Source organism: Flavobacterium enshiense, from assembly GCF_040750275.1.
Taxonomy (GTDB): Bacteria; Bacteroidota; Bacteroidia; order Flavobacteriales; family Flavobacteriaceae; genus Flavobacterium; species Flavobacterium enshiense_B.
Window position 1 is genome coordinate 288,356 of record NZ_JBDOCV010000004.1, and the last position, 57,671, is coordinate 346,026.

At 38.4% G+C, this 57,671-nt stretch carries 56 protein-coding genes, 2 tRNA genes and 1 pseudogene (2 of these 59 running past the window's edge); 27 read left to right on the plus strand and 32 right to left on the minus strand.

Annotation, left to right across the window (positions count from 1 at the left end):
* Positions 1-411, plus strand: the 3' portion of a protein-coding gene (locus tag ABGT15_RS07950) for an alpha/beta fold hydrolase (protein ID WP_367230894.1). 366 nt of this gene lie to the left of the window's left edge; the window shows 411 of its 777 coding nt (coding positions 367-777); its start codon lies beyond the left edge, outside the window; its stop codon occupies positions 409-411.
* On the opposite strand, the gene ABGT15_RS07955 is transcribed toward ABGT15_RS07950, so the two are convergent.
* Complete coding sequence (locus tag ABGT15_RS07955) at positions 412-2,079, minus strand: S8/S53 family peptidase (protein WP_367230895.1); 1,668 nt, start codon at positions 2,077-2,079, stop codon at positions 412-414.
* A 93-nt stretch (positions 2,080-2,172) separates the two neighbouring features.
* Here ABGT15_RS07955 and rluF point away from each other — a divergent pair, with 93 nt between their 5' ends.
* From rluF to ABGT15_RS07985, 6 genes are all read left to right on the plus strand, one after another.
* Positions 2,173-2,997 (plus strand): 23S rRNA pseudouridine(2604) synthase RluF, encoded by an 825-nt coding sequence (gene rluF, locus ABGT15_RS07960; protein ID WP_367230896.1) that lies wholly within the window; start codon positions 2,173-2,175, stop codon positions 2,995-2,997.
* Positions 2,998-3,125: 128 nt separating this feature from the next.
* Positions 3,126-3,872 carry a hypothetical protein gene (locus ABGT15_RS07965; protein ID WP_367230897.1) on the plus strand — a complete coding sequence of 249 codons (747 nt, stop codon included), beginning with the start codon at positions 3,126-3,128 and terminating at the stop codon, positions 3,870-3,872.
* A 518-nt stretch (positions 3,873-4,390) separates the two neighbouring features.
* Positions 4,391-4,639, plus strand: a complete 249-nt coding sequence (locus ABGT15_RS07970; protein WP_367230898.1) for a helix-turn-helix domain-containing protein — start codon at positions 4,391-4,393, stop codon at positions 4,637-4,639.
* Positions 4,640-4,734: 95 nt separating this feature from the next.
* On the plus strand, positions 4,735-5,544 hold the full coding sequence (locus ABGT15_RS07975; protein WP_367230899.1) for a hypothetical protein: 810 nt from the start codon (positions 4,735-4,737) through the stop codon (positions 5,542-5,544).
* A gap of 16 nt (positions 5,545-5,560) precedes the next feature.
* A complete protein-coding gene (locus ABGT15_RS07980; RefSeq protein ID WP_367230900.1) occupies positions 5,561-6,403 on the plus strand; it encodes a hypothetical protein in 843 nt (280 codons plus the stop codon).
* Positions 6,404-6,442: 39 nt separating this feature from the next.
* Positions 6,443-7,276 carry a hypothetical protein gene (locus ABGT15_RS07985; RefSeq protein ID WP_367230901.1) on the plus strand — a complete coding sequence of 278 codons (834 nt, stop codon included), beginning with the start codon at positions 6,443-6,445 and terminating at the stop codon, positions 7,274-7,276.
* Positions 7,277-7,309: 33 nt separating this feature from the next.
* Here ABGT15_RS07985 and ABGT15_RS07990 read toward each other — a convergent pair whose 3' ends face one another.
* The 10 genes from ABGT15_RS07990 to argS form a co-directional block, all read right to left on the minus strand.
* A complete protein-coding gene (locus ABGT15_RS07990) occupies positions 7,310-7,801 on the minus strand; it encodes a GNAT family N-acetyltransferase (protein WP_367230902.1) in 492 nt (163 codons plus the stop codon).
* Positions 7,802-8,683 carry a bifunctional 5,10-methylenetetrahydrofolate dehydrogenase/5,10-methenyltetrahydrofolate cyclohydrolase gene (locus ABGT15_RS07995; RefSeq protein ID WP_367230903.1) on the minus strand — a complete coding sequence of 294 codons (882 nt, stop codon included), beginning with the start codon at positions 8,681-8,683 and terminating at the stop codon, positions 7,802-7,804.
* Between the two features lie 61 nt (positions 8,684-8,744).
* Entirely contained in the window at positions 8,745-10,082 is a 1,338-nt protein-coding gene (ffh, locus tag ABGT15_RS08000) for a signal recognition particle protein (protein WP_367230904.1), read from the minus strand.
* A 134-nt stretch (positions 10,083-10,216) separates the two neighbouring features.
* A complete protein-coding gene (locus ABGT15_RS08005) occupies positions 10,217-10,681 on the minus strand; it encodes a hypothetical protein (RefSeq protein ID WP_367230905.1) in 465 nt (154 codons plus the stop codon).
* Between the two features lie 125 nt (positions 10,682-10,806).
* Positions 10,807-10,998, minus strand: coding sequence for a hypothetical protein (locus ABGT15_RS08010; protein ID WP_367230906.1), 192 nt, complete (start codon positions 10,996-10,998; stop codon positions 10,807-10,809).
* Between the two features lie 63 nt (positions 10,999-11,061).
* Positions 11,062-11,397, minus strand: a complete 336-nt coding sequence (locus tag ABGT15_RS08015) for a hypothetical protein (RefSeq protein WP_367230907.1) — start codon at positions 11,395-11,397, stop codon at positions 11,062-11,064.
* 64 nt (positions 11,398-11,461) lie between these two features.
* The gene (locus tag ABGT15_RS08020; protein WP_367230908.1) at positions 11,462-13,147 is read right to left on the minus strand and encodes an MBOAT family O-acyltransferase; all 1,686 of its coding nucleotides are present in this window, start codon (positions 13,145-13,147) and stop codon (positions 11,462-11,464) included.
* Between the two features lies 1 nt (position 13,148).
* Entirely contained in the window at positions 13,149-14,570 is a 1,422-nt protein-coding gene (locus ABGT15_RS08025; protein ID WP_367230909.1) for a GDSL-type esterase/lipase family protein, read from the minus strand.
* The gene (locus tag ABGT15_RS08030) at positions 14,560-16,011 is read right to left on the minus strand and encodes a hypothetical protein (protein ID WP_367230910.1); all 1,452 of its coding nucleotides are present in this window, start codon (positions 16,009-16,011) and stop codon (positions 14,560-14,562) included. The genes ABGT15_RS08025 and ABGT15_RS08030 overlap by 11 nt, the downstream gene beginning before the upstream one ends.
* Positions 16,012-16,083: 72 nt before the next feature.
* A complete protein-coding gene (argS, locus tag ABGT15_RS08035) occupies positions 16,084-17,859 on the minus strand; it encodes an arginine--tRNA ligase (RefSeq protein ID WP_367230911.1) in 1,776 nt (591 codons plus the stop codon).
* A gap of 287 nt (positions 17,860-18,146) precedes the next feature.
* Here argS and ABGT15_RS08040 point away from each other — a divergent pair, with 287 nt between their 5' ends.
* Entirely contained in the window at positions 18,147-20,657 is a 2,511-nt protein-coding gene (locus tag ABGT15_RS08040; RefSeq protein WP_367230912.1) for a TonB-dependent receptor domain-containing protein, read from the plus strand.
* A 71-nt stretch (positions 20,658-20,728) separates the two neighbouring features.
* Here ABGT15_RS08040 and ABGT15_RS08045 read toward each other — a convergent pair whose 3' ends face one another.
* A complete protein-coding gene (locus tag ABGT15_RS08045) occupies positions 20,729-21,394 on the minus strand; it encodes a sterol desaturase family protein (RefSeq protein ID WP_367230913.1) in 666 nt (221 codons plus the stop codon).
* A 263-nt stretch (positions 21,395-21,657) separates the two neighbouring features.
* A complete protein-coding gene (locus ABGT15_RS08050) occupies positions 21,658-22,665 on the minus strand; it encodes a 3-oxoacyl-ACP synthase III family protein (RefSeq protein ID WP_367230914.1) in 1,008 nt (335 codons plus the stop codon).
* A 189-nt stretch (positions 22,666-22,854) separates the two neighbouring features.
* Between ABGT15_RS08050 and ABGT15_RS08055 the strand changes: the two genes are divergently transcribed.
* The gene (locus ABGT15_RS08055; protein ID WP_367230915.1) at positions 22,855-25,269 is read left to right on the plus strand and encodes a S9 family peptidase; all 2,415 of its coding nucleotides are present in this window, start codon (positions 22,855-22,857) and stop codon (positions 25,267-25,269) included.
* Between the two features lie 49 nt (positions 25,270-25,318).
* Here the strand turns inward: ABGT15_RS08055 and ABGT15_RS08060 are convergent, their stop codons facing one another.
* Entirely contained in the window at positions 25,319-26,260 is a 942-nt protein-coding gene (locus ABGT15_RS08060) for an ABC transporter ATP-binding protein (RefSeq protein WP_367230916.1), read from the minus strand.
* A gap of 131 nt (positions 26,261-26,391) precedes the next feature.
* Between ABGT15_RS08060 and ABGT15_RS08065 the strand changes: the two genes are divergently transcribed.
* Positions 26,392-27,021 (plus strand): outer membrane beta-barrel protein, encoded by a 630-nt coding sequence (locus ABGT15_RS08065; protein WP_367230917.1) that lies wholly within the window; start codon positions 26,392-26,394, stop codon positions 27,019-27,021.
* 60 nt (positions 27,022-27,081) lie between these two features.
* Here the strand turns inward: ABGT15_RS08065 and ABGT15_RS08070 are convergent, their stop codons facing one another.
* Positions 27,082-27,777 (minus strand): OmpA family protein, encoded by a 696-nt coding sequence (locus ABGT15_RS08070; RefSeq protein WP_367230918.1) that lies wholly within the window; start codon positions 27,775-27,777, stop codon positions 27,082-27,084.
* A gap of 13 nt (positions 27,778-27,790) precedes the next feature.
* Positions 27,791-28,261, minus strand: a complete 471-nt coding sequence (locus tag ABGT15_RS08075) for a lipocalin family protein (protein WP_367230919.1) — start codon at positions 28,259-28,261, stop codon at positions 27,791-27,793.
* 167 nt (positions 28,262-28,428) lie between these two features.
* On the opposite strand from ABGT15_RS08075, the gene htpG reads away from it, so the two are divergent.
* The 9 genes and pseudogenes from htpG to ABGT15_RS08120 all read left to right on the plus strand — a co-directional run bounded on the left by htpG (position 28,429) and on the right by ABGT15_RS08120 (position 37,907).
* Positions 28,429-30,306 carry a molecular chaperone HtpG gene (gene htpG / locus ABGT15_RS08080; protein WP_367230920.1) on the plus strand — a complete coding sequence of 626 codons (1,878 nt, stop codon included), beginning with the start codon at positions 28,429-28,431 and terminating at the stop codon, positions 30,304-30,306.
* 134 nt (positions 30,307-30,440) lie between these two features.
* Complete coding sequence (locus tag ABGT15_RS08085) at positions 30,441-31,277, plus strand: hypothetical protein (RefSeq protein WP_367230921.1); 837 nt, start codon at positions 30,441-30,443, stop codon at positions 31,275-31,277.
* Positions 31,278-31,435: 158 nt separating this feature from the next.
* Positions 31,436-32,329 carry an EamA family transporter gene (locus ABGT15_RS08090; protein WP_367230922.1) on the plus strand — a complete coding sequence of 298 codons (894 nt, stop codon included), beginning with the start codon at positions 31,436-31,438 and terminating at the stop codon, positions 32,327-32,329.
* A gap of 48 nt (positions 32,330-32,377) precedes the next feature.
* Positions 32,378-33,088, plus strand: a pseudogene (aqpZ, locus tag ABGT15_RS08095) (aquaporin Z); the annotation flags it as partial.
* Positions 33,089-33,152: 64 nt separating this feature from the next.
* Positions 33,153-33,755 (plus strand): alpha-ketoglutarate-dependent dioxygenase AlkB family protein, encoded by a 603-nt coding sequence (locus ABGT15_RS08100; RefSeq protein ID WP_367230923.1) that lies wholly within the window; start codon positions 33,153-33,155, stop codon positions 33,753-33,755.
* Positions 33,756-33,908: 153 nt separating this feature from the next.
* Positions 33,909-34,190, plus strand: coding sequence for a TIGR03643 family protein (locus tag ABGT15_RS08105; protein WP_367230924.1), 282 nt, complete (start codon positions 33,909-33,911; stop codon positions 34,188-34,190).
* Between the two features lie 42 nt (positions 34,191-34,232).
* Positions 34,233-35,174, plus strand: a complete 942-nt coding sequence (locus ABGT15_RS08110; protein WP_367230925.1) for an alpha/beta hydrolase family protein — start codon at positions 34,233-34,235, stop codon at positions 35,172-35,174.
* 42 nt (positions 35,175-35,216) lie between these two features.
* Complete coding sequence (locus tag ABGT15_RS08115; RefSeq protein ID WP_367230926.1) at positions 35,217-37,082, plus strand: peptidase M61; 1,866 nt, start codon at positions 35,217-35,219, stop codon at positions 37,080-37,082.
* A 102-nt stretch (positions 37,083-37,184) separates the two neighbouring features.
* Positions 37,185-37,907, plus strand: coding sequence for a DUF4369 domain-containing protein (locus ABGT15_RS08120; protein ID WP_367230927.1), 723 nt, complete (start codon positions 37,185-37,187; stop codon positions 37,905-37,907).
* A 91-nt stretch (positions 37,908-37,998) separates the two neighbouring features.
* Here the strand turns inward: ABGT15_RS08120 and ABGT15_RS08125 are convergent.
* From ABGT15_RS08125 to ABGT15_RS08160, 8 genes are all read right to left on the minus strand, one after another.
* Positions 37,999-38,072, minus strand: a tRNA-Thr gene (locus tag ABGT15_RS08125).
* Between the two features lie 54 nt (positions 38,073-38,126).
* Positions 38,127-38,200 (minus strand) — tRNA-Thr (locus ABGT15_RS08130).
* A 125-nt stretch (positions 38,201-38,325) separates the two neighbouring features.
* Entirely contained in the window at positions 38,326-38,592 is a 267-nt protein-coding gene (locus ABGT15_RS08135; RefSeq protein ID WP_367230928.1) for a hypothetical protein, read from the minus strand.
* Between the two features lie 56 nt (positions 38,593-38,648).
* Positions 38,649-39,620 carry a type I phosphomannose isomerase catalytic subunit gene (locus tag ABGT15_RS08140; RefSeq protein ID WP_367230929.1) on the minus strand — a complete coding sequence of 324 codons (972 nt, stop codon included), beginning with the start codon at positions 39,618-39,620 and terminating at the stop codon, positions 38,649-38,651.
* Positions 39,620-40,078, minus strand: coding sequence for a peroxiredoxin (locus ABGT15_RS08145; protein WP_367230930.1), 459 nt, complete (start codon positions 40,076-40,078; stop codon positions 39,620-39,622). The genes ABGT15_RS08140 and ABGT15_RS08145 overlap by 1 nt, the downstream gene beginning before the upstream one ends.
* Positions 40,078-40,488: a 6-pyruvoyl trahydropterin synthase family protein gene (locus ABGT15_RS08150; protein WP_367230931.1), complete on the minus strand. Its 411-nt coding sequence runs from the start codon at positions 40,486-40,488 to the stop codon at positions 40,078-40,080. Before ABGT15_RS08150 ends, ABGT15_RS08145 begins: the two co-directional genes overlap by 1 nt.
* Positions 40,485-41,012, minus strand: a complete 528-nt coding sequence (idi, locus tag ABGT15_RS08155) for an isopentenyl-diphosphate Delta-isomerase (RefSeq protein WP_367230932.1) — start codon at positions 41,010-41,012, stop codon at positions 40,485-40,487. Before idi ends, ABGT15_RS08150 begins: the two co-directional genes overlap by 4 nt.
* Positions 41,013-41,061: 49 nt before the next feature.
* Positions 41,062-42,621, minus strand: coding sequence for an NAD(P)/FAD-dependent oxidoreductase (locus tag ABGT15_RS08160; RefSeq protein WP_367230933.1), 1,560 nt, complete (start codon positions 42,619-42,621; stop codon positions 41,062-41,064).
* A 100-nt stretch (positions 42,622-42,721) separates the two neighbouring features.
* Between ABGT15_RS08160 and ABGT15_RS08165 the strand changes: the two genes are divergently transcribed.
* Positions 42,722-42,958, plus strand: coding sequence for a hypothetical protein (locus ABGT15_RS08165; RefSeq protein ID WP_367230934.1), 237 nt, complete (start codon positions 42,722-42,724; stop codon positions 42,956-42,958).
* A gap of 50 nt (positions 42,959-43,008) precedes the next feature.
* On the opposite strand, the gene recQ is transcribed toward ABGT15_RS08165, so the two are convergent.
* Positions 43,009-45,204, minus strand: a complete 2,196-nt coding sequence (gene recQ, locus ABGT15_RS08170; protein WP_367230935.1) for a DNA helicase RecQ — start codon at positions 45,202-45,204, stop codon at positions 43,009-43,011.
* A gap of 87 nt (positions 45,205-45,291) precedes the next feature.
* Here recQ and ABGT15_RS08175 point away from each other — a divergent pair, with 87 nt between their 5' ends.
* From ABGT15_RS08175 to ABGT15_RS08195, 5 genes are all read left to right on the plus strand, one after another.
* Positions 45,292-46,257 (plus strand): KpsF/GutQ family sugar-phosphate isomerase, encoded by a 966-nt coding sequence (locus ABGT15_RS08175; protein ID WP_367230936.1) that lies wholly within the window; start codon positions 45,292-45,294, stop codon positions 46,255-46,257.
* 26 nt (positions 46,258-46,283) lie between these two features.
* A complete protein-coding gene (tatC, locus tag ABGT15_RS08180; RefSeq protein ID WP_367231108.1) occupies positions 46,284-47,075 on the plus strand; it encodes a twin-arginine translocase subunit TatC in 792 nt (263 codons plus the stop codon).
* Positions 47,076-47,077: 2 nt separating this feature from the next.
* Positions 47,078-47,425: a carboxymuconolactone decarboxylase family protein gene (locus ABGT15_RS08185; RefSeq protein ID WP_367230937.1), complete on the plus strand. Its 348-nt coding sequence runs from the start codon at positions 47,078-47,080 to the stop codon at positions 47,423-47,425.
* A gap of 100 nt (positions 47,426-47,525) precedes the next feature.
* Complete coding sequence (lptB, locus tag ABGT15_RS08190) at positions 47,526-48,266, plus strand: LPS export ABC transporter ATP-binding protein (protein WP_367230938.1); 741 nt, start codon at positions 47,526-47,528, stop codon at positions 48,264-48,266.
* An 11-nt stretch (positions 48,267-48,277) separates the two neighbouring features.
* On the plus strand, positions 48,278-48,514 hold the full coding sequence (locus ABGT15_RS08195; RefSeq protein ID WP_367230939.1) for a DUF5808 domain-containing protein: 237 nt from the start codon (positions 48,278-48,280) through the stop codon (positions 48,512-48,514).
* On the opposite strand, the gene ABGT15_RS08200 is transcribed toward ABGT15_RS08195, so the two are convergent.
* A complete protein-coding gene (locus ABGT15_RS08200; protein ID WP_367230940.1) occupies positions 48,511-49,392 on the minus strand; it encodes a glycoside hydrolase family 25 protein in 882 nt (293 codons plus the stop codon). The two genes, ABGT15_RS08195 and ABGT15_RS08200, sit on opposite strands and share 4 nt — an antisense overlap.
* Positions 49,393-49,395: 3 nt before the next feature.
* Positions 49,396-50,139 (minus strand): CDP-alcohol phosphatidyltransferase family protein, encoded by a 744-nt coding sequence (locus ABGT15_RS08205; RefSeq protein WP_367230941.1) that lies wholly within the window; start codon positions 50,137-50,139, stop codon positions 49,396-49,398.
* Positions 50,140-50,322: 183 nt separating this feature from the next.
* Between ABGT15_RS08205 and ABGT15_RS08210 the strand changes: the two genes are divergently transcribed.
* Positions 50,323-51,309, plus strand: a complete 987-nt coding sequence (locus ABGT15_RS08210) for a PorV/PorQ family protein (RefSeq protein ID WP_367231109.1) — start codon at positions 50,323-50,325, stop codon at positions 51,307-51,309.
* A 1-nt stretch (position 51,310) separates the two neighbouring features.
* Positions 51,311-52,441 carry a lipoprotein N-acyltransferase Lnb domain-containing protein gene (locus ABGT15_RS08215; protein WP_367230942.1) on the plus strand — a complete coding sequence of 377 codons (1,131 nt, stop codon included), beginning with the start codon at positions 51,311-51,313 and terminating at the stop codon, positions 52,439-52,441.
* A 68-nt stretch (positions 52,442-52,509) separates the two neighbouring features.
* Here the strand turns inward: ABGT15_RS08215 and ABGT15_RS08220 are convergent, their stop codons facing one another.
* The 5 genes from ABGT15_RS08220 to ABGT15_RS08240 all read right to left on the minus strand — a co-directional run.
* Positions 52,510-53,892: a sugar transferase gene (locus ABGT15_RS08220; protein ID WP_367230943.1), complete on the minus strand. Its 1,383-nt coding sequence runs from the start codon at positions 53,890-53,892 to the stop codon at positions 52,510-52,512.
* A 73-nt stretch (positions 53,893-53,965) separates the two neighbouring features.
* Complete coding sequence (locus ABGT15_RS08225; protein WP_367230944.1) at positions 53,966-54,904, minus strand: glycosyltransferase family 4 protein; 939 nt, start codon at positions 54,902-54,904, stop codon at positions 53,966-53,968.
* Between the two features lie 19 nt (positions 54,905-54,923).
* Positions 54,924-56,288: an O-antigen ligase family protein gene (locus ABGT15_RS08230; protein WP_367230945.1), complete on the minus strand. Its 1,365-nt coding sequence runs from the start codon at positions 56,286-56,288 to the stop codon at positions 54,924-54,926.
* 2 nt (positions 56,289-56,290) lie between these two features.
* On the minus strand, positions 56,291-57,358 hold the full coding sequence (locus ABGT15_RS08235; RefSeq protein WP_367230946.1) for a glycosyltransferase: 1,068 nt from the start codon (positions 57,356-57,358) through the stop codon (positions 56,291-56,293).
* Between the two features lie 20 nt (positions 57,359-57,378).
* On the minus strand, positions 57,379-57,671 hold the 3' portion of the coding sequence (locus tag ABGT15_RS08240) for a glycosyltransferase (protein WP_367230947.1). Its footprint extends 829 nt past the window's final position; the window shows 293 of its 1,122 coding nt (coding positions 830-1,122); its start codon lies beyond the right edge, outside the window; it ends in the stop codon at positions 57,379-57,381.

A 57,671-nucleotide genomic window follows, 5' to 3' on the forward strand; every position in this document is an offset into this window, starting at 1 on the left:
GGACATTCCATGGGAGGCGCCACCTGTTTATATTACCAGTACAAGTACAACAACCCTTACCTGCAGAAAATGGTAATTTTGGGAGCACCAAGTGAATTTGAAATCATCCTTAACAACTACAAAAAAACGATAAGCCTGAGCAATAAGGCCTTCGAATTACTTAAAAAACGTTTTGAGGAACGTTTCCAAATCCATCCATCTGATTTTTCAGGCAAAAAATTCGCATCGACCTTTAATTTAAAAGGACTAATTGCACACGATGTTGATGATGATGTGGTTTCTTTCACTGAAGGAAAAAAAATAGCCGAAGCATGGAAATCCGCAGAATTCATTGAAACAAAAGGGCTCGGACACAGTTTACATGACGAGCTTTTGTATCAGAGAATTTCCAAATTTCTTTTTGAGGAGTAATTACTGTTTCAGGATTTTTTTTGTAGCTACCTTGTTTCCGATACTGATTTTAGCAAAATAAATTCCAGAAGGCAAATGCGCAACAGCAAGGTGTGTTTGACTTGATAAATTCGTTTTTCTTAGAACAATCCTACCCAAAGCATCAACCAATTCCAACGTTCCTTCTTCTGAACTTGAATCCGGAAATACTATTGTCAGATGGTCATTAACAGGATTCGGATACATTGAAACCGTTAAAAATGAAGGGTTTTCTATCGACAATACAGCATTAAGCTGTTCTATAGCTGTCTGCATGTTTGGTAACGGCCCAATATTCCCTGTCACGCCCGTTCCTTGTGGAATCCCGGTAGATCTTAACAATTGACGCATTTCTGAAGGCGTCATGTAATTACCCGTCAAACTGCGGTAATACGATTGTAAAACTATCACGCAAGATGCCACGATTGGAGTCGCCGAACTCGTTCCTGAAAAATTGGTATACCCCTGATTGAAATCTCCACCTACCTGAACTGCATCACCGTAGCCACAGGCAAAAACACCTTCAGACCAACCTTGTACATCTACTCTTGAACCGTATGTACTATACGAAATCCTGTTATGCGATGCATTAGCCCTTCCGCCTCCCACTAAAATAGCACCGGAATTACCTCTTGCCATATAGGAAGCATAATAACCCGAATCCAAATTCTGATTCCCGTTAGCAGCGGCTTCAACGATAATGATACCAGCATCGGTAGCGGCTTTGGTTAAATCCCAAACCACCTGATCAAATTCTGCCGGCACATAATTACTGCCTTGTCCATAAGTTTGCATTTCATACAAAATCACATCACCTGCCTGAGAAGCTGCAATAGCTTGTGTTATAGCATTTATCCTATTATAACCGCTTTGTTGCCATTCCGGAAACAAAATCATCTCCTGAGCTCCATATGCCATTCCGGAAATACCATAAGTACCTTTATCGGCCATTACAATACCAAAAACTGAAGTTCCGTGTTCTGTATAAGCAGTAGAAGCAGAAGCATTAATTGTCATGCCTGGCGCAATAGAAACATTTACACTATTTAAGTCTTCATGATTAGGATTAAAACCATACTCCACGTCGCGAACACGAATGCCACTTCCACTCAATCCCAAACCCCAAGCATAATTCATATTCACACCCGGATTTGCTCCCATATACGTTTGATTGACTTCGTAATTATTTGTTGTCGGTGCAATATCTGTCGGTGGTGCTATTGGTTTTAAGCTCATGAGTGCACAATATTCAACTTCGGAAAATTGCTCCAACTTAGCCGCTACTTCCAAAAGACGTTCGTTAGTGGGATTATCCAATTGTACTTTGAGGATTTTTTTTAGTTTCTGAACCGCTGCGTCGCTCTTAGAGATACGTCTTGCTTCTTGGGAAAGAAAGTCTAATTTGTCTGCAGAAATAGAAATTCCCGGCTCGAAACGAATGCCATACTTCGTCACAATTTCCTTAATATCAGGAAGCAACGATATAAGAGCATCATTACTGTTATGAGAATCAAAAACAAAATCCGATTGAAAGGCCACATACAATTCGTGAACATCGGAATCGGAAGCCAAACGGAATTCCCCTTTTCTGTTCTGCGCAAAAAGGGTAAGTCCAATTAAAAAAACAATAAGAGAAAACAGCTTTTTCAATCCTCTAACAAATTAAGGTTCAAATATATAAAAAAGTAACTCAGATTTTAAGGTTTACTTCATTTTTAATGATTAATCCATTATTTTTGCAGTATGGAAGAAAATAAAACCCGTATTAACAAATTCCTTTCCGAAACCGGATACTGTTCCCGTCGCGAAGCTGATAAATTACTGGAAGAAGGTAGAATCACCATTAATGGCAAAGTACCTGAATTAGGCACAAAAGTTTCCACTGATGACGAAATTCGCGTGGATGGGAAATTAATACGTGAAAAAACTTCCAAACCCATTTATCTAGCTTTTCACAAACCAGTAGGGATTGAATGCACCACTAATCAAAGTGTCCGTAATAATATTGTGGATTACATTAATTACCCAAAACGTATTTTCCCTATCGGACGATTAGACAAAGCCAGTGAAGGATTGATTTTTATGACAGACGACGGCGATATTGTAAATAAGATACTTCGCGCACGTAACAACCATGAGAAAGAATATGTTGTAACCGTAAATAAACCCATAACCGATCGTTTTATCCAACGAATGGGTAACGGCGTCCCTATTTTAGATACGGTTACCAAGAAATGTAAGGTGGAACAGATCAGTAAATTTGTATTTCGGATTGTTCTGACACAAGGACTTAACCGTCAAATTCGCCGTATGTGTGAATATTTGGGATACGAAGTTACCGCTTTGAAACGCATCAGAATCATCAACATTTCGCTTGATGTGCCGGTAGGACGTTATCGCGATTTGACAGATACCGAAATTAAACAACTAAACTTGCTTATTAGCGAATCCAGTATGACTGAAGAAGCAAGTTTTCCAAAACCGGATGTAAAACCGGGAATCCGAAAAGCGTTCTCAAAACCTATTTCCCAGAAACCTGACCAAAACAAGCGCAGGTTTAAAAAATAGTTTTTCCGTCCTTAAAACATCTTAGGGCTAACAAAAAACGCTTTTTTCTTTACAAAAAAATCAAATGGAAGTTTCCTTACAAATATTTTTTTTTAATACATTTGGTTTAACAAAAAATATCCGCGGCAATGACTTCCTCTTCCGAATTCGGCAACAATTTAGAGCAGCCCAACAAAACTACCAGTGAAACCGGGCACGCTAAAAATGTTGCGAATTTTTTACGTCTGATTTCATACTGTCACAGCCTGGAAGAAATTTACAATCCCTCCAACAATCGTCTAAAAATAGCGCAACTGGAAACATTGTATCACATCGCTCTTGAAAAATTAAACGATGTACGAACCCAGAAAACAAACTTCGACATACACACCAACAACCGTCGGAAAGCCTTTGAAGATTTAAAACCTTTTTGCACCAAAATCACTAATGCCTTTGCCGTTTCCGGAGTAAACAAACTTATTCTTGAAGATGCTAAAGCCGTAAACAAAAAAATTCAGGGTGTAGTTTTGAAAAATACTGCAGAAACCAATTACTGCTCCCAACAATCCTACGACAGAAAGATTGAACATTTTGCCAATCTTACTGAAATTTTAAAACAGAATACCATCTACAACCCAAACGAACAGGAATTAAAAATTGATTCTCTTCAAACGAAGCTAGATCATCTTCGCACACAGAATCACAATTTAATAAACAGCTACTTACTATACAGCAAAGCCTTACAAGAAAGAAACCAAACATTGTATAATGCGGAATCCGGTTTAATTCAAACGGCAAAAGAAGTAAAACAATACATCAAAAGTGTTTTTGGCACCAACAGCTCACAATACCACCAAATTCGAAATATCGAGTTTAAAGTTCGTACTGGGGAATAATTCTGCTTCTTCTCTTTATTCTTTAAAACCAGCAACTACTTCACATAAGGAGCAAACTGTTTTTACCCGTTATTTTTTCAAGTTAACTGTAAAATTTTCTTTTGGAAACAAATTTTCTTTTAGTTACTGTTATTATACTGTCATCAACTATTAATAACTCAATATGGGATAAAATATTTGTATGATAATCATTAATAATTTAGAATAAGGCAATATCAGAAAATGAAATGGCAAAAATAGTTTTAGTGTTGGCTAAAAAATTAGATATTAAAAAAAAAATACATAAAACCTTACGTACCAATGGTTTTATGAGAATTTTCCAACATCATGATAATAGGTCATTTTCTTTTAAATTTATAAAACAATCATTTTCACGTTCATCTATTAAGCTATTTTTTGTATCCGTTGAAAATCGAACAGACATCCCCAAGTTAGTTACGTAAAAAACACGATTACGGTTTTCAGTTTTCAGCAATTTTAAAAAACAAAACGGCAAAAGACACTAATATGTGTTTTTTATGATCGGAATAAAAAAGCAATTTTATACCATGTTAGAAAATGAAAACACAACTCTTATTAAAGCAATAGGAACAAAAATCAGAGAACTGAGACGAAATCAAAGTATGTCCCAGGAAGTCTTATCATTTGAAGCTTCTGTACCGAGAAATCAAATCGGAAGAATTGAAAGAGGTGAGATTAACACTACTGTAACGACTCTGAACAAAATTTGTAAAGTATTAAAAATTGAGATTAAGGAATTATTTTAAAGTTTAGCGACTTCACGTTCTTTCCGTATTGCTCACAGATAATAAAAATATGATGCTTTATTATCTAAATTATTTAACAATAAAAACCTTAATTTATGCGAAAACTTCTACTCTTATTTTTTTGCAGCAGCCTGTACGCACAGGTTGGTGTTGGAACGCCTACCCCGAATGAAGATGCAATCATCGAGGTTGTAAGCACAGACAAAGGAATTTTACTACCGAGAGTCCCACTTCAAGGAATAAACCAACCAAATCCCATGGACGCACATGTCTCAGGCATGATTGTATTCAACACGGCACAAAATGGCGCCGGAATCAATACGGTTTACCCGGGTTTATACTACAACGACGGAACGTCTTGGATACGACTAAACCCCAATACCGTAAAAATAGGAGAATTAAAACACAGTTTTTCCAATGCCGATCACAACGGCTGGTATTTACTTGATGGAAGAACTGTAAGTTCATTGCCCGCACTTGCACAAGCTAATGCAGGGACAATTGGTTTGTCGTCAAACCTTCCAGACGCTGCCGATCGGTTTTTAAAAGCCAAGACCGGTTCTGAATCTTTGGGAGACACTGCTGGAAGCCATACTTTTACAATTACTCAAAGCAACCTTCCAAACATTAACTTTACAGGTACAACAAATTCAGGAGGAAATCACAACCATAATCTGGACAGTTTTATCGGTTCAGAAAATATTGGACTACTTTCCACGACTCTTCTGACTCTTTTTCAAATTGCAAATGTCGCTAAGGAAACAACAACAACTGCTTCCCGAACCTCTCAAAATTCTGGAAATCATTCCCATTCGGTAAGTTTTAATTCAGGCGGCTTAAACACTCCTGTCGACAGAACACCGAACTACTTGGCAACAAACATTTTTATTTACTTGGGTTATTAATCAAAAAACGAGTACTATGACTAGAAAAATTACGCTGCTATTTATATTGTTTATATCAACAACTCTTTACTCACAAGTAGGAATTGGAACGGACACACCGAATGAAAATTCTGTTCTGGATATAAAAAGCGAAACGAAAGGTGTTCTGATAACCCGAGTAGCACTTACTGCCACAAACAATGCCTCCCCATTATCACAGCATGTTGCTGGTATGATTGTTTACAACATCACACCATCAGGAGTTGGAGATCAAGCTGTTTATAAAGGATTTTATTACAATAATGGGACGGAATGGATCCGATTAGAACCTCTTACAACTCAAATAGGCGATATTAAACACAGTCTTTTAACTGAGGATCACAACGGATGGTATTTGTTGGATGGCCGTAACACAAATTTGCTTCCGACAAAAGCGCAAACAAATGCCTCCACTATCGGATTTACCACCCAAATTCCCGATGCCAGAGATCGAATCCTAAAAGGTAAATCTGCATTGGAATCCTTAATGGATACCGGAGGGAACAATACGGTTAATTTATCCCAAACTAATTTACCAAATGTTACATTTACCGGTTCAACCAATAGCACTGGAGATCACAACCACAATCATGATGACAAATATCACGGTACCCCGGAAAGCTTAAATTTAGTGACCGGTTTACTAGGAATACTCAGCGGCGTAGTTTTAAACATTCTCAATAACGATGTGGGTTCCGATACGGTTTCAACAACTGTTTCCAACACCTCATCTAACGGAAATCACAATCACACAGCCACAGTAAATACAGGTGGAAGTGCTGCCCCTTTGGACAAAGTCTCACACATGGTTACCAATACTTTTGTTTATCTTGGAAAATAACATTTATGCAAATGATCTAATAACCTAATTGATTTTGATATGAAAAAAACCGCTATATACTTATTCATCCTTTTTTCAGTCTCTTCCATTGCTCAAAATGTTGGAATAGATATAACCAACCCGGACGCTGATGCTGCATTAGACATTTACAGTCTTAAAAAAGGTGTTCTGCTAACACGTTTGGAGTTAATAAGTACAGACAACCCATCTCCGCTGACAAATCATGTGGAAGGAATGACAACGTATAATACAACCAACACTGTTGCAATTACACCAACTTCAGTAAGTGAAGGGATATATTATAATGATGGTACAAAATGGAACCTGATGGGTCCAAATACCTTAATGATTGGTGATATAAAACATTCTCTGGAAGGCTCCGATCATAAAGGCTGGTTCTTATTGAATGGCAGAAATGTTTCTACTTTAAATCCCATTGCTCAATACAACGCAAATGCAGTAGGAATTGGAGTTAATTTACCGAACATGAATGATAAGTTCATCAAAACCACTAATGGTTTGGAAACTGTCACTTCAACTGCAGGCGCCAACAGTATTGTGCTAACACAGGCTAATCTTCCAAATATTAGCTATACAGCCACTACAACGTCCAACGGAAATCACAGTCATCAATATACCGATGCTTATAACGGTGTCAAAACACTCGGCTTAGCTACCAATGTACTTCCCCTTGTTCCATTGATTAGTGAAACCGTAGGCACTAACGACACCGTTCCTGCCAATTTGCATGCATCGGCTAACAGCGGTAGTCATTCGCATACCGTAAGTGTTCCCTCAGGAGGCTCAGACACTCCTATCAACGGAACGCCCAAACACATCGTCACCAATGTATTTATTTACTTAGGTGAATAATAAAAAAACCGGAATCAAAAGATTCCGGTTTTTTTATATTGTTTTTTCCATGACATAATCTTCCATCAGATAGCCAAGACCAATATCGATATCTTCTTCATGAACGATTTCAAAGCCATTGTGCTTGTAAAACTCCTGGGCGATGTTGTATCGGTTTACATTTAAAAAAAGATGCGTATTACCAGCTTTTTTCGCCGCTTTTTCAACCTCCGAAAGCAACAGCTTTCCTACACCTTTTCCTTGTGATTCCGATGAAACATAAATTTTATGCAACTTAGTCTTACCCGAATTTTTGCAATTAATTTCATACGAAGCAAATCCGTAAAAAACACCTTGATTTTCCGCTAATAAAAAAACATGATGATTATCCAGCTGCGCCTCCAAAGCAGGAATAGCATAGAAATTTTCCAACATGTAATCCAATTGGGCTTCCGAAAGAATTTCACCATAAGCATCCGGCCAGATCTTATAGGCTAAATCTCTGATTATATGAAGCTGACTTTTATCCGCGTGAAGAATCTGCATTTATTTTGCCATTTTTTGTTCTCTTGCCAACAATGTGTTTTTCATTAGCATTGCAATAGTCATCGGGCCAACTCCTCCTGGAACCGGCGTTATAAACGATGCTTTTTTACTTACATTTTCAAAATCCACATCCCCGGTAATTACATAACCTTTTGGATTCGTTTCGTCTGCAACACGGGTGATTCCTACGTCAATTACTACCACATCGTCTTTCACCATTTCGGCTTTCAGATAATTCGGAACCCCTAAAGCGGTGATGATAATATCAGCCTGAGATGTAATTTGTGTAATATTTTTCGTGTGACTGTGTGTTAAGGTAACGGTTGAATTTCCTGGGAATCCTTTACGGCCCATTAAAATACTCATCGGACGACCAACAATATGACTTCTTCCGATTACCACTGTATGCTTCCCGGCAGTATCTACATTATATCGCTCCAATAATTCTAAAATACCGAAAGGCGTTGCCGGAATGAACGTACTCATATCCAAAGCCATTTTTCCGAAATTTTCAGGATGGAAACCATCTACGTCTTTACTCGGACAAATTGCCATCAGTACTTTTTGTTCGTCAATCTGATCTGGCAATGGCAACTGAACAATAAAACCATCAATATTATCATCTTCGTTCAGTTCCTTGATTTTTCTCAGCAATTCTGTTTCCGAAGTGGTACTTGGCATTTTCACCAATGTCGATTCAAAGCCAACACGCTCACAAGCTTTCACTTTACTGCCAACATATGTTAAACTTGCACCGTCGTTCCCTACAATGATAGCTGCCAAATGTGGCACTTTTTCACCTTTGTCCTTCATTTTCTGAACCTCGGCTGCAATTTCAATTTTAATGTCTTCCGCTGTTTTTTTTCCGTCTAGTAGTTGCATTCTTTTTGTTGTTTGTGTGTGTTTCTATAAAAAAGAAGACGCGATTGTTCGCGTCTTTATATTATCTCATTCCTTTCATTCCGCCCATCATTCGCATTAGGTTTTTACCACCTGCGCCCTGCATCATCTTCATCATCTTACTCATTTGATCGAATTGTTTCAGCAACTGATTTACCTGTTGAATATTTGTACCCGAACCCTTAGCAATACGCGTTTTACGTTTCGCATCTAAAATGGATGGTTTTGATCGCTCATCTGGCGTCATGGAGTGAATAATCGCTTCGATATGTTTGAAGGCATCATCTTCAATTTCAACATCTTTTAACGCTTTTCCGGCTCCAGGAATCATCCCGACAAGATCTTTCATGTTACCCATTTTCTTTACCTGTTGGATTTGCGTTAAGAAATCGTCGAATCCGAATTCGTTTTTCGCGATTTTCTTCTGCAATTTACGCGCCTCTTCTTCGTCATACTGCTCCTGTGCTCTTTCTACTAAGGAAACTACATCTCCCATCCCAAGGATACGTTCTGCCATACGTGACGGATAGAAAACATCAATCGCTTCCATTTTCTCACCCGTACCAATAAACTTAATCGGTTTATCAACCACAGATTTGATCGAAATTGCAGCTCCTCCACGTGTATCACCATCTAATTTGGTCAATACAACACCGTCAAAATTTAATCGATCATTAAACGCTTTTGCAGTATTCACCGCATCCTGACCTGTCATGGAATCCACTACGAATAAGGTTTCCTGAGGCTGAATTGCTTTGTGAACGTTTGCAATTTCAGTCATCATCTCCTCATCTACTGCTAAACGACCCGCTGTATCGACAATTACAACATTAAAACCGTTAGCTTTAGCATGTTTGATAGCGTTTTCAGCAATGGAAACGGCATTCTTATTATCCGGTTCAGAATACACTTCCACACCGATCTGATCTCCAACCACATGCAACTGATTAATCGCCGCTGGACGGTAGATATCACAAGCCACCAATAATGGCTTTTTGTTCTTCTTGGTTTTTAGGAAGTTCGCTAATTTACCCGAAAAAGTTGTTTTACCCGAACCTTGCAAACCAGACATTAAAATAATTGATGGGTTTCCGGAAAGATTTACACCGGTTGCATCACCACCCATTAATTCGGTTAATTCGTCTTTAACGATTTTCACCATTAATTGACCTGGCTGTAGCGTTGTCAATACATCTTCACCAATTGCTTTTTCTTTTACTCGTGTGGTAAAATCTTTGGCAATCTTGAAGTTAACATCGGCGTCCAATAAGGCGCGACGTACTTCTTTTAAGGTATCGGCTACGTTTACTTCGGTAATTTTTCCGTGACCTTTTAATATATGGAAGGCTTTGTCGAGTTTATCGCTTAAATTATCAAACATGATCGTTTTTGTTTAATGAGGTGCAAAGATAATATAAAGTCGTAAAGGTTCAAAGTAGCAGAGTCGCAAAGTTTTAGATAATCCTTAATAAAAAACCAGTCCGAAGACTGGCCATATAATTTCTGCTATTGTAGTTAATTTTTTTCAAATGTCAAATAATCGGTACCGCCACCGCCACCGCTGACATCCCTTAATCTGATTTTGGTATTGGTATACTCCAAAATTTCCCAGTCATCCGTTAAATCCACAAATGAAGGAGGTGTCGTATACCCAATATTAAAGTCAACATCACTCGGACTATCGTCATTACTGTTACTGTCTGTTATCGACCATGTTCCGGTATAAGTATCAAAATCATCGTCTGCGGTCAGCACATTATTACTTCCAAACGTAAAATTAAAGCCTGAGAAGTTAGATGTTTCATCAGTATCGGAATCATAAAAATAGGTAATTCTCCATGTCCCAGTCGAAACAATGTTCCGTACAGCAGTTATTGTCTGACTGTTATTTGACACTGAACCTCCGTCGTCATCGTTACTGGAACAACCTAGACTTATTCCCAACAAAAAAACAAGTCCAAAAATTGATGCTTTTCTCATATCTGTTTATATTTTAAACACTACTGTAAATTTAACAAAAAAGGAATAGATAACCTAAACCGTTTTTCTTTTGCTAAACAAAAAACGCCCCGAAAATGGGGCGTCTTAAAATCATTAGAAAGAAATTATGCTTTCTTAGCAGCACAACAAGCTTTTTTCTCACCTGTTGCACAAGCTTTCTTCTCTTCTTTAGTGCAAGCTTCTTTTTTAGTAGTTGCTTCTTTTTTAGCAGGACCTGCCGTTTTTTTCTCCTGAGCAGTTACGTTCATTGATACTGTAAATAATGCTACTGCTAAAATTGCTACGATATTTTTCATCTTTTTAAAATTTATTTAGTTTATATCTTTATTTTTTGACTGTTTCTGATTGATGATTTCCATTTAAGAATTCTGAATTTCCGGTGGATGCCAAAACGAATTGTAAAAATGAGGAATTAAATTTTTCTCATATACTAAATTCTGTTTTTTTACCTTTTCAAAAACCCCGGGAAAGCTAACATCCTGAATCTGCTGAACGATAAACTGTCCTGCTGAAAAATTTAAATTCAGCACACATTTCTCTTTCTGACAGCTATCCGGCATATCATCTCCCTGACAACATCCTTCCTGAGCCATAACCATACACTGCTTCGAAACATGTGATTTCAAAACACGCACAGTTGGCACTCCTATTAGAAGTATAAAATATGATGCAATTATAGTTGTCAAAAATTTCATTGATTCAAATGTAGAAAAAAAAATGAATTATGATAATTTTTGAAAACTTAATATTTTATTAAAATTAAAATTGAAAATAAATGAATGGTTGTGGTCCTGCAGAAGCCATGGCATAAACCAACCAATACACCAACCCTAAAATAATTGCTTTTCCTATAATTGGCAAGGCTTTGAAGACAGATTGCGTGCCTTCAACCAATTTTTCCGGAAGAAAATGCCACGCAAATCCAATACCCATCAGAAGAAAAACATTTTTGTATCCTTCCCCAATAATCATCCATTGCTGTACATCAAAAGTAACATTCCCGATGTTGTTAATCACCTGTAACGCTGTATCAAAATCTTTGGCACGGAAGAAAATCCAACAGAATGCCACGAAATGAAACGTCAGGATTACCGACAAAACCGTCCAGATTCCACCAAAGAACGTCGGTTTACTATCTTTCTTCGGAGGAAAAAATTCCATAAAAATTTTATGAACCGCCAAGGCCAAACCATGCAATGCCCCCCAAATAATGAAACGCAAACTCGCGCCGTGCCATAAACCGCCCAACAACATGGTAGTCATTAAGTTGACATTGGTAAACATCGTGCGTTCTTTTTCCTTTGACAATAAAAACGTCAACGCAAAAACAACTGTGGATCCTACAGCAATAATCAAAGGAATATTACTCGTTGGAGCATAAGTAATTCCCCAAACAATCAAGCCGAAGAAAAACAAGGCCGGGAATAAAAATCCAGCAAAAGTTCCGTTACGGTTTCCTCCTACCGAAATGTATAAGAAGTCTTTCAACCAAGTCGATAAAGAAATGTGCCACCTTCTCCAAAATTCCGTAATCGAAGCAGACTGATACGGAGTACGGAAGTTTGTTGGCAATTTAAAACCAAGCAACAGCGCTACTCCAATCGCCATATCGGAATATCCCGAAAAGTCGCAGTAAATCTGAATCGCATACCCATACGAAGCCATTAAATTCTCGAAAGCGGTATAACTTGAAGGTGCATCAAAAACGCGGTCTACGAAGTTGATGGAAACATAATCGGAAATCACGGTTTTCTTAATCAATCCGCCGATAATTAATAAAAAGGCGCGGTTGATATCGTCTTTGGTTACGTTTAATTTTTGATAAATCTGCGGCAGGAAATCCTTGGCACGAACAATCGGACCAGCTACCAACTGCGGGAAAAACGACACGAAGAACAAATAATCCACGTAGTTTTTGGTCGGCTCGATCTCTTTTCTGTAAATCTCGATAATGTAACTGATGGATTGAAAGGTGTAGAACGAAATCCCTACCGGAAGTATAATCTTCTGAAAGGCAAAATCCGAACCTGAAACACTGTTATACGTATCAATAACAAAATTCGTGTACTTGAAATAGCCTAAAAACCCTAAATTCAGCACGACACTAAACGCCAGACACAATTTCTTATTCAGTACACTTTGCGTACGATGCACCAGATTTCCTAAATTATAATCGACTATGGATGAACCTAGTAACAGTAAAAAGAAAATCCCGCTCGATTTGTAGTAGAAGAACAGTGAAAACAAAATCACGTACACCAAACGCGGGTAAAACGTGTTTTTCAGTGCTATGTAAAAACTGTAAAAAACCAGAAACAAGCCTAAAAACAAGGCGGTATTGAATAAAATCGGTTCTTTTGGATTGAAAACAAACCAATTCTGAACCGTTTCTGCGGTAATATCGTTAAACAATGAGGCTATATTTTGGGTAAACCAATCCTGCATATTAATTCTTCTTCGTTACTTTAAAATTTTCGTAGGCGTTTAAAAGGGCTTGACTGAAAAGCTGTCCTTGCTTCTCATATCCTGATTTGGTATAATGGACTTTATCACCCGACATCAATCCTTGTCTGTAATTACGGTTCACACCGTACATGCCACCCATGATGGCAAACAAATCCCAGGAGGCGTGATTCACTACGGTAGCCTGTGCGTTGACATCACGCGCATAAGCATCGGCAAAACGATTCAGCGAACGACGGTACAACAACGACGGCGGCGTAGACATCACTAACACTTCCGCATTAGGATTCTTCGATTTAATGTTGGCAATAAACGTATTGAGTTGCGTCATATAATCGGATGACGGCATTTTATCAAAGGTTTCGTTGGTTCCTAAAGATACAATAAACAAATCGGCTTGCAGTGCCTGCGTTTGCTCGAAAAACAACGGATATTTATTGTAATCGGAAGCTTTGGCACCGTTCACACCGATAGCGCTATACGTAATGCCCGGCTCGTTCTTTTCAAAAATCAATCCGTTTAAGGCGAAATTGGAAGCCGATTTGTTGGGAATCAGGTAGATTTTATCCATCGGGATTTCCGAATAAAACGAATGCGCAGTTGTCTCTTCTGTCAGCGAAAGCGGAATGAATTCCGAACGCTTTACACTGCGCTTCTGCATTTCATTGGTTGGGATTTTCAGCGTTTTTCCGGCTCTGATCTTATCCGATTTCAGGCCATTGTACCGTTTCAGTTCGGCTGTCGAAATATTGTATTTATCAGCAATAATGGAAATGGCTTCCCCGTTTTTGATTTTATGAGTAATGCGTTTTGGCACATTTGATTCTAAGGTGATTGTCTTTTTTGCCGTCGCCACTTCAAACATGTCCTGGTTGCCCGGTGAAACAATTTTCAGGGTATTGAACTGATAAGCGTTGTCTTTTACGTTGATTTCCACCGCAAAATCTTTAGCTCTTGTGGTTAACGAAATACCGCTTAAACCAATTGGGCTGCCGTTTTTCTCTTTTGTAATACGATGGTTGTTCCACGATTCATTGGAAGAATAGCGAATGAAATGACTGCCATTCGTTCTGGCTAAATTATGCGGAAAGGAAAATCCCAAACCACCGTTCCCGAATGTATCCTGAAGGTTTTTCCGGATGACTCCCGTGAACAAATCGGCCTGTATATGCGAATCACCAATGTGAACCACTCGCACTTTTCCCGATTTAGCAGTTTCAAGCAAATACAACTTCTCGAAGAATTTCTCTAAGGATTTTGTGTTGGAAATCGCATTTTCCCCATAGTTTACCTTCTCTTCCATGCCCAAGGTATCGACATCCACCGTAGTAGAATCCACCACTTGAGCAGAAACCGACACTGAAAAAAGTATCCCAAAAAATGCTATGAAAAACTTATTCCACATCAACGCTGTCTTTTTTTACGGTTACCGAATCTTTCTTCACCGCAGGTTTGGCCACTTTTCGGGTGGCGCGCAATTTTTTAAACTGCTCGTAACCGTCGTATATTTGATTGTAAATCAAAGAAGAAATACGTTTGGCTCCCCTGAAATTGAAATGCGTATAATCTTTATTGGCCGATGCCGGTGCTTCTTCCACCCATTTTACCATCGAACCGTCGCCGCCCATCAGCGTGTATAAATTCACGTAACCCGCTTCCGCTTGCACGGCATATTTTTTCTGCGCTTGTGTTAACGGTACCACTGCCGAATCCGTTTTCATTTCCAAATCGTATTTTGTGGATTTATCGGCGGTGGAAATAATAAGAATCGCAACGCCTGGAAAACATTCTTTCAGATGACTTACCACACGTTTCATGCGTTTTTCGTACCAGGAATAGTTTAGCGAACCGTAATTCAGCACGTTTGTTCCGTAATGTAACACGATTAAATCATAACCCAATTTATCCTGAAACTGGCGCATGACTTCGGTATTGAACGTTGAAATCGGTAGTCCGGAATTCCCTCGGTTGGAAAAATTATCCACATGAACCCCTTTTCCGTCGTCGAAATTCATTCCGTAAATTGGAATGGAATCGGCTTTTACGAAATCGACTTTTAAGTTTTTAGTCGTGTTTCCGATTACTAAGGTATTGACTAATTTATTTGGTGTCAGCTTTTTGTAAATCGTATCATTTCCAACTTTCAAGGCAATTTTACCCGATTTGTTGGATGATTTTCCATAGAAAAGCGTAGGATTGTTTAAGTCCGTTAGGTTTTTCAGCTTGCTGGCTTTGTATTTTACCCATTCCACATTGGCAGTATCGTTAGCAAAAAATACGTGACCGTTTACGCCGAATGGACTTCTTGGCTTCTTGACATTTAAGTACGATTGTGTTTTCCAGTTCCCTGAAAATTCGTGTTTGATAGAATTACGCGAAGCCGCCGATTCGGAAGTAATATTCACAAAACCAACACCCTGACCTCCAAACTGATTCTGAAAATTGGTTCTGAAATCCTGCACAATCATGTCGCCATCGGTCATGGAATCCCCAAAATAAGCGATACGGACATTACCCTGATGCGTCGTTTCCAACTGATACAATTTCTCATAAAACTGAACCAAATGCTGGAATCCTTTATAATCCGAATAGGTTTCATCCGGAAACGTAATACCGTCTACAGCCGTAAAACTAATCGGTTGATTGGATAAGGTGTCGCCCTCTTCTGCAGAATTCTCCTCTTCAATCGCTTCCAAAAGCAAACTGTCAATAACCACATTTTTGGAATTGGCAGTGTTTTCAGAGAAAATTTTCTTCGGTAAAAACGATTTGAACACCAAAAATGCCGCTATGGAAAGGGCAAAAATGGCAAACGATTGTAAAAAATAGGATTTATTTTGATTCACTTATTAAATTATGAATTATGAATTATGAATTATGAGTTTATACTGAGCCAATAATCCATAACTTATATTAATTTACATTCTCTCAGGAACATTGATTCCCAATAATCCAAAAGCTGATTTAATTACTTCGCCTACTTTTTTCGACAACTGTACGCGGAAGATTTTTTTGTTTTCATCTTCTTCGCCTAAAATCGAAACGGATTGGTAAAACGAGTTGTATTCTTTCACCAAATCATATGTATAGTTAGCCACCAAAGCAGGACTGTGATTTTTCGCCGCATCCTGAATTACACTTGGGAACAATTCTACTTGTTTCAGTAATTCTTTTTCTTTTTCGTGGAATTCAACGATTACCTCTTTGTTTAAATCGAAATCGGTTTTGCGTAAAATTGACTGGATTCTCGCATACGTATACTGAATGAACGGACCTGTGTTTCCGGCAAAATCTACAGATTCCTCAGGGTTGAACATCATGTTTTTCTTCGGATCAACTTTCAGCATGAAATATTTTAACGCGCCTAAACCGATTACATTGTATAATTCCGCTTTTTCCGCATCGGAATAACCGTCTAACTTTCCTAATTCTTCGGAAATCGATTGTGCGGTTGTAGTCATTTCTTCCATTAAATCATCGGCATCTACTACTGTTCCTTCGCGGGATTTCATTTTCCCGGATGGCAATTCCACCATTCCGTAAGACAGGTGATATAAATCTTCTGCCCAATCAAAACCAAGTTTTTTCAGAATTAAGAATAGCACTTTAAAATGGTAATCCTGCTCATTTCCAACCGTGTACACCATTCCGCCCACATCCGGATTGTCTTTTACACGTTGAATCGCCGTTCCGATATCTTGGGTCATGTAAACCGCTGTTCCATCCGAACGCAATACAATTTTACGGTCTAAACCTTCCGCGGTCAAGTCAATCCAAACGGAACCGTCCGGATCTTTTTCGAAAATGCCTTTCTCCAAACCGAATTGCACCACTTCTTTTCCTAACAAATAGGTATTGCTTTCGTAATAGTAGGAATCGAAATCTACACCTAGGTTTTTGTAAGTCGTACCGAAACCGTCGTAAACCCATTGGTTCATGGTTTTCCAAAGTTCGATAACTTCAGGTTTTCCGGCTTCCCAATCTAAAAGCATTTGTTGTGCTTCCAAAATGATTGGCGCTTGTTTTTTAGCTTCTTCTTCCGATTTGCCTTGCGCGATTAATTCGTTGATTTGCGTTTTGTAAGCTTTATCAAACTCTACATAATATTTCCCAACCAACTTATCGCCTTTTAATCCGGAAGTTGCAGGTGTTTCCCCGTTTCCGAATTTCTGCCAGGCCAACATCGATTTACAGATGTGAATCCCTCGATCGTTGATGATTTGGGTTTTGTATACTTTTTTACCGGATGCTTTTAAAATTTCCGCCACGGAATACCCAAGTAAGTTATTTCTGACGTGTCCTAAGTGCAACGGTTTATTAGTATTTGGTGAAGAATATTCCACCATAACGGCTTTGTCACCTTCTTTTGGCGTTGCAAATCCAAAGGTTTCGGCAGTTCTGATTCCGTTGAAGAAATTTAAGTAATACGCATCGGAAATTACGATGTTCAAAAAGCCCGAAACGACGTTAAAACGCTCAACTTCCGAAACATTCTGTACCAAATAGTTCCCAATTTTATTTCCCAATTCCACCGGATTGCTTTTTACCAACTTTAAAAGCGGAAAAATCACTACGGTTATGTCGCCTTCAAATTCCCGACGGGTTGCCTGAAATTCCACTTTATCGAGTGTAACATCAAATAAATCCTGAACTGCTTTCTGGATTTTTCCCGTAAGAATTTGTTGAAGTATCATAAACTGTAATTTTTTAAGGGTGCAAAGATACGTTTAATTGGAGAAATTGAAAATTAGAAAATCAGAAATTTAAAAACTGAAAATCAGCCGTTTATCGATTATAATTTACAATTGAAGATTTTTTGCAGAAAAAAGTGTAACAAATAATCATCTTTATAGTCTATATAACTACCTCAAACTTTTAATAATAAATTGTTAAATTTTGTATAAAAAAGTACCTTGCATTGCACATTAGTTTGGAATAAAGCTACTTTTGTAATACAAATCCATCAATCAAAACAAACAAAATGAAATTAAAACTTTTATTTGTGTGCTTATTAGCTTCCATTGGGTCGTTATATGCACAAGGCCAAATGACCTCTTCTGGGAATCCGGGAAGCATTTCAGGAAAGATTATCGATAAAACCACTAAAGAACCTATAGGGTATGCCTCTGTTTCCATCAAAGAGGGAGAAAAAGTTATCACTGGAGCCATTTCTCAGGAAAATGGAAATTTCGACATAAAAAATCTAGAATTAAAAAGCTACAAGCTTGAAATTCAATTTATTGGATACAAACCCTATTCTAAAGAAATAACTTTAACTGCCGGAGATAAATCTGTTAACGTAGGTACAATTGCCATTGAATCAGAAGCTACACAATTAGAAGGTGTAGAAGTAGTTGCGGAACGTTCTAGCATGGTACAAAAAATTGACCGTAAAGTGGTTAATGTCGGGAAAGATTTAGTAGCGTCGGGAACCACGGCTTCGGAAATATTAAACAATGTTCCAACGGTAAGCATTGATCCGCAAACTAAGGAATTAAGTTTAAGAGGAAATTCGAATGTACGCGTTCTTATTGACGGAAAGCCATCCAACATTGATGCAGCGCAACTTTTGCAGCAGATTCCGTCTTCCTCGATCAAACAAATCGAATTGATTACCAATCCTTCGGCAAAATACAATCCGGAAGGAATGAGCGGGATTATCAACATCATTTTACACAAGAATGCCAATACTGGTTTCAACGGAACAATCAATACTGGTGTTACTTTCGGAATCACACCGAAAACCAATTCGGCTTTGAACCTGAATTATAAAGTAGGAAAGGTAAATTTCTACACCAATTATGGTTACAATCATGGAATTAATGCTAATCATGGTTATGTAAACAGTTCTAATCCAGGACGTGAAAACCAACAAAATTTTGAATTTCGCAACCTTAACAACTCGCATTTGTTAAAATTAGGAATGGATTATTACATTAATGATCGCAATACGTTATCGGTATATACAAATCAGAACCTTACCCATAGTGACGGATTTGGTAAAACCACTATAGATTATTCCGGTGCTGCGAATAATGACAACCATCAATTGTTCATCAATGAAAACGAAAATAAAAATCAAACTTATGATTTAGTTTTCAAACATGATTTCACCAAAAAAGGCGAAACTTTAGAATTTCAGGCGAATTATTCCAAAACAAAAAACAACGAGAACACCAATTACAACAACTCGAGCATTGAATCAGACGGTGATCTGTTCATGGACGACACAACGTTAAACCTTGTAGATGGTGTAACGGATTACACACAGATTAATATCGATTATGTAAACCCGTTAACTGAAAAAACCAAATTGGAATTGGGTGCTGAAAGCAGAATTCAAACTACCAAAAATGATTTTATCGCAACCGTTGACGGTAACGAATACACCACACCATATACCTTTTCAAACGATTCGGATTACAACTTTAAGTTCAACAGAACAATAAGTTCCGTTTATGCAAATTTCGGAACAGAATGGAGCAGCAAATGGAGTTCTCAAATTGGTTTACGTGTTGAATATTATGACATTACGGGTGATTTTGAAAGAAATGAAAATCGTTTTCAGTCAAATTTAGTACCTCAAACTTCTTCGGAAAGTCTTAAAGATAAAGTAACGGATAATATTTTCACAGTATATCCTTCTGCTTTTGTTACGTATACGGTGAATGAGAAAAACTCCTTCAACTTTAATTATTCGAGAAGAGTGGATCGCCCAAGCATCGGACAAATCAGCCCGATTCGTGAATGGACCACTCCGTTGATGGAATCAAGAGGTAATCCTTCTTTAGAGCCGCAATTCACCAATTCGTTTGAAGTGAATTACACCCGAAACACAAAGCTAGGTTCTATTACTTCCGGGGTATTTTATAGACGAATTAGTGATGAGATTTCAAGGGTAGTGTATAATGATCCGAATGACGCATCAAACAACAGAAAAATTCTTTCGTTTGACAACTTCGACGACAACAATGCATACGGAGTGGAAACTTCTGCTAACTTAAAATTCACAAAATGGTGGGCCGTAAATGCAAGTGCAGATGCTTATTTTAAAACCGTTAGAGGTGCTGTGCAAAATGCCACAACCGGCGATTTGGAAAATGCAGAAGTAGATGTTACCACTTTTAACGCCAGACTGAACAATACTTTCACCGCAACTAAAAATTTACGTTTCCAATTATTCGGAATGTACAGAGGTCGCGATTTGAGCTTGCAGTTCGAAAGAAAATCGATGTACAAAATGGATATCGGAACTACTTACAACATTCTAAAAGGAAAAGGAACCATTACAGCACGTTACAATGACGTTTTTGAAAACATGCGTTTTGCATTCGACGGTAACATTCCTTACAGACAATATGGAGCTTTCTACTGGGAAAGTCAAACCTTCTATGTTGGTTTCAACTACATGTTTGGTGGTGGTAAAAATAAAGCAATGCAGCGCAAACAACGTGACGCCAACGAAACGCAAGGAAGCGGCGGAATGTTCTAAAAAAGAGTTTTTTTTCGATTTTATATTTAACCAAAAAACCTCAGAGCTTTATACTTCGAGGTTTTTTATTTTTATTTCTCATCAAACTTCAGTGCCTTCGCTTTTTCAGGTTCTTCTTTGTGTTTTCGTAAATCGAAAGTGGTACCAAAAACCTTATCCCAAAGGGTATTACTTACACCAAAACCTAAATGTTCGTTGCGGTAATGATGCATCTGGTGGTTGCGCCAAAGCGGTTTCATAAATTCAAAAGGCGGTTCAAAAGCGTGAATAGCATAATGCATGGAAGCATATAACAAATACCCCAGCATAAATCCCGGAAAAAAAGCCCAGTTATAGTCCCGCAACAACAAATAATGCAATCCAAAAAGTATAGTTGACAATATAAGACTCGGCACCGGCGGCATAAAAAGACGATCACGATCTCTGGGATATTCATGATGATTTCCATGCATCACATACGCTATTTTTTGCACGCGAATATTTTCACTTACCCAGTGAAAAATGTACCGATGCGCAATATATTCGAAAAAAGTCCAGTAAAGTATTCCGCCGAAAAAGAATAAAAATGTTGTCAGTGCCGGAATTTGGTAAATGAAATATGCCTTATAAATAAGGTAAGTCAGTATTGGAATGTATATACTCCAGATTAGGATTGGGCTTCCTTTGGTGAGCATTTCCAAATATTTGTTTTCAAATAACCTTGCCTGACCTTCGTTGTAAACTACTTTTCGTGCCATAATTTATTAATTATTAGAGGTTAATAACAAAAACTATGTCCTAAAATTAAAAAAATAGTTACAAAACCGAAAACCAGTTCATAGGATTTAACATACAGATTATCGATAAAAACTTAAAAAAGCAAAAAGAACCGCAGATTCGCAGATTTCAAGACCTAAACAATTATCAATAAAGCATTTACTACAATCGAATACAATAAAAAAAAACCGCAAATTCGAGAACAATCTGCGAATCTGCGGTATATTTTTTAGGACTATATAAATTACCAGCGAATAATAGCACTTCCCCAGGTAAATCCGGAACCGAACGCAGCCAAAACTACTAAATCGCCTTCTTTTATTTTCCCTTGTTCCCAAGCTTCGGTTAAAGCGATTGGAATGGAAGCCGCTGTTGTATTTCCATACTTTTGAATATTGTTGTGAACTTGCGAATCTTCCAGTTTAAATTTCTGCTGAATAAATTGCGAGATTCTTAAATTCGCCTGATGGGGAATCAGCATGTTGATATCGGAAACCTGCAAATTATTCGTTTGTAACCCTTCCATAATTACTTCACTGAAACGAACCACGGCATTTTTAAACACAAATTGTCCGTTCATGTATGGATAATAACTTTCGTCGTTCGGATCGTTATCGGCAATAATGTCGGTAACCCAACGTTTCCCCATTCCCGGAGCCTGAAGCGCTAATTCTTCTGCATGTTGTCCTTCAGAATGCAAGTGCGTTGATAAAATTCCTTTTGTTGTATCCTCAGTTCTTGACAAAACAGCTGCCCCCGCCCCGTCTCCGAAAATAACGGAAACACCGCGGCCACGCGTTGTCATGTCCAAACCAGTAGAATGCACTTCGGAACCGATAACCAAAATATTTTTATACATTCCGGTTTTAATGAACTGATCGGCTACAGAAAGTGCATATACAAAACCGGAACACTGATTACGAACATCAAGGGCACCAACGGTTTTCAACCCTAAATCGCGTTGTACCAAAACGCCCGGCCCTGGAAAATAGTAATCCGGACTTAATGTTGCGAAAACGATAAAATCGATATCCTCTTTGGCAACACCGGAACGCTCAATGGCAATTTTTGCAGCTTTAACCCCCATAGAAGTTGTCGTATCTTCTCCTCTTATTACATGTCTTCTCTCTTGAATACCCGTGCGCTCCTGAATCCACTCGTCATTGGTATCCATTTTTTTTGATAAATCGTCGTTGGTTACCACATTTTCGGGAACATAATAACCTAATCCTGAAATCTTTGAATGATACATTATTTTATTCTTTTATTAAAAATAGGGCTACAAATTTAAACATAATTACATCTTTTTTAAACAATACGCCTAATTTTTCGATTATATATAAAATCAATCGTTGAAAAAGATGAATTTAACAAAATATATAAAAAAATATAACAACAGAATCGTATTTTTAGACCCATATCCAAAACCAAATTATTAACTATGAACTTAAAAAACTGCTTTTGGCTTTTGTTGCTTGCTGGTTCCTCTTTATTTGCGCAGGAAAACCTAACGTATCAGAAACCATCCAAAGAAATTTTGGCATTGGCCGAATATGACAGAGCGCCGTCGGTAACTATGGATACCAAAAAAGAATGGATGCTTTTAACCTACCGCAATACGTATAAAACTTTAGACGATTTGAATCAGGAAGAAATGCGTCTGGCCGGTTTGCGAATCAATCCAATTACCAATATTTCAAGTACAGTTACCTATATCAATAACTTGAAAGTACGTAAGGTAAAAGATAAAAATGAAGTTCAGGTTTCAGGTTTACCAAGCAATCCGAGAATTACAAACCTTTCGTGGTCACCGGATGAGAAAAAAATTGCTTTCACCAACACAACCAATACCGGTGTGGAATTATGGGTTTTGGACATTGCTTCCGCGAAAGCGACAAAACTTACTTCCGATAATTTAAATGCCAATTTAGGTAACCCAATTAGCTGGTTCAGAGACGGGAAAAGCATTTTAGCAAAAACATTGGTTGCTAACAGACCGTCTTTAATCGACAGCAAAAAAGACTTACCAACTGGACCGACTACCTCAACCAGTGAAGGAAAAGCATCCCAAAACAGAACGTTTCAGGATTTACTGAAAAACAAAACCGACGAAACCAATTTTGAAACCCTGGTAACATCCGAATTGTACAAAATCGATTTAAACGGAAAAGCAGAATTATTTAAAAAAGCGGATTTATATGCCGGAGAATCGTTCTCCCCGGACGGAAATTACCTTATGCTGACAACCATTCAAAAACCATATTCATACATCGTTCCCTTAAGCCGTTTCCCGCAAAAAACCATTGTATTTGATAAAAACGGAAACGAAATTAAAGTCGTAAACGAAGTACCGTTAAACGAAATCATGCCGAAAGGTTTTATGGCTGTTCGTAAAGGAAAAAGAAGCATGAATTGGCGAAGTGATGTGCCGGCAACTTTATCGTTTGTGGAGGCTTTAGACAATGGAGATCCTGCCAACAAGGTAGAATACCGTGACGAAGTTTCTCTATGGAAAGCTCCCTTTTCAACGCAACCTACTTCATTGGTAAAAACACCGCAGCGTTACGCCGGTATCACTTGGGGTAATGATAATATAGCAGTGGTTTATGACAGTTGGTACGACACGAGAAACACAAAAACGTATTTAATTGACCCTTCTAATCCAAGTTTGACACCTAAAGTGATTTCCGATCGAAATTCTCAGGATATTTACTCCGACCCGGGTAATTTTGAAACCAAGAAAAACGAGTATGCCAGACAGGTTTTAGCTTTGGAAGGCGACAATGCATTTTTAATCGGTGACGGATTTACCAAAGAAGGGCAATTCCCTTTTATTGACGAATTTAACGTTAAAACACTGAAAAAAAAGCGTTTGTATCAATCGGCATTCAAAAATAAAAAAGAAGATATTTTATCGATTGAAGATTTCAAAAAAGGAGATGTTTTGGTACAAATTCAATCGCCTACGGAATTCCCGAATTATTACTTCCGCAACATCAAATCGAAAGATAAAGTGACACCGATTACTACTTTCAAAAACCCTTTTGAAAGCATCAAAAATGTATACAAAGAAGTAATCAAATACAAACGTAAAGATGGTGTAGAATTAACCGGAACCTTATATTTACCGGCTAACTACGACCGAAAAGTGAAGAAAGAAAAATTGCCTTTACTAATTTGGGCGTATCCAACGGAATTTAAAGACAAGAATTCTGCCGGGCAATCGAGTCAGAATCCAAATGAATTTACGTTCCCGAATTATGGTTCATTTGTATATTGGGTAACTAAAGGCTACGCCGTTTTAGATGATGCGGCTTTCCCAATTATCGGTGAAGGCAAAACGGAACCGAACGATACATTTATCACGCAGTTGGTAGACAATGCAGAAGCAGCTATTAACGCTGTGGACAATTTAGGCTACATCAATCGTAAAAAAGTAGCTGTCGGCGGACACTCCTATGGTGCTTTCATGACCGCTAACTTATTGACACACTCCAACTTATTCGCTTGCGGAATTGCTCGAAGCGGTGCCTACAACCGTACGCTAACGCCTTTCGGATTCCAGAGTGAACAACGTAATTACTGGGAAGTTCCAAACATTTACAATGGAATGTCGCCTTTCATGACCGCAGAAAAAATGAAAACTCCTTTATTATTAGTTCATGGAGATGCCGACAACAATCCGGGAACATTTACACTTCAAACCGAACGTTACTTTCAGGCATTGAAAGGTTTAGGCGCACCGGTAAGGATGGTACTTTTACCTAAAGAATCGCACGGTTATGCGGCTAAAGACAATATTCTACACTTGCTTTGGGAACAGGATCAGTTTTTGGAAAAATATTTGAAGAATTAAGCCCTGCCCTATAAATGTAAAGCCTGAAGAGTTGAACCTTCAGGCTTTTTTATGACAACATTAAAGTTACTTCCTTATTGTGTTCCAGCTCGGCATCATGCTCAAAGAAAATGGCTTTTCCACCCAAAGCGGCTTTAATAAGATAATGGCTTCCTTTAAAATAAGATTGTTTTACGACAACTTTCATAAACCCGTTTTCCACTACTTTTAACTGATGTGGGTATAGAAAAAGGAGCTTATCTTCTTCATTCTCTATCAGTTGTGAAAGTATAATTTCATTCACTTCTCCAAAAAGCGAAGCACTGTATTTCGATTTCGGATTCAGATAAATTTCCGAAGATGTACCTTTATCAAGCAACTGACCATTTTTCAAAACTATCGTTTCATCCGCAAAGGAAAGCGCATCCACACTGTCATGCGTAGCGATTAAAACTGTAATCTCTTTGGCTTTCAGATAGGCAAACAAATTTCTGCGAAGCGCATTTTTTCGAAAATTGTCAATATGACTAAAGGGCTCGTCCAACAGTAACACTTCCGGTTCTAACGCTAAAACTCTTGCTAAAGCCACACGCTGCTGCTGGCCTCCGCTTAAAAATTGTGCTTTTACATTGGCATATTCAGTCATTTCTACGATTTCAAGCAATTCGGCGATACGCTCTTTTTTCTCTTCGGGGTAAAAATTAGAGAGGTATTTTCCAACATTTTCAGCCACAGTGATGTAAGGCATCAAATCAAAATCCTGAGCCAAGTATTTCATAAAAGGCATACCGGGTACCAGATTATATTTCGGTCCGGTTACTTCTGTATCTTTCCAGAAAATCTGCCCTTCATTTAAATCGTATAATCCGTAAATCAGTTTGAGAAGCGTACTTTTCCCACAGCCGCTTTCGCCAATAACAGCAACATTCTTACCGTTATCGATTTTAAAATTGATGTTTTGAATAATCCTCTTTTCTGAATATCCGAAAGATATTGATTGTACCTGAAGCATTGTAATATTTTAAAATGCAAAATTAAGCCCTAATTTCATAAACCTTACATTATTTGAAATATTTTAAAGATAACCTTTCTTAAATTCAAAAGTTTATAGTTAATATTGCAAAAATTTTAACCTACTTAAGCATGTTATTATCAGTTAAAAAATTGACTTTCTTTCTGTTATTGTGCAGCTCTTTTGCTTTTGCCCAAAGCCCTTATGGAGGTTTCAGCATAGATGCTAACTATGGAATATCAGGAGTGAAAGACCCAGGGTTGAGTGACTTTTCCCACTTTGACTTCGGTGTCAGGTATATGTTTGACGATACTTGGGGTGTGAAATTAGATTATGGACAGGACAAATTCCGAACACAGGAAGCTCCGGTCGAGAAAGGAATTAATACATCCAGAATTTCCATTCAGGCTTTTAGCAATCTGACCAATCTTATAGACAGCAGAAGTTACTTCTACAGCCGTACTTTCAACCTATACGCACATGCTGGTGCTGGATATTCCATGCAAAAATCCGTAACTATTCCGGAAGGCGGAACAGACGAAATAGGGCATGTTATTTTTGGGATCACACCACAAATTTCCCTTACAGACAATTTGGCAATTGGTGTTGATGCTACCGGAATTATCCATTTTTCGCAACATTACTGGTTTGACGGAAGCTACACTTACAACAGTCCTGAATTTAACGGTTCTCCTAATGCCACATCAACGTTTATCTATAATTTTACCGTAGGTCTTTCTTATACCTTCGGCGAACGATAAAATAAAAATAAAAAAAATCCCAAACTAAAAGTTTGGGATTTTTTTTATTGACTATACGGTTTATTGACCCGCTTCTTTTTTAGCTTCTTCCACCATTTTGGCATTGGCCGTAATGGCAAATTCCACACGACGGTTTTTTGCTCGACCGGCGTCGGTTTCATTATCTGCAATAGGATCTGCCTCTCCCATTCCGATGGTTTTAAACCTTGATCCCACCAATCCTTTACCGGCTAAATAATTTCGTACTGCCGCCGCACGCTGATCAGACAAACTCAAATTGTACTCATCTGAACCTTTGCTATCGGTGTAACCAAAAATCTGAATATCGGTATCTGGATATTCCTTGAAAACCGGAACCAATTTATCCAGATTTTGTTTTGCTTTTGCCGTTAAAGTAGCCTTGTTAAAATCGAAATTAACCGAATTTTCCCCAAGTACCAATTTAATCCCTTCGCCTACTCTTTCCACTTCAACACCCGGTAAAGCCTCTTTAATCTCACGGGCCTGTTTGTCCATCTTGTTTCCGATTAATCCTCCGGCAACACCACCGACAACACCACCAATTACAGCACCTAAAGCACCTTTTCCGCCTTTACCTAAATTATTCCCTAAAATCCCTCCGATTACAGCACCTCCTGCTGCACCAATTACGGCGCCTTTTTGAGTATTATTGGCATTTTTCACAGCATTACAGCTTGTAAAAACAGTAGTGGATGCCATCATTATTGCTAAAACACATATGCTTACTTTTTTCATAATCTCGTTATTTTTAGTTAATTCTTTCAAATTGATATACCAAATCTGAAGTATTTCCCCCTACGTTAACTTTATCAATTAACTGAAATGAATTTTCAGTCTGATTGGCTACTCGTAAAACATAGCCGGAAGAGGTGTGCTTTGCTTTTATTCCTTCCGTTAAAAACTTCATCACGATATTCCCTTCCTTATTGATAAACCATGTAATTTGACTCCCATAAGTAACACACTTACTGTTGCTCAAAGCCATTTCGCCTTTGTTGTTATTCGATACAAATTTCCATTGACTGTTTACAAAGCATTGCGCATCGGCAATATTGAAAGACGTAACCTTAAAATACTCCGATCCGGGATATGTAACCGACGAAATTTTCCAGTTTCCTTTTAACATCACTTCCGATTTCATGTCCAGTTTTGTTGCCGGATTACTTTTACAACCTGCAGCAAAAACTACAACCATAATTAAATAAACAAGTTTCTTCATGATTCTATTTTTTAATGTACTTACAAATTTAACACAATTATTCAGCAACTTTCCACAGTGAACAGAAATTATAACATAATTTTTACGTCAATTTGTCAGTCATTTTGGTTTGGTATTTTATTTGAAATGGAAGCTATAATATCTTTTAAATTTAAAATTCATAACATATGACAACAGGAAAAATTAATGTTTCGGTTGAAAACATCTTTCCCCTAATCAAAAAATTCTTATACAGTGATCACGAAATTTTTCTTCGTGAATTGGTTTCCAATGCAACTGACGCCACACTGAAACTAAAGCACTTAACGAGTATCGGTGAAGCAAAAACAGAATATGGCACACCAATCATCGAGATAAAAATCGATAAAGAAGGTAAAAAACTTCACATTACCGATCAAGGTTTAGGAATGACCGCTGAAGAAGTTGAAAAATACATCAATCAGATTGCCTTTTCCGGAGCCGAAGAATTTCTGGAAAAATACAAAGACACGGCTAAAGATTCCGGAGTAATTGGACATTTCGGACTAGGATTTTATTCGGCCTTCATGGTAGCTGAAAAGGTGGAAATTATCACGAAATCACACAAAGACGAACCGGCAGCTCACTGGATTTGCGACGGAAGCCCCGAATTCACTTTAGAACCACACTCCAAAACCGAAAGGGGAACTGAAATCATCCTTCACATTGCAGAAGATTCTCTGGAGTTTTTAGAAGAACGAAAAATTAATGAACTGTTGGTAAAATACAACAAATTCATGCCAGTACCTATTAAGTTCGGAACCCGAAAAGAACAAAAAGCGTTCGGAGTTGGCGAAGATGAAAAAATGGAGGAAATTGAGATAGACAATATCATCAACAACCCATCTCCGGCCTGGACTAAACAGCCTTCCGATTTAACAGAGGACGATTATAAAAACTTCTACCGTGAGCTGTACCCGATGCAGTTTGACGAGCCGCTTTTCAACATCCATCTGAATGTAGATTACCCATTTAATTTAACCGGAATTCTGTATTTCCCGAAAATGTCTGCCGATTTGCAAATTCAGAAAGACAAAATTCAATTGTATCAGAATCAGGTTTTTGTAACGGATAATGTGGAAGGTATTGTACCGGAATTCCTAACCATGCTAAAAGGGGTTATCGATTCACCGGATATTCCGCTAAACGTGTCCCGCTCGTATTTACAGGCTGACGGTGCTGTAAAGAAAATTTCAAATTACATTACCCGAAAGGTTGCCGATAAATTAAAATTATTGTTTACCGAAAACCGCGAAGATTTCGAACAAAAATGGAACGACATCAAAATTGTTCTGGAATACGGAATGTTGTCAGAACCGAAATTCTATGAAAAAGCTGGTGCATTTGCATTATATCCAACCGTAGACAAAAAATACTTTACATTGGATGAACTGAAAGAAACGCTTAAAGAAAACCAAACGGATAAAGACGGTAAACTTGTAGTATTATATGCTTCTAACGAAGATGCTCAACACAGTTATATCGATTTAGTCAAAGAGAAAGGTTATGAAGTTGTACTGTTGGATTCGCCAATTGTTTCTCACCTGATTCAAAAACTAGAGGCCGACAACGAGAACTTAGTTTTCACCCGTGTAGATTCGGATCATGTGGATAACTTAATCCGAAAGGATGACAATCAGCTTTCCAAATTATCGGATGAGGAAAAAGAAAACCTTAAAACGGTAGTGGAAGAGATCGTTCCTAAAGCTACTTACACTGTACAATTGGAGGCCATGGACAGTAAGGCTGCGCCATTCATTATTACACAACCGGAATTTATGCGCCGAATGAAAGAAATGAGTCAAACCGGAGGCGGTATGTTCGGCATGAATAAATTCCCTGAAATGTACAATCTGGTAGTAAATACAAATTCGGATTTGGCTACGACTATCATCAGTGAAAAAGATAAAACAACTCAGGAAAGTTTAGTAAAACAAGCGTTGGATCTGGCAAAACTCTCGCAAGGACTTTTAAAAGGAGAAGATTTAACCGCTTTCGTAAAAAGAAGTTTTGATCTGATCAAATAAAAACTAAACAACATCTATAACAAAACCCGTCAGTAAAAACTTTCGGGTTTTATTTTTTTTACATTTTCTTAAGTTTTCTTTTAAACCTTTTTAACTTTTTTGCATCTAAAGAGTAAACGATAAAACTTAGGATTATGAAAAAATTCAGATTGCAACTACTAAGCGGATTACTTATAGCGTCTGTATTTATGGCGTCTTGTGTAAAAGAGGAAACCGAAAACCCAGTAGTCGACCAGAAATTAATGATTGCGTCGGCGGAAATTGATTTTACCAACGAAGCAGATTTCAATCTCGGAAACGATGTAGCCAGTGAAAATTCCAGTTATTCGAGTAGAGGTTCGGACAATTTGGGACGCTTTCCAGATTGTGCCACAGTAACCGTAAACAATACGACTCCCGGAGTGTTCCCAAAAGTCATTACTATCGACTTTGGTACAGTTGGATGCTTGTATAACAACATTACCCGCACTGGTGTTTTAACCATCACGCTTTCTGGCTATTTGATGAACAATGGCAGTGTAATGACCATCGAGCGTTCCAATTATTATGTAAACGGAAGACACGTTGAAGGTACCGTTACCTATGTTAATGAAACTACGAATCCGGAAACCCCACAATGGAACAGAACCATTACCAACGGAAGAATTACCAATTTAGCCGGAGAAGTATTTACACATTCCGGAACGAGAACTGTAAAAATGGTGGAAGGTATCAGCACATTAGCGTTAGGTGATAACGTTTATCATATTCTTTCCGGAACACATACCGTACACAGACCCAACGGTACTTCACTTACGGTAACCGTTTTGGAAACTTTGGTAAAACGATATGCCTGTAACTACATTTCTCAAGGAAAATTAATTTTAGACGGCACCTACCTGGACGGCGTTTTAGATTATGGCACAGGAACCTGTGATAATCAGGCAACGTATACACACTCAAACGGTCAAACGTATGCCGTCAATCTGTAATTTCAAACTTTTAATAGCTAAGAATCCCAATCGGTTTGATTGGGATTTTTTTTAATAACTTCGGAACAATAACAAACGTGAAACCTTCAATTTTTCAACAATACATTGTAGCTTAAAACAAAAAACATATCTTTGCCGGCTTTTTAAAAATTGATAACATGTTTGGAAACAGAGTATTAAAAGGAGTTTTTTTAGTAGGACTAGGGGCAACAAGCTACGGAATGCTGGCTACCTTTGTAAAATTGGCCTACAAAGAAAATTTCACCACGGCAGAAGTAACCACATCACAGTTTGTTCTGGGTATTTTAGGTATGCTGCTTATTAATGCTTTTCAGAAATATAAAAAAGGGAATACCGTTGTAAAAGCTTCCGGAAAAAATATTTTCCACCTGATGCTTGCTGGAACTTCCTTAGGTATGACCAGTGTATTCTACTATCTGGCAGTGAAATACATTCCGGTTTCTATTGGTATAGTATTACTGATGCAAACCGTTTGGATGGGCGTTTTGTTGGAATGGATCTTAGACAAAAAAGCACCGTCTGTTCAAAAAATTATTTCAGTCCTTATTGTTCTTGCCGGTACAGCTTTAGCCACCAATCTAATCAACAATGAAGTTTCACTGGACTGGAGAGGTATCATGTGGGGTATGCTGGCCGCAGCTTCTTTTACTACGACCATGTTAACAGCTAACCGAATTGCCGTTGGTATCTCCTCTGCGCAAAGGAGTTTGTACATGCTTTTAGGTGGTGCTGTTATTGTTTTTGGTTTCTCGATTGCAACACAGGTTACCCTTTTCAATTTTGACATTTTTCTGAAATGGGGCATTATCTTAGCCGTTTTTGGAACCATCATCCCTCCTATACTGATGAATGCCGGTTTTCCACATACAGGAATAGGCTTAGGCAGTATTGTTTCTTCATTAGAATTACCAGTATCGGTTATGATGGCCTACTTCTTATTAAAGGAAACCGTAATTCTCACTCAATGGCTTGGAATTCTACTAATTATTCTGGCAATCATAATCATGAATGTGAATTTTAAAAAAAATTAACAAGTATTTTGTTTTTTTTATAAATTTGAACATAACCAAAACTCAAATTTTATGAAAAAACTATTTGCAGAATTTTTTGGAACCTTCTGGTTGGTATTCGGAGGCTGCGGAAGTGCTTTATTTGCAGCAGGCATCCCGGATTTAGGAATAGGTTTTGCTGGTGTTTCATTAGCATTCGGTTTAACCGTTTTAACCATGGCTTATGCTGTAGGCCATATTTCAGGCGGGCATTTCAATCCGGCGGTTTCTTTTGGATTATGGGCCGGCGGCAGGTTTGAATCGAAAGACCTTCTACCCTATATCATATCCCAATGTGTAGGGGCAATTTTAGCTGCAGGAACATTATACCTTATTTTGTCCGGAAAAGAAAGTTTCATAATAGACAATACCAAAGCTGGAGTTTTCGCCACTAACGGCTACGATGCTTTTTCACCAGACGGCTATTCCGTTTGTTCTGCATTTATCGCTGAATTTGTTCTTACCATGTTTTTCCTGTTGATAATTCTGGGGGCTACCGATAAATTCGCCAATGGAAAATTTGCAGGAATCGCCATCGGTTTAGCACTGACATTAATTCACTTAATCAGTATCCCAATCACAAATACTTCGGTCAACCCTGCCCGTTCAACTTCTCAGGCTTTATTTACACAAGGAGAACCTTTAACGCAGTTATGGCTGTTTTGGGTTGCCCCGATCCTGGGCGCACTGGCTGCCGGGCTTCTATATAGAATGGTGCTTCAAAACAATGAATCCGAATAATACTTTTCAATTTAAGACTACAAAGCGATGACTAAAATCATCGCTTTTTTTGTAATTTAGAGGTATGGATACGCTGTTTTCAAACGATAGAATCACTTTTAATCTCAAAGATGCCGAAATAGTTTACTATCCGGATTTCTTTACGGAGCAGGAAGCAAATGCCTTTTTCGAAAAACTGTTAACCGAAACACCCTGGCAGCAGGATCCTATAACCATTTTTGGAAAAAAACACCTTCAGCCCCGACTGACGGCTTTGTTCGGAAACAATGAGAAACCGTATTCCTATTCCGGGATTACCATGCAACCCCACCCCTACACCGAACTATTGCTGCAAATTAAATCAAAGGTAGAACACGAATTGAATTACAACTTCACTTCGGTGCTACTCAATCTCTATCGGGACGGAAAAGACAGTAACGGCTGGCATGCCGATAATGAAAAAGAATTGGGGCGAAATCCCATTATTGCATCTGTCAGTTTTGGTGCAGCACGCAATTTTCAGCTGAAACACAATACCGATAAATCACAAAAACTTAACATCCTTCTGGAAAACGGCAGCCTACTTTTGATGAAAGGAAGCACACAACACCACTGGAAACATCAAATACCCAAAACAACAAAACCCTTAAATCCGCGAATAAATCTTACATTCAGAACAATTTCATAGCACAAAATTCAAAGTCGATTTTAATTTTGGTCTGATTTTTGAAAATTCCTAAAAAATAAAACTCCTTTATTTCTAAATTCATTTTTTTAGTAATATTGAATGAGTTGTTTAAAACAAAACTAAAACCATTTATTTGAATCAATTTTTCATCTGATGAAAAAAAGTAAAATTTCAGAAATGGACAACGAGACATTAAACCGCGTTGTCACTATGGCTCAAGAGGAACGAAAACCTTTTGAAGTGTTAAAAGAAGAGTTTGGAATATCCGAAAACGATGTAACCGAACTGATGCGAAAAAGACTCTCCAAAGACAATTTTGAACTTTGGAAGAAAAAAGTTACCGCCAGCAAATCCAAACCGAAGCCTCAAAAGTTTAACGACCTTGAGGACGACGATTTAGACAGCAAATACTATTTTAAGAATAAATTCGATTAAAGAAAGAAATCTCCTAACTTTGGGAGATTTTTATTTTTACTTATGAAACTCCTTTTCAAATTTTTCGTTTTAATACTACCGTTCGTTAGCTTTTCACAAACTGACACTTTCTCCAAAGAAGAGATTGTTATTTCCGATTTGATAAAAGGGGATCTGTATACCCCAAAAGAAGAGAACAACAAAAAGGCTTTAATACTACTGCTAGCCGGTTCTGGCCCTACCAATCGAAACGGAAACCAATTAGGCGCACAAAACAACTCCTTGAAATATTTAGCCGAAGATTTAGCCAACAACGGCTACAACGTTTTCACTTATGACAAAAGAATCTTTGCGCAGCTAATTTTAGGCAATACTAATGAAACTGAAGCCCGTTTTGAAGATTTGATAACCGATGCTTCCGGTGTTGTTGACTATTTCAGAAAAAACCGAAAATATAAAAAATACATTATTGCCGGCCACAGTGAAGGAGCCCTAGTAGGAATGCTGACAGCTCAACATAAAAAAGCCGATGCCTTCATTTCGCTAGCCGGAGCAGGAAGACCAATTGACGAAATCGTTGTGGAACAAATAGAAAAAAGAAGCCCTTCTTTCAAGGAAACAGCAACAGCATACTTCAAGATACTAAAAGAAGGAAAAACATTTAAAAACGAAACACCGGCGCTGCAAAACCTTTTTAGGGAAAGTGTTCAACCTTATTTAATATCTTGGCTGAAATACAATCCGCAGGAAGAAATAAAAAAACTAAAATGTCCCACATTATTAATTAACGGAGACAAAGACCTGCAAGTCGTTCCGAAAGATGCAGAACTCCTGAAACAAGCCAAAAAAGACAGCGAGCTGGTAATCCTTAAAAACATGAATCACGTCTTCAAAACAATTTTAGGCGACGAAAAAGAAAATATGGAATCGTATTCCAATCTCAATATTCGCAACCATCCGGAGCTTTCAACAACTATAGTAAAATTCCTTAACACGAAATTGTAACAAAAACTCAAAATCAACTACATATCTTTAAAACAATAAAAAATGAAAAAAATACTTTATACCGTGGCTGTTGCAGCAACCTTATTAAGCTGTAAATCACAAAGTACGGCAGGTTCAGCCGCTGCAAAAAGCCAAGTAGATGTTTCCATCGATTTAAAAAATGTTAAAGATGATAAAGTAATGGTTACGGTTTTAGCACCGTCAATTACTACAGAAATGACTACTTTCAACATTCCGAAAACAGTTCCCGGCACCTATTCTACAGACAATTACGGTCGATTCATAGAAAACGTAAAAGCGTATGACGCAAAAGGAAACGAACTTACTGTAGCCAAAGAAGGCGAAAATACCTGGAAGATTTCCAACGCTAAATCCTTACACAAGGTAACATATTGGGTAAATGACAGTTTTGACATTGAAACTACCGGAGGAATGGGCGGCAAAGATGTGTTTTCTCCAGCAGGAACCAACATCATAGAAGGGAAAAATTTCATGATCAACACTCATGGTTTTGTAGGCTACTTCGAAGGAAAATCGGAATTACCATATAAAGTAAACATTGCTCACCCATCAACTTTATTGGGGGCAACTTCGATGATAGACACTGACAACAGTACTGAAAATGATGTTTTCCTATCTTCAAGATATGCAGAATTAGTAGACCATCCAATCATGTACTCCAAACCGGATTTTGTGACCTTTAAGGTTGATGATATGGACATCTTAATCAGCGTCTATTCTCCAAACGGAACCTACAAAGCAAGCGACTTCGGTCCGGCGATGGAAACCATGATGCGAGCGCAGAAAAAATTTTTAGGAGCGGTTAATGCTACCAAAAAATACAGCGTTTTATTGTACCTGTCAGACATGAAAACAAAAGATGCTAAAGGTTTTGGGGCTTTAGAGCATACTACTTCCACAACTGTTGTAATGCCGGAAATGATGCCAAAAGCTGCTTTATTGGAACAATTAAAAGATGTAGTATCGCATGAGTTTTTTCACATCGTAACTCCTTTGACCGTTCACTCTAAAGAAATTCACTATTTCGATTTCAACAACCCTAAGATGTCACAACATTTGTGGATGTATGAAGGCGTTACGGAATATTTTGCAAACCTTTTCCAGGTGAACCAAGGATTAATTACAGAGGAAGAATTCTATATCCGTATGGCAGATAAAATCGATCAGTCAAAAAGATTCGACGAAAAAATGCCGTTTACTAAAATGAGTAAAGACATTCTGGATGCTAAATACAAAGATTCCTATTACAACGTATATTTAAAAGGAGCCCTAATTGCTATGTGTATCGACATTCAAATGCGCGAGAGCAGTAATGGTGAAAAAGGAATTCTTGATTTAATGCAGGCTTTATCCAACGAATACGGAGTAAACAAACCGTTCAACGATGAGGAATTATTCGGCAAGATTACTTCGCTGACCTATCCTGCTGTTGGAGAGTTTTTAAATACTTATGTAGCCGGCGAAACCCCAATTCCTTATGAGAAGTATTTCGAAAAAATGGGCGTTAAAGAAACAACCATTAAAAAACCGGGCAATCCTTTCCTTAAAGATGAATCGACACCTTACATTACGGTTGATCCTTCCACTAAAGAAATCAAGGTACTGCCTGGCGTTGAACTTAATGATTTCATGAAAAATCTTGGCATGAAAAACGACGATTATATTTTAGCCGTAAACGACGTTAATTACAATCTGGATAACATTTATGACATGATCATGGCTAGCATGGACTGGAAAGAAGGCGAAACGGTTTCTGTAAAAATAAAACGCGACGGAAAAGAGCAAATCCTGAAAGGAAAAGTTATGCTACCAATGCAGGATGCTGAAGGCTTCCACGGTGTAGACACATCAAAAGCCAAAGTAAAAGAGGCTTGGTTGAAAGGATAATTCTTTTTTCAGCCTATAAAAAATCCCCAATTTACACACTGTAAGTTGGGGATTTTTATTCAGGATATTTTTCATTACTTTGCAGCTCCAAAAATTTAAGTAATGAAAAAAATAATAGGTACAGCTGCAGCGGTTTTGTTATTGGTTGCCTGTAATAAAACCGAATCAGAAAAAGGTCTTCACCTTTCCGTTAAAGTAGACGGATTAAAACAAGGAAAACTGTACATTCACAAAATAGTCGATACTACAGCCGTTGCATTAGACAGCATAATCGTTACTGGTAATTCCGAACTAAAAAGCGACTTAGCCGTTGAAGAACCTGAAATGTTGTATTTATCTTTAAACAGAGGAGTTTCCAAATCCATGGATAACATGATTCCATTCTTCGCAGAACCGGGAACCATGACCATCGAAACCACCTTAAAAGAGTTCTATGCTAAAGCTAAAATAACAGGTTCCAAGAATAACGATCTGTACAATGATTACAAAAAAATCAAAGAGCGTTACAACGATGAACAAAACAAAACCCTAGGCTTTACCTTACTGGCTAAAAAAACCAACAGCCTGCAAAAACTGGACAGCCTTAATCAACGTGCCGATAAATTAAAATTGCGCAGTTATTTAGATGCCATCAACTTTGCGGTAAACAATGGCAAACATGAAGTAGCGCCTTACATTGCTTTAACAGAGATTTACGATGCCAACATCAAATATTTGGACACCATTCATAAATCGATGTCGCCGGAAGTAGCTAAATCCAAATACGGAAAAATGCTTACGGAATACATTAGCAAACGCAAGCAGGAAGAACAACCACAACCATAAAACCAAAAAGCACCCCATAAAGGTGCTTTTTTATTATTCCGTAAAAACAAGAAAACCATCACATATGTGATGGTTTTCTTTTAATTACCAGAGCCGATGGAGGGACTCGAACCCACGACCTGCTGATTACAAATCAGCTGCTCTAGCCAGCTGAGCTACACCGGCAATTAACCTTAAAAACAATTTCATAAAAAACCACGCAAAGCGTGGAAAAAAAAGAGCCGATGGAGGGACTCGAACCCACGACCTGCTGATTACAAATCAGCTGCTCTAGCCAGCTGAGCTACACCGGCGACTCTTATAATACCCGCTAAGCCTTTATCTAAAGATGTTCACAAGTATCATTTCGGGTGCAAATATAAGCGAGTTTTTGAAACCTGCAAATACTTAAAGGCACTTTTTTATTGAAATTTCGCTGTTACAGTGCGTTAATCTTTTCAACCAACTGATTAGCAGCAGCTTCTAAATCTTTATTAATTTGTCTGAAATGTGCTTTCTTGTTTTCAACGTTTTTTTGATTCAATTTAGTGATTAAACCATCAAAAGACGTAATAGCCTCATCAATCAAAGCATCGGTTTGAGCAGTTGGTTTCCCTGTTGTAGTCATTTCATGAATGTAAACCGCTTCAATAATGTCTCCTAATACGTAGTTGATGTCTTTTTTTAAGTTTCTTACGCTTGCCATTTTATTTTTGTTTAAAAATTCGTCTGCAAAATTACAATTATTCTTTCGAATTAAGGTTAAGAAATAAATATTTCTAATAAAGTTGCCTCTCCAACCAACTCAAAATCAGTTAATATTGCCGGTACAAGAACCGTATCGCCTTGGCAAAACGAATACTCTGAACCAGACGTAGTTAGCACTTTAAATGCTCCTTCCGTACAGACAAAAACCGTAAAAGAATCTCCATTTTTACGAAACTTCATTTTACCGTCAAGCGGAATTACATTTGTGGTGAAGTACTCACAATCAACGGCAGAATTACTTTTATTAACTTCTTTTGAATAACGTTTTTTGGAATTCACCACATCATACGTTATGGCCTCCAAGGCTAAATCTATATGCAATTCGCGTGCATTACCGTTAGCATCTGTTCTGTCCCAGTCATAAATACGATACGTAATATCGGAAGTCTGCTGAATTTCGGCAATCACTATACCAGCACCAATAGCATGAATGGTACCCGTTTCGAGAAAAAACACATCGCCTTGTTTCACTGGAATTTCCTTCAAAATCTTAGGAAGGGTTTTATTTTCAAGATGGATCAGATATTCGTCGGCAGAAGAAGGCTCTTTAAATCCTACGATGATTCGGGCATCTAAATCGGCCTGCATCACATACCACATTTCCGTCTTACCGAAAGAGTTATGTCTTTTTTTCGCCAATTCATCATTCGGATGCAATTGAATAGACAAATCTTCGCGTGCGTCTAAAAACTTAAACAACAACGGAAATTCCACCCCGAATCTTTCATGAACACGTTTTCCTAAAATTGCTCCCGGATATTCAGAAACCAATTCATTAACTGACCTCCCGGCAAAATTTCCGTTAGCCACCACACTGGTATCGCCCGTAACCGTGGAAATCTCCCAGCTTTCTCCAGTAGTAACAGTTGGGACTTCTTTATTCAAAAGGGATTTTAGTTTTGTTCCTCCCCAGATACGATCTTTTAAAATTGGCTTGAAAACCAAAGGATACAATTCCGTTTCCATTACAGTAATTTCTTTACCTGTTCAATTGTTTTCGAAAAATGATTTTCGGCATTCATGCTATCGAAGACCATTCTTACTATACCTTCCTTATCAACGACGTATGTCACACGACCGGGCAGCAGTCCTAGTAAATTAGTCGACACTCCGAACAGTTTACGCAAACTCTTATCTTCATCTGCCAATAATGTAAAAGGCAATTTATACTCCTCCGCAAATTTCTTATGCGATTTCACACTGTCTCCGCTGATACCGATAACCGCAACACCCAAATCGGTAAATTCTTCATATTGATCGCGAAAAAAACAAGCTTGTTTGGTACAACCCGGAGTATCGTCTTTCGGATAAAAATAAATCACCAGGACTTTTTTACCCAAAACCGAGGCAATATAAAAATCGTTTCCATTCTGGTCTTTTGCACCAAACAAAGGCAATTTGTCGCCTACTTTGATTTCTCCCATTACACTCCTTTATAGGTTACAAAATTTCGGGGGGTTTCATACAACACCACTTCCAAATCGTTTTCGGAAGCAATTCTCTTTCGTATTTTATTCCAAATGACCACCACAATGTTTTCTGCGGTTGGGTTCAGATTTTCAAACTCCGGAACATCCAGATTTAGGTTCTTATGATCAAACTTGGTTTCAACTTCCTCATAAATAATATCCGCTAAATCTTTAATATCCATCACATAACCCGTTTCTGGATGTATTTTGCCGGTAACACTCACAATCAGTTCGTAATTGTGCCCGTGGAAATTAGGGTTGTTGCATTTACCGAAAACACGTTCGTTTTGCTCATCCGACCAGTCTTTCCGATACAAACGATGGGCAGCATTAAAATGCGCTTTTCTGGATACGGTTACTCTCATACTTTATGATCTTCTAGGTAATGGTAAAACTCGTCAAAAATAATTTTAAACCAAACCGTATAAACGTCAGGATTGCGCTCCATATCTGTTTTTACATCATCTATTGCCATCCATTTCCAGCTTTCCACTTCATCGGCATTGATTTTTGGTTCGTCGTTGTAATAGCCAATCATGACGTGATCCAGCTCGTGTTCGGTCAAACCGTTGTCAAAAGGTGCTTTATAGATGAACGAAAACAATTCTTTCAATCCGGTAGTAAACCCCATTTCTTCAAACAAACGACGCGTTCCCGCCTGAACATTGGTTTCACCTTCACGCTGATGACTGCAACAGGTATTGGTCCACAACAAAGGGGAATGGTATTTATGGTGAGCGCGCTGCTGAAGCATGATTTCGTTTTTTTCATTCAAAACAAAAACCGAGAAAGCCCTATGCAAGAGCGCTTTTTCATGAGCTTCCAACTTAGGCATTAAACCAATTGGCTCGTCATTTTCGTTGACTAATATTACGTTTTCTTCTTTCATGTTATTGTATAGCTCCGTAAAATTACGAAAAGCTATTTTAAATCTATGGCTACTTTAATGATTCTGCACATTTAATCGCACACTTCTCTCCGTCTATGGCAGCAGAAATAATTCCACCGGCATAACCGGCACCTTCCCCACACGGATACAAGCCTTTAATTTGCAAATGTTCCAAAGTTTCATTGTCTCGTGGAATACGAACCGGCGACGAGGTTCTGCTTTCTGGTGCGTGCAAAATAGCCTCGTTGGTATAATAACCCCGCATCGATTTCCCGAACTGCACAAAACCTTCACGCATAATCTGTGTTAAAAAACCGGGAAAAACCTGCCCTAATTCTACAGAAGTGGTTCCTGGAACATAAGAGGTTTTGGGTATATCGCTTGAAACTTTATTTTGTGTAAAATCCACCATACGCTGCGCCGGAACTTTTTGCGTTTCTCCGGCCAGATGCCAGGCTTTTTGTTCGATAGCTTTTTGAAATTCCATTCCTGCCAAGGCACCGAATTTGGCAAAAGGCTTGAAATCCTCCAGTTTCAATTCGACTACAATTCCGGAATTCGCAGTGGCCTGATCGCGTTTGGAAGGTGACCAACCATTCGTTACCACTTCGCCAGGACTGGTAGCACAAGGAGCGATTACCCCTCCCGGGCACATACAAAATGAGTACATGCCACGGCCGTTTACTTGCTTAACGATCGAATAAGGCGCTGGCGGAAGAAATTCCCCTCTAAAATCACACGAATATTGAATGCTGTCGATTAAACTTTGCGGATGTTCGGCACGAACTCCTAAAGCGAAAGGTTTGGCTTCGATCAGAACTTTCTTTCTGTCCAACAATTCGAAGATATCGCGGGCGGAATGACCTGTAGCCAGAATTATTTTTTTCGCTTCGATGACATCACCATTTTGGGTCACAATACCCTGAACCTCATTACTTTTTATCAGAATGTCGGAAACGCGGGTTTCAAACAACACTTTTCCGCCATACTCGATAATTTTATCACGGATATCCTGAATAATTTGCGGTAATTTATTAGTTCCGATATGCGGATGAGCATCCACTAAAATATCGGGAGTCGCTCCAAAAGCAACCAATAACTGAAGAATCCTGTCTACATCGCCACGCTTTTTGGAACGAGTATACAGTTTTCCATCTGAATAGGTTCCGGCTCCTCCTTCTCCAAAACAATAATTGGAATCTTCATTTACGATATGGTCACGGTTGATCTCTTTCAAGTCGCGACGGCGCCCTCTAACGTCTTTTCCTCTTTCAACAACAATCGGCTTAAGTCCTAATTCTACTAATTGTAAGGCCGCAAACAAACCGGCAGGCCCAGCCCCAACAACAATTACTTCAGGCGCATTGCTTACATTTTTATAATCGGGAAGTTCAATTTTGCTTTCAACAATCGGTTCATCCTGAAAAAAAACATTGACTTTCAGGTTAATTTTAATGAAACGCTGACGGGCATCTATGGAGCGTTTTAAAACCGAAAGATGCTGAATTTCGGCACTTTTAACATGTATGAGTTTTGCAATATGCTCCTTCAGCAAAGGCGTATTCGCGGCTATTTCGGGCGCAACCTGTATAAGCAATTCTTTAGGCATAAAAGATGGTAAATTTTTATTTTACAAACATTTTCAGCAGCAAAAATACAAATTCAAAAACAACCTTTCTATCTTTGCTTACAGATTATCCTCCCACATCATGCAACGACAAATCAAACTCATTTGGGATTTTAGAGGACCAGCTGCTGCCAAAACAGCTGAACATCATGAAATTCACCTGAAAGAATATATAGAAATTGAAAAACTACCGCTAAACATTACCGGTTTCGAGGTCATCAATGACATGTACGCCATTGCTTTTATGGTCGTAACGGATGAATACATGATTCAAGTGAGAGATGCTTTAAAACCGCATCGGGGAGAACTTTATCAGTAATCAACGCAGTTGTCAGACAAACTGAAAACTGCGCATGAAAACTGTAAACTTTAATTGGCTACTTCACTAATAAACTGAATACGCATCAGACGTAATTCTTCGGTATCATAATCACCGTCAAATTCATCTAAAGCATCCTGAATCTTATCAGAATGGGAATCCATGAAATAATCGTGAATTTCTTCTTGCTGATCATCATCTAAAATATCATCGATCCAGTATTTAATATTGAGTTTCGTTCCCGAATAGACAATTTGCTCCATTTCTTTAAGCAAAGCATCCATATCCAGGCCTTTGGCTTTAGCTATGTCATCCAATGGCAATTTGCGGTCAATATTCTGGATGATATACAATTTCAACGCCGAGTTGGCTCCAGTGGATTTCACCACCAAATCGTCCGGACGCATAATGTCGTTATCCTCCACGTATCGGGCGATCAACTCCACGAATTCTTTTCCGTATTTTTTGGCTTTTCCTTCACCAACGCCATGAACGTTGCTTAGCTCATCAATCGAGATTGGATACTTAAGCGCCATGTCTTCCAGAGAAGGTTCCTGAAACACTACAAATGGTGGAACCCCCAACTTTTTAGCTACTTTTTTACGCAAATCGATAAGCATGGTCATCAAGGCCTCGTCTGCAGTTCCTGAAGATTTTGCAGCTGTTACAACGGTTTCGTCGTCTGATTCACTGTACTCATGATCTTCCGACATCATAAACGAAGCCGGCTTTTTAATGTATTCTTCCCCTTTTTTGGAAAGTTTCAGCACACCATAAGTTTCAATATCTTTAGAAAGTAAACCATCTACCAAAACCTGACGAATGATTGCCATCCAATATTTCTCGTCGTGATCTTTTCCTTTTCCGAAAAACTTCTGAGTATCGGTTTTATGCGCTTTAATCACCGCATTGATTTTACCAATTAAGGTAAATACAACTTCTTTGGACTTATAAAGCTCTTTTGTATCACGAACAGTTTCCAATAACGTAACCACCTGATCCTTTGCCTCGACTTTCTTCTTCGGATTACGAACGTTATCATCCATATCAGCACCTTCCCCCGAAACATCATCAAATTCTTCACCAAAATAATGCAGCAGGAACTTACGTCTTGACATAGACGTTTCAGCGTATGCCACGACCTCCTGCAACAAGGCAAAACCAATTTCCTGCTCAGCCACCGGCTTACCGGCCATGAATTTTTCTAACTTCTCAATATCTTTATAAGAATAATAGGCTAAACAATGCCCCTCGCCTCCGTCACGGCCTGCCCTACCGGTTTCCTGATAGTAACTTTCCAGTGATTTCGGAATATCATGATGGATTACAAAACGCACATCCGGTTTATCGATTCCCATACCAAAAGCGATAGTTGCCACTACTACATCCACATCTTCCATCAGAAACATATCCTGATGTTTGGCTCGGGTTTTAGCGTCCAAACCGGCATGATACGGTACGGCACTGATTCCGTTTACCTGTAACACCTGTGCAATTTCTTCCACTTTTTTTCTTGAAAGGCAATAAATCACACCCGACTTTCCTTTATGCTGTTTGATAAAGCGAATAATATCACCTTCAATATTTTTGGTTTTTGGACGTACTTCGTAGTATAAATTAGGACGGTTGAACGACGCTTTAAATGTATTAGCATCAGTCATGTCCAGATTTTTCAAGATATCTTCCTGAACTTTTGGCGTAGCAGTTGCAGTCAATCCAATGATAGGCACATCACCCAACTGCTTAATAATATTGCGAAGGTTTCGGTATTCCGGGCGAAAATCATGCCCCCATTCTGAAATACAGTGCGCTTCATCAATAGCGACGAACGAAATCGGAACACTCTGTAAAAATTCGACATATTCTTCTTTCGTAAGCGATTCCGGAGCAACATATAATAATTTGGTTAGACCTGAAGAGATATCTTTCTTCACCTGATTCACTTCCGTTTTAGTGAGCGAAGAATTCAAAACGTGGGCAACACCTGTTTCCGAAGAAAGGCTACGTATGGCATCCACCTGATTTTTCATCAGGGCAATCAAAGGGGAAACCACAATGGCTGTTCCATCCAGAACCAAAGCCGGTAATTGGTAGCACAATGACTTCCCGCCTCCGGTAGGCATAATCACAAAAGTATTGTTACTCGTTATGATACTCTTAACAACACCTTCCTGTAAACCTTTGAATTGGTTAAAACCAAAATATTTTTTTAACTCTTTATGTAAGTCAATTTCGCTTGGTTTCATTATTTATTAATAGGTATTTTACATAAATTTGCAGAGATTAAAGATACGAATTTCTTTAACATACGCAAATTTCTAAAAACTTTAGATTTGACAACAAAAGAATCTGTTTTGGCTGCGGCCCGAAAAACCATACTTTCTGAAAGTGAGAGCATTGCAAAACTGGTTGATTTCTTAGACGACGATTTTGCAAAATCCGTAGACCTTATTTACAACTGTAAAGGCCGTTTGGTGGTTACCGGAATCGGCAAAAGTGCCATCATTGCCACTAAAATTGTCGCCACAATGAACTCTACCGGAACACCTTCTATGTTTCTTCACGCAGCAGAAGCCATTCACGGTGATTTAGGCATGGTACAACCCGGCGACGTAGTAATTTGTATTTCCAAAAGTGGCAACAGTCCTGAAATTAAAGTATTGGTTCCGTTGTTAAAACGTTTTGGAAATCCGTTAATCGGAATGACCGCCAGCAAAACCTCTTTCCTAGGCAAAGAATCTGATTATGTATTAAATGCTTATGTGGAAGAAGAAGCCTGTCCGAACAATTTAGCCCCAACCAACAGCACCACGGCACAATTGGTTTTGGGCGATGCTTTAGCCGTTTGCCTGATGGAAATGCGCAACTTTAAAAGTGAAGATTTCGCAAAATACCATCCGGGAGGTGCATTGGGTAAAAAATTATTGCTGCGCGTTGGCGATATGCTAGACCAGACACACCGTCCGCAGGTTGCTCCGGATGCCAGTATTAAAAATGTGATCGTGGAAATTTCAGCAAAACGTTTGGGTGTTACCGCCGTAGTGGAAAACAATCACGTAATCGGCATCATTACCGATGGTGATATTCGAAGAATGTTGGAAAAAAGAGACACTTTCAGCGATTTAACTGCCAAAGACATCATGACACAAAATCCGAAAATGGTCAAACTTTCCGATATGGTCGTCGATGCATTCAATACGATGGAAAACCACTCCATCACACAAATGGTTGTTGTAGATAACGGCGAATACAAAGGCGTACTGCATATTCACGATATTTTAAAAGAAGGGATTGTATAATGACGAATAAAAAGTCCGGCAAAGAAATGTCTTTTTTAGACCATCTGGAAGAGCTCCGTTGGTTGTTGGTACGCAGTTCGATTGCCATTTTATTGGGTGGCTGTGTGGCGTATTATTTCAGCGATTTTATTTTCGACACGGTAATTTTTGGTCCGAAAGACGGCAATTTCATCACCTATCGTTTTTTCTGCGATTTGGCCAACCAGTACGATTTGGATAAAAGTTTTTGCATCAAGGAATTACCTTTTGAATTACAGAACCGTACTATGGAAGGTCAGTTTTCGATGTTAATCTGGACCTCGATTACTTGTGGTTTTGTTATCGCTTTCCCTTTTATTTTATGGGAATTATGGAAATTTATAAGTCCTGCTTTATATGACAAAGAACGTAAAAATGTAAAGCTTTTTATTTTCATTGCCTCGATGCTTTTCTTCTTGGGCGTGGCTTTCGGATATTTTGTCTTAACACCATTATCCATCAACTTCTTAGCGAATTTAACCATCAGTGATCACGTGAAAAATGCTATCGATATGGATTCTTATATCGGATTGGTAAAAAGTACCTCTTTAGCAACAGGATTGGTTTTCGAATTGCCAATTGTAATCTACTTCCTGTCTAAATTAGGGATCGTAACCCCTAAATTCCTGGCCGATTACCGTAAATATTCTTATGTTATCATTCTGATTATTGCTGCCATTGTAACCCCACCGGATGTGATTAGTCAAACTATCGTAACTATTCCGTTGGTGATTTTATACGAAGTAAGTATTTTCATTTCCGGATTTGTAACCAAAAAAGAAGAACTAAAAACTGTATAATTATGTCTGATTTAGTAAAAGAATTCAACGATTACCGTTCAAAAATGAACGAAAAATTGTTGGCCGACGATAATAAAGTAATCAAACGTATTTTCAACCTGGACACCAACGCTTATATGGAAGGTGCTTTGGACGTAAAAACCAAAGAACTTTTAGGTTTGGTGGCCTCAGCCGTTTTACGTTGCGACGATTGCATTAAGTATCATTTAGAAACCGCATACAAACAGGGCATCACCAGACAAGAAATGATGGAAGCCATGAGTATTGCCACATTAGTGGGCGGAACCATCGTTATCCCTCACTTACGCCGAGCTTACGAATTTTGGGAAGCGCTGGAAAATCAGGAATAATTATTTGTTAATTTGTTGATGCAATAAGCCGTAATTCGTTTATTTGCACCCATAAAACTTAGTCACTCAGTAACCTAGTTACGTTGCAACTCAAAGAAAGATGAAGTTAAGAGCCGAAAATATAGTTAAAACCTACAAAGGAAGAAGCGTGGTAAAAGGCGTTTCCGTAGAAGTGAACCGTGGTGAAATCGTAGGGTTATTAGGCCCTAACGGTGCCGGAAAAACCACTTCATTTTACATGATTGTAGGCTTGGTAAAACCCAACGCCGGAAACATTTATCTGGACGATATGAACATTACCGATTTCCCAATGTACAAGCGTGCTCAACACGGTATTGGTTATTTGGCTCAAGAAGCATCGGTTTTTAGAAAACTGAGTATTGAGGATAATATTTTAAGTGTATTGCAGCTGACCAATCTTTCCAAAGCGGAACAGGAAGCCAAAATGGAATCGCTAATTGACGAATTCAGTTTACAGCACATTCGTACCAACCGAGGAGATTTATTATCCGGAGGAGAAAGACGTCGTACGGAAATCGCACGCTGTTTGGCAACAGACCCGAAATTCATCTTATTGGACGAACCGTTTGCAGGAGTTGACCCGGTTGCGGTAGAAGACATTCAGCGTATCGTAGCGCAATTAAAAAACAAAGACATCGGAATCCTAATCACCGACCACAACGTACAGGAAACCTTAGCGATTACCGACAAAACCTACCTGATGTTCGAAGGAGGCATCCTAAAAGCCGGAGTGCCGGAAGAATTGGTGCAGGATGAAATGGTACGTCGTGTATATTTAGGACAGAATTTCGAATTGCGCAAAAAGAAACTGGAGTTTTAATCACACTTTTCATGAGCACTTCCAATCCGGATAAAGAAACATTAGAAAAATGGCACAAAGACCCCAATAACTGGAAATGGGGTATGATTTATTACAACCCAAAAGATCCGCGCGGCATGGTACCCAAAAAAGTGGAATGGATGGGCTGGACCATTAATTTTGCCAATACCAAAGCCGTTTTAGTGTTTTTTGGAATGTTGCTTTTCTTTTTGTTTGTGGTTTCCCTGATGGCGAATCATAAAAGTTAACGCATACAGATTGCTTTCAAATCTTCCTTATTCCCATTGAAAACATTCACATCAACAAGACCCTTTATTCCATAAATCTGAGCTTTTTCGGTAAACTGCCAGATCAACCAGTCTTTCTTGATATTTTCCACAAATAAATTGTAGTTGGCAATCCAAAAAGGATATTCGCCTTTGAATTCTTCTCTCAGAAAATCAGTATAATAACTCTCTCCGGAATAAATGATTGGTTTTACTTTATAATGCTTTTCGACGCGATTTAACCAACGGCGCAAACCAACTTTCAGACTATCTATCGATTGATTTTTCGGCAGTTTTTCGATATCTAATACCGGTGGTAAATCCCCTTTTCGAAGCTTTACGGTTTTGATAAAGTTATCAGCTTGTGCGATGGAATTTTCATTCGGGCGATAATAATGGTAAGCGCCACGAATAAAATAATGTTCTTTAGCTGCTTTCCAATTTTCTTCGAAGCGCAGATCCGGACGATCATTACCTGCAGTGGCTCTTATAAAAACAAAAGCTAACGGAAAATCATCCTCAATTTTATCTATCTTTTCCCATGCAATATTTCCCTGATATTCCGACACATCAAAACCGGCCACTTTTGTATCGTGACGGCTTAGCACCTCAAAAATACGGATATCTTCAAGTTTGCGCTCTTCATCTGTTAATTCATTGGAATTAACATTAGATTTAAACCCGAAATAATACAAAACCCCGTTACGGTACTGATAAAGTACACCTATCGCAAAAGCAAGGAACAACACCATCAGCGCAAACACAGAAATCTTGCCAAAAGTACCTTTCTCAGACCTTTTGGATTTCGGCTTTACGGATTTCTTCGACTGAATTTTCTTTACCGGCGGCGTACGCTTCATCAATTACGACTGCTTATTTAAAACAGTATTGTTTACCACTGAAAGTAAAACATAGAAAAGAATAATCATCGGAATGGCCAAAAACTGAAAAAACACCAATAAAATAGCCGATACCGCCAAAAAGGACACCTGAAGTTTGTTCTTCTCCCAACTGAAATACTTTACTTTTAAAGAAAAAAGCGGGATTTCAGCATTTAAAAGATAAGCGCTCAAAAAGCTCAATCCAACCAAAAAGTAAGGATTGCTTAAGATATCGGAAAGCCATTCGAATTGATTCGCGAATAAAATCATCGGGATACTCATAATCAATAAAGCATTTGCCGGAGTTGGCAAGCCGATGAAAGATTCCGTCTGACGGTCATCGATGTTGAATTTTGCCAATCGAAAACAAGACGCAACTGTAATAATAAAACCAATATAAGGCACCGCTCCCATATAAAATGTTTCCGGTGTTAAGTTGTAAATATCCTGATTTTCCTGAATATCCGAAAGCATTTTATACATCACCACACCCGGCACTACGCCACTGGTTACCATATCCGCCAACGAATCCAACTGCACTCCTAAAGGACTCTGTGCGTTGAACATACGAGCAAAAAATCCATCCCAAAAATCAAAAAAGATACCTAAACACACCAAAGAAAAAGCTTCATTGTAGTTACCGTTAAAAGCATGAATCAAAGCTAATAATCCGCAAATAAGGTTTAAAAAAGTAATCAGATTCGGGATTTGTTTTTTAAATGACATAGATTTTGTTTTTGTGTCAGACAAAGTTATACAATAAGTTACATAAAATTGAGTTTACTATTTGAGATTTTTATATCATATTTGTAAAAATAATTGGCTTTGAAAAAAACCTACACACTTATACTGTTTTTTTTTACATTACTCACCTATAGTCAGGCGATTAGAAAATATTCCAATGAGTTCATGAACATTGGGGTTGATGCTGCCGCTTTGGGAATGGCCAATGCTGTCACTTCACATACGGCCGATGTAAATTCAGGCTATTGGAATCCGGCTGGTTTACTGAAACTGGAAGACAAGCAGATTTCATTGATGCATGCCAGTTATTTTGCCAACATTGCCCAATACGATTATGCGGGTTTTGCGATGCCGATTGACGACAGAAGTGCCGTGGGCGTTTCCCTGATACGTTTTGGAGTAGACGACATCCTGAACACCACACAATTAATTGACAGTGAAGGCAATATCGACTACAACCGCGTTAGTCTTTTCTCTACTGCGGATTATGGCTTAACCGTTTCCTATGCGCGTGCAATGCCGGTACAAGGCTTTAATTACGGTGTAAACGCTAAAATTATCCGTCGTATCATTGGAAAATTTGCCAATTCCTGGGGCTTTGGTTTGGATTTAGGAGTACAATATGAAACAAGAAACGAATGGAAGTTCGGATTAATGCTGCGGGATATCACCACAACCTATAACGTTTGGGCCATCGACGAAGACGAATACCAGAAAATCAAAGACGCTGTTCCGGGAGAAAATCAGGAACTGCCGGAAACCTCCGAAATAACCTTACCGAAGGCACAATTCGGTTTGTCTAAAAAATTCATTATTCGTTACGATTACAGTCTTTTGGCTGCTGCGAACCTAAACATGCAGTTTGCCAAAACTAACGATATTATTGCATCTGATATCGTAAGTATTGATCCAGCCATAGGTTTCGAAGCCGGTTATATCGATTTGGTTTTTCTGCGTGCCGGAGTGGGTAACTTTCAGAACATCACTGAAATAGACAACTCTAAAAGCATCAGTTTCCAACCCAATATTGGCGTAGGATTCAAATACAAAGGTATTCAGGTGGATTATGCCTTAACCGATATTGGTGACCAGAGTGCGGCTTTGTATTCCAACATTTTTTCTTTAAAACTCGATTTCAGTATCTTCCGATAATATGTCCTTTATACGATTATTCTTCTGTCTTGTTCTTTTAAACAGCTACTTCTGCACCTACGGACAGGCTCCGGAGTTATCCGACAAAGCCGAAATCAGTTTGCTTACCTGCGGAACCGGCGATCAGTTGTATTCCATATACGGCCACACCGCCTTACGCATCCAGGATTCTGAAAAAGGAATCGACATCGTTTACAATTACGGTACCTTCGATTTTACCACTCCTAATTTCTATGGAAAATTCATAAAAGGCGACTTGCAGTATTTTGTATCGACAAGTTCTTTTGATGAATTCAACTATTCCTATGTGCTTGACAACCGTGAAATTACAGAGCAGGTTTTAAATTTAAATCCGATTCAGAAACAAGAGCTTTTTAACGAATTGGGCAATGTATTGAGTTCCGAAAAACGTTTTTACACTTATAAATTTATCGATCGCAACTGCACTACCATGGTAGCCGATTTAATCAACAGTGTTTTAAAGACTAAAATCTCAACCAAAATTCCTGATACTGAGCAAACCTATCGCACAATTTTATACGGATATCTGAATAATAATTTCTATGAAAATTTAGGAATCAACCTGATGTTTGGTCTAAAAACCGACAGGCAGTCCGATAAGTTATTTCTCCCAACAGAATTACAGCAAGGGGTTTCTTTGAGCAAAAACGAAGGAAAAAATTTAGTAAAAGAAGAAAAAACCGTTTATAAAAAAGTAGAAACAGAAGAAAGTAAATCGCTTTGGAACAACTACATCACATTTATACTGTTCATGACGCTTCCGATATTCTTCTCCGGAAAAAGAAAATTTCAACTGGCTTGGCTGACTGTTAACGGGCTATTAGGCGTTTTCTTTTCCTTAGTCGGCTTGTATTCTTTACACAAAGAAGTACTATGGAATTACAATGCTTTATTAATGAATCCGGCATTTTTGCTGTTGGTTTTCTTTGTCTTGAAAAACAATACCACCTGGGTAAGAAGAACTGTTTTCTTCTGCGGTTTTTGTCTTTCAGCTTACACCATATTTATCTGTACAAAGGTGCAATTTTTTATGATGCTGCCCATAATCCTTACCAACGGAATAATAGTATGGAACATCTTTAAAAAAACAAATACAGCTTATAAAGATTAGAAATCGCAGGTTACTACTTGAATCGCACCGTGAATCAAATACTAACAAAATTACAACTGATCACTAAATCATTGCCCTCTAAAAAACAAAACCGTGCTCAAGGTCTTCAGAACAATATTTACATCCAAAAAAGGGCTACGGTGTTTAATGTAGTACAAATCATATTGCAGTTTAATTAAACTGTCTTCTATCGTTTCTCCGTAAGAATGTTTCACCTGTGCCCAGCCCGTCAAGCCTGGTTTAATCAAATGACGTGTTTGATAAAAAGGCATAATTGCCGCAATCTGTTCAACAAAAACCGGTCGTTCGGGACGCGGCCCTATAACAGCCATATCACCTTTTAGGATATTGATAAACTGAGGAAATTCATCCATTCTGGATTTACGCAAAAACTTTCCGAATGGCGTTATCCGACTGTCATTTACTGTGGCAAAAACAGCACCTGCCGATTCGGCATTTTTTACCATACTTCGAAATTTATAAATCTTAAACGGCACTCCGTTTTTACCGATTCGCTCTTGGGTATACAATAGCGGCCCACGACTGCCAATCAGATTTCCTATTAAAACCAGAGGGAGAAAAACAAGTCCTACAGCCAGTCCGATAAGTGAAACCACGATATCAAAAAACCGAATGGCCAAAATATACAATCGGTTATTATTACTTCTGCTGAAGGGGAAATACTTATAAAAATCTTTGTCTGCATATTGCACCGGAAGACGTTGCGTACTGTTCTCATAAACATCCGTATACTCCCGGATAACAATACCGGCTTCCAGCAATAACAACAATTTATCATAAACCTCAACCGGTACCTCATCGGTACTTTTTTGAGCCACGACGATTTCCGAAATGGAATGCGAATAAATAAAATTCACCAACTCGTCCAGCTCAATTTTATGGAGTTTAGTTTTCTTTTGAGCATCCCGAATACTCAGATACCCCATTACCTTATAATTTGGATCAGCCTTTTCCAGTTCCTGCGATAAAGCATCTACATTTTTAGTTTCTCCTAAAAAAAGCACTTTTTTATGAAAGCGTTGTGCCGATAAAAATCGCTGATAAAACATCCTCCACAAAAACAGTGCGCCAATAATCGCAACATAGAAAAACACAATCTGCAACCTGTTTTTAGGAAGCGTAGGCGTTAAAATTGGGGTTAAAAGATACAATACTACAGTTGCGGTAGCAGTCAGTATGATACTCTTAATGATTTGAAACTGGTTCGCCGCAACCTGAAGGTTGTACATTTCGAATACCGTTCCGAAGAAAAAAATATAAAAAGCTAAAACAAAAGTCCAGTAATAACTGTCAATGGAAATATAAAAGTAATCAAACTGAAACCCTCTCCCTACAAGATACAGGGATAAAAAAACAAAAAACAAATCGAAAAGACGCAGTAAGATCTTTCGTTCTGAAATTTCGAAATGAATTTTGTTCTTCTTAGTCATTGACCTCTGCTTTTGTGCAAAATAACAAATATTTTAAAACATCCGGCTATAGATATGTTAATAAATACCGTTATTATTCTAAGAGCTTCTTCCATTGTAACTTAACCTGACCCCAATCCCAGGATGTGGCTTTTGTTCTGGCATTCTGAGACAATTTCAAAGCCAGTTCCGGTTGTTCTAAAAGCCTTTCAATAGCCGCTACCATTGCCGTCACCTCCCCATCGGCTACCAACAAACCATCTTTCTCCTGCTCAAGAAGATACGGAATCCCTCCTACATTGGTAGTCACAACAGGCAATCCCAATGCCATCGCTTCCATCACACTCACTGGAGTGTTGTCAAAATGAGTTGTATTGATAAAAATGTCATATTCTGAGGAAAGGGCAAGCCAGTCCGGTTTCGGCAAACGCCCCGTAAAATGAACGGTTACTTCTTTTTCCTCGGCGTATTTTTTAGTTGTTGCCATACTGCCGTCCTGTTCCGGCCCTATCATACAAAGTGTGGCTCCAGGATAATGTTGCTGTAACGCATTGAGGACATCAACAGCCATCTTCGGATTGTAAATATAGGAAAAAGCTCGGACCCAAAGCAGCTTTGGTTTTATCGTTTTCCTTTCTTTAAAAGGATAATTTGCAAGTTCAATAGCATTGGGAATGTAAGTCAGATTTGTAAATCCTGCTTTAGTAAAGGCCTCCATCAAATAATGAGAAGGTGCTACGTTTTGATACGCATTGCTGAAAAGCATTTTGCAAAGTTTTGGGTTCTTTTCAAGGCGGTTAGGCAAATTCCCCCCATGCAAAATCGGAATATAGCTGAGATGCAAAAAACGGCAAAGCTGACTAACAAAAAAAGCATACCAGAAACCACTGGTACTGTAGGTATCAATCAGCACATAATCACTGTTTCGGTACCGTAAAACCGCCCACAACATGTCCAGCATCCGAACCAAAGTATTCTTATATTCGGATACGGCCACAACAGTATACCCTTCAGCAATAAACTGACGGCTCATAGTATCGATAACTGTGGTATTAAACCCCTTCCCCGAGAGCTTGTTCCCTATGTACAACAGGTTTTTCAAGAGCATAAACTTTTAAAAGGGTTAAGGCGTAGATAAAGGCGGGCGCTGCTGTCCGCATGGCGGCGTGGTTTAACGTAAGAAGCCAGAAAACATAAAAGGAAAGCATATAAATATGCATGCGGTTGTCCAGATACAAAACAAAGGGTACAATTAGAAGAATGATAAAACCCACCAATCCAAAACTACCGTGTTCGGCCAGCATACGCGTAATTTCATTGTGAGAAGCAGCCTGAATACCGGTCTGCTCTTCACGGAATTCTCTGTTTTTACCTACTCCGATACCAAAAACAGGATTTTCAAAAAACATTTTCAACTCAGATTCCATAAGATCCTCTCTTCCGGACAACTGACTTTCTTTTTTATTACCATGAACTCCTTCATTAGCATACCTGCGTTCAATTAATCCACTCGTTTGCGATGAACTGTAAACCCAAACACCCGACAACAAAACCAATCCCAAAACCAGCATTTGTATGATTCTCAACTTACCACGTTGTTTCATAAAGATGAAAAGCAGCCCCATTAAAAGAAGAATCATCAAAGCAGCTGTCATCATCCCGCCACGGGAAAAAGTAACAATCCCCCTAAAAGTCATAAAAGTACAGATGGCCAGATTCAAAATTAAAACTGACCTTGACTTTGACAACAAAACAATTCTACTAAAAAAAATAAAAACCCCAAGACCTAAAATAGTGGCTACTTGGTTTGGTCCAAATCCGCCTGAAGTTTCATGATTCGATTGGGTATCAACAACAACGTCTTTAATACTTGGGTTAAACAAAAACACGTATGTTAATATACATAAAATCGGAAGCGCGAGTGCGAACAACACATTATTAAGTTCTTCAAGGGTAATCCGTCTTCGGTGACAATAGATAGCCGCAAAACCTAAACAAAGAGGTCCAGAAAGGTTAAACATGATGGCTTTCCGCATATCGGTTTCAAAATTTAAAGTCTCGGTAGCCACATAAACCGCCGGCAACAAAAAAAGGAGATAAATCCAAAAAGGTGTACTCCCCTTAGAGATACCGCTGTAAACCATACCGAGAATCATAAAAAGGATAACGGAGTATTTCGTTAACTCGTGAAAAGGATTTCCACCGGTCATCCTTAAAAAAACCTCACTCCCTACTAAATAAGCAGCCACATAAAGCACTTCATTATTTCTGTTCTTACGCTGTACAACATAATACAAACCGGCACCTAAAATCAGGAAACTGTAAATTTTAGACAGAAAAGGGATCAGATATACAAGAACTCCTATCCCTATATGTATAAATAATAAAGAAATATATGTCAGCTTTCCTTTTTCCAAAATCAGTTAATTAAGTTCAAATAAGTCGCAATTACGGATTGTTGCGAAAATTTTTCTCCGACTGACTTATAAAGTGAGTCTCCAAATTTTTCCCGCAAGGCTTCGTTTTTTGCCAAAACTAACAATTTTCCACTTAATTGTTCCGCATTCAAAGGGTTAAAAAGAAAGCCGTCTTCGGAATCTGTAATAACTTCCGGACAATAACCAACATTTGAAGCGACAACCGCTAATTTCGAAAGCCCATATTCAAGCAATGTTACCGGAAACCCTTCATAGGTTGAAGACAAAACACCAATAGAAGCCTGACTAAGAATATGGTACACATCCGATTTACTGTCTAAAATAAAAACACTATCCGTTAACCCGTATTGACGAATTATTTCTTTGACTTTTCCTGAATAATCATCGAAGTTATCTTTCCCTACAAGGTGTAAAGTCCAGCCTTCCGCAGCCAATTTTGTTGCATGAAAAGCCGCTATTAAAGTAACATGGTTTTTAGGATGCCGCAAATTGGCTAAGCATACAATTCGCTTTTCCGGATTACCTTGTAAGATTGTGGCTTTTTCTTCCTTTCCGTTATTACGTGTAAAATTAGGGAGATAGGCTATTTTTTTACTATGAAGATTTTTCTCAGCCCACGTTTGCAATTCCCTGTTTACCGTAATTACAGCATTGAACAGATAGGAACAAATGGCAAGCAAAGTATTTTCACGCATTTTTATTTTTACCCGATTGCCATTATGATCGTGCCAAACCAGTTTTATCTTAGGGTACAAAATTTTAAGCAACGATGCTATAAAAAAAGAACTGCCATGCGCATGAATCCATTCAATTTGGTGCTTTTTTACAAATTGCAGCAATGCTTTTATCGATTGTACATCGATTGTTTTTTTTCGTTGCAGAAAAAGGTAAGGTACTTTATCCGAAAGTTCGTTTTTAAGCACACCTTCCTTTCGGGTAACAACCATAGCAGACAAGGCAATCGTTTCCGAAAGTGCATTGGCGTAATTAACCGCCATGCGTTCGGCTCCTCCTGCATCCAGACTGTCAATAAGTTGTAGTATTCGCATTGGTACTGTTTTTAATATCTTTAGCGGAAAGCGAGTAATTGTTTTATTGCTGCTTCAAAAGCATCTAAGGTATAATTCCGCGACCATGCCATTGCTTTTTCCGATTTTAAAACATAATCAGCTTCCGAAGCAATGCATTGGGAAACTTTGTTAACATCCTGATCCAAATCCAGAGTAAGTAAAAGCCCTCTTTCCTCTTCGTTCAACATGGTAGGAACACAGGAAACTTTGGTGGCAATCGGGACACATCCCCAAAACATCCCTTCGGCAAGAACCTTAGGCCAACCTTCGCTTTTAGATGGCAATAGTACAA

What these genes read in the sequence shown, in the direction of transcription:
- rluF (WP_367230896.1), top strand. Translation starts at nt 2,173, where the DNA reads ATGGAAGAAAATAAAACCCGTATTAACAAATTCCTTTCCGAAACCGGA.
- ABGT15_RS07965 (WP_367230897.1), top strand. Translation starts at nt 3,126, where the DNA reads ATGACTTCCTCTTCCGAATTCGGCAACAATTTAGAGCAGCCCAACAAA.
- ABGT15_RS07970 (WP_367230898.1), top strand. Translation starts at nt 4,391, where the DNA reads ATGATCGGAATAAAAAAGCAATTTTATACCATGTTAGAAAATGAAAAC.
- ABGT15_RS07975 (WP_367230899.1), top strand. Translation starts at nt 4,735, where the DNA reads ATGCGAAAACTTCTACTCTTATTTTTTTGCAGCAGCCTGTACGCACAG.
- ABGT15_RS07980 (WP_367230900.1), top strand. Translation starts at nt 5,561, where the DNA reads ATGACTAGAAAAATTACGCTGCTATTTATATTGTTTATATCAACAACT.
- ABGT15_RS07985 (WP_367230901.1), top strand. Translation starts at nt 6,443, where the DNA reads ATGAAAAAAACCGCTATATACTTATTCATCCTTTTTTCAGTCTCTTCC.
- ABGT15_RS07990 (WP_367230902.1), bottom strand. Translation starts at nt 7,801, where the DNA reads ATGCAGATTCTTCACGCGGATAAAAGTCAGCTTCATATAATCAGAGAT.
- ABGT15_RS07995 (WP_367230903.1), bottom strand. Translation starts at nt 8,683, where the DNA reads ATGCAACTACTAGACGGAAAAAAAACAGCGGAAGACATTAAAATTGAA.
- ffh (WP_367230904.1), bottom strand. Translation starts at nt 10,082, where the DNA reads ATGTTTGATAATTTAAGCGATAAACTCGACAAAGCCTTCCATATATTA.
- ABGT15_RS08005 (WP_367230905.1), bottom strand. Translation starts at nt 10,681, where the DNA reads ATGAGAAAAGCATCAATTTTTGGACTTGTTTTTTTGTTGGGAATAAGT.
- ABGT15_RS08010 (WP_367230906.1), bottom strand. Translation starts at nt 10,998, where the DNA reads ATGAAAAATATCGTAGCAATTTTAGCAGTAGCATTATTTACAGTATCA.
- ABGT15_RS08015 (WP_367230907.1), bottom strand. Translation starts at nt 11,397, where the DNA reads ATGAAATTTTTGACAACTATAATTGCATCATATTTTATACTTCTAATA.
- ABGT15_RS08020 (WP_367230908.1), bottom strand. Translation starts at nt 13,147, where the DNA reads ATGCAGGATTGGTTTACCCAAAATATAGCCTCATTGTTTAACGATATT.
- ABGT15_RS08025 (WP_367230909.1), bottom strand. Translation starts at nt 14,570, where the DNA reads ATGTGGAATAAGTTTTTCATAGCATTTTTTGGGATACTTTTTTCAGTG.
- argS (WP_367230911.1), bottom strand. Translation starts at nt 17,859, where the DNA reads ATGATACTTCAACAAATTCTTACGGGAAAAATCCAGAAAGCAGTTCAG.
- ABGT15_RS08040 (WP_367230912.1), top strand. Translation starts at nt 18,147, where the DNA reads ATGAAATTAAAACTTTTATTTGTGTGCTTATTAGCTTCCATTGGGTCG.
- ABGT15_RS08045 (WP_367230913.1), bottom strand. Translation starts at nt 21,394, where the DNA reads ATGGCACGAAAAGTAGTTTACAACGAAGGTCAGGCAAGGTTATTTGAA.
- ABGT15_RS08050 (WP_367230914.1), bottom strand. Translation starts at nt 22,665, where the DNA reads ATGTATCATTCAAAGATTTCAGGATTAGGTTATTATGTTCCCGAAAAT.
- ABGT15_RS08055 (WP_367230915.1), top strand. Translation starts at nt 22,855, where the DNA reads ATGAACTTAAAAAACTGCTTTTGGCTTTTGTTGCTTGCTGGTTCCTCT.
- ABGT15_RS08060 (WP_367230916.1), bottom strand. Translation starts at nt 26,260, where the DNA reads ATGCTTCAGGTACAATCAATATCTTTCGGATATTCAGAAAAGAGGATT.
- ABGT15_RS08065 (WP_367230917.1), top strand. Translation starts at nt 26,392, where the DNA reads ATGTTATTATCAGTTAAAAAATTGACTTTCTTTCTGTTATTGTGCAGC.
- ABGT15_RS08070 (WP_367230918.1), bottom strand. Translation starts at nt 27,777, where the DNA reads ATGAAAAAAGTAAGCATATGTGTTTTAGCAATAATGATGGCATCCACT.
- ABGT15_RS08075 (WP_367230919.1), bottom strand. Translation starts at nt 28,261, where the DNA reads ATGAAGAAACTTGTTTATTTAATTATGGTTGTAGTTTTTGCTGCAGGT.
- htpG (WP_367230920.1), top strand. Translation starts at nt 28,429, where the DNA reads ATGACAACAGGAAAAATTAATGTTTCGGTTGAAAACATCTTTCCCCTA.
- ABGT15_RS08085 (WP_367230921.1), top strand. Translation starts at nt 30,441, where the DNA reads ATGAAAAAATTCAGATTGCAACTACTAAGCGGATTACTTATAGCGTCT.
- ABGT15_RS08090 (WP_367230922.1), top strand. Translation starts at nt 31,436, where the DNA reads ATGTTTGGAAACAGAGTATTAAAAGGAGTTTTTTTAGTAGGACTAGGG.
- ABGT15_RS08100 (WP_367230923.1), top strand. Translation starts at nt 33,153, where the DNA reads ATGGATACGCTGTTTTCAAACGATAGAATCACTTTTAATCTCAAAGAT.
- ABGT15_RS08105 (WP_367230924.1), top strand. Translation starts at nt 33,909, where the DNA reads ATGAAAAAAAGTAAAATTTCAGAAATGGACAACGAGACATTAAACCGC.
- ABGT15_RS08110 (WP_367230925.1), top strand. Translation starts at nt 34,233, where the DNA reads ATGAAACTCCTTTTCAAATTTTTCGTTTTAATACTACCGTTCGTTAGC.
- ABGT15_RS08115 (WP_367230926.1), top strand. Translation starts at nt 35,217, where the DNA reads ATGAAAAAAATACTTTATACCGTGGCTGTTGCAGCAACCTTATTAAGC.
- ABGT15_RS08120 (WP_367230927.1), top strand. Translation starts at nt 37,185, where the DNA reads ATGAAAAAAATAATAGGTACAGCTGCAGCGGTTTTGTTATTGGTTGCC.
- ABGT15_RS08135 (WP_367230928.1), bottom strand. Translation starts at nt 38,592, where the DNA reads ATGGCAAGCGTAAGAAACTTAAAAAAAGACATCAACTACGTATTAGGA.
- ABGT15_RS08140 (WP_367230929.1), bottom strand. Translation starts at nt 39,620, where the DNA reads ATGGAAACGGAATTGTATCCTTTGGTTTTCAAGCCAATTTTAAAAGAT.
- ABGT15_RS08145 (WP_367230930.1), bottom strand. Translation starts at nt 40,078, where the DNA reads ATGGGAGAAATCAAAGTAGGCGACAAATTGCCTTTGTTTGGTGCAAAA.
- ABGT15_RS08150 (WP_367230931.1), bottom strand. Translation starts at nt 40,488, where the DNA reads ATGAGAGTAACCGTATCCAGAAAAGCGCATTTTAATGCTGCCCATCGT.
- idi (WP_367230932.1), bottom strand. Translation starts at nt 41,012, where the DNA reads ATGAAAGAAGAAAACGTAATATTAGTCAACGAAAATGACGAGCCAATT.
- ABGT15_RS08160 (WP_367230933.1), bottom strand. Translation starts at nt 42,621, where the DNA reads ATGCCTAAAGAATTGCTTATACAGGTTGCGCCCGAAATAGCCGCGAAT.
- ABGT15_RS08165 (WP_367230934.1), top strand. Translation starts at nt 42,722, where the DNA reads ATGCAACGACAAATCAAACTCATTTGGGATTTTAGAGGACCAGCTGCT.
- recQ (WP_367230935.1), bottom strand. Translation starts at nt 45,204, where the DNA reads ATGAAACCAAGCGAAATTGACTTACATAAAGAGTTAAAAAAATATTTT.
- tatC (WP_367231108.1), top strand. Translation starts at nt 46,284, where the DNA reads ATGTCTTTTTTAGACCATCTGGAAGAGCTCCGTTGGTTGTTGGTACGC.
- ABGT15_RS08185 (WP_367230937.1), top strand. Translation starts at nt 47,078, where the DNA reads ATGTCTGATTTAGTAAAAGAATTCAACGATTACCGTTCAAAAATGAAC.
- lptB (WP_367230938.1), top strand. Translation starts at nt 47,526, where the DNA reads ATGAAGTTAAGAGCCGAAAATATAGTTAAAACCTACAAAGGAAGAAGC.
- ABGT15_RS08195 (WP_367230939.1), top strand. Translation starts at nt 48,278, where the DNA reads ATGAGCACTTCCAATCCGGATAAAGAAACATTAGAAAAATGGCACAAA.
- ABGT15_RS08200 (WP_367230940.1), bottom strand. Translation starts at nt 49,392, where the DNA reads ATGAAGCGTACGCCGCCGGTAAAGAAAATTCAGTCGAAGAAATCCGTA.
- ABGT15_RS08205 (WP_367230941.1), bottom strand. Translation starts at nt 50,139, where the DNA reads ATGTCATTTAAAAAACAAATCCCGAATCTGATTACTTTTTTAAACCTT.
- ABGT15_RS08210 (WP_367231109.1), top strand. Translation starts at nt 50,323, where the DNA reads ATGAACATTGGGGTTGATGCTGCCGCTTTGGGAATGGCCAATGCTGTC.
- ABGT15_RS08215 (WP_367230942.1), top strand. Translation starts at nt 51,311, where the DNA reads ATGTCCTTTATACGATTATTCTTCTGTCTTGTTCTTTTAAACAGCTAC.
- ABGT15_RS08220 (WP_367230943.1), bottom strand. Translation starts at nt 53,892, where the DNA reads ATGACTAAGAAGAACAAAATTCATTTCGAAATTTCAGAACGAAAGATC.
- ABGT15_RS08225 (WP_367230944.1), bottom strand. Translation starts at nt 54,904, where the DNA reads ATGAGCCGTCAGTTTATTGCTGAAGGGTATACTGTTGTGGCCGTATCC.
- ABGT15_RS08235 (WP_367230946.1), bottom strand. Translation starts at nt 57,358, where the DNA reads ATGCGAATACTACAACTTATTGACAGTCTGGATGCAGGAGGAGCCGAA.